Below are 40,530 nucleotides of genomic sequence, written 5' to 3'. Positions count from 1 at the left end.
ATGGCCACCGCCGTGGTGACCTGCCCCGCCGTCGGCGGCAGGTCGTCGCAGGCCAGCGCCAGCGCCCCTTCGGCGAACATCTTCGCCGTCTCGTCGTAGCCGGGGTCGCCGCCCGAGACCTCCGTGAACACCCGCCGGCCGCCGCCCTCGCCGACGAACCGGACCGAGAACCAGCTGCGGGCCCGCCGCTCGTCACTCGGCCCCTCGCCGGGCCTGAGCCGGTCCGACAGCCAGCGCCGGGCGGGCGGCAGCTGGGCGGCCGCGACGACCGTCCCGACGGCCGCGACCCCGCCCACGGCGACCGGCAGCCGCCGTACGGCCGCGTAGTGGCGGTAGCGGAAATCGGGGCCGTAACGTTCCAGCGCCTTCGCCGACCGGCGCACGATCTGCCGGTCCACCGTCGGCAGCGGCAGCGCCCAGGCGCCGACCTCCGGGGCGAACCGGGGCCTGCCCGCCGGCGCCGTGGCCCGCCGGCCCATCAGCCGCGGCTCGTGCCGGCGCCGGTCCCGCGCGGCGGAGGCCATCTGCCTCCTGCGCGCGAACTGGCCCAGCGCGGAGGCGAACGTCCCGCCCGAGAAGGCGGCGTCCGCCGTCACGAAGCCGTCCACGGTCAGCGGCACGCCCTCGGGCAGCCGCCGGACGGTGAAGTACACGCCGAGGTCGTGCGGCACGGAGTCGAAGCCGACGGCGTGCACCAGGCGCGCGCCCGTCTCCCGCGCGCGGGCGTCGTGCCGGACGTACATCAGGTCCAGGAACTCCGGCTCGCCGCTGAGGTCCAGGTAGTCGGTGCCGGTGTCCGCGCAGGCGGCGACCAGCTCCTCGCCGTACTCCACGTAGGGGCCGACGGTCGTGGCCACCACGCGCGCGTGCTCCGCGAGGGCGCGCAGCGAGGCCGGATCCGCGACGTCGGCCGTCAGCACCCCGGCCGGCACGCCGAGCCGCTCGCGCAGCCGCTCCAGCTTCTCCCGGCTGCGGCCGGCGATGGCCCAGCGCAGACCCTCGGGCGCGTGGGCGGCGAGGTACTCGGCGGTGAGTGTCCCGACGAATCCGGTCGCGCCGAAGAGCACGATGTCGTACGGACGGTCCGTCCTCTTTAGCCTGCTCATGACACCCCTTGCCCGTTCATGACACCTCTTGGTCCCGCAGCCCGCGCCGCTGTCGGTGGCTGAGGCTAGCGTGAGGGGTGACCAGGCCGACGACGAGCCCGGAGGCAGCAGGTGGCCGTGGACCGGAAGGCCCTGACGAAGTGGGAGAAAGTGCGCGAGTTCGGGCTACCGGCCGCGCTCGCGGACGGGGCGACCGGGAGAGCGCAACGCGCCTAAACTGGCTAAGCGCTTGCTCGCTCAGCTCTTGTGCCCACTGGAACACGTTCTTAACATCTCAGGTGTTACATCGGTTGTGTCACAGCAAGGGGGCTGGATGACGACGGGTCACACGTCCGGGCACGGCCCGCTCGCCGGGGTACGCGTGGTGGAGCTCGCCGGCATCGGCCCGGGCCCCTTCGCCGCGATGCTGCTCGCCGACCTCGGCGCCGACGTCGTCCGTGTGGACCGCCCCGGCGGCCCCTCCCTCGCCGTCGACCCGGCCCATGACGTCACCAACCGCAACAAGCGCTCGGTCGTCGTCGACCTCAAGGCACCCGACGGCCCCGCGCGCGTGCTCGACCTCGCCGCCCGCGCCGACGTGCTGATCGAGGGCAACCGGCCCGGCGTCGCCGAACGGCTCGGCGTCGGCCCCGAGGACTGCCACGCCCGCAACCCCCGGCTGGTCTACGGCCGGATGACCGGCTGGGGCCAGGAGGGCCCCCTCGCCCACCGCGCCGGCCACGACATCGCCTACATCGCGCTGACCGGCACCCTCGGCATGATCGGCGCCCCGGACACCCCGCCGCCCGCCCCCGCCAACCTGCTCGGCGACTACGCGGGCGGCTCCCTCTACCTCGTCGTCGGCGTCCTCGCCGCGCTCCACCACGCGCGCGTGAGCGGCACCGGCCAGGTCGTCGACGCGGCGATCGTGGACGGCACCGCCCACCTCTCCACGATGATCCACGGCATGCTCGCGGCCGGCGGCTGGCGGGACCGGCGCGCCGCCAACCTCCTCGACGGCGGCTGCCCGTACTACGGCACCTACGAGACCGCCGACGGCGGGTACATGGCGGTCGGCGCCCTGGAACCGCAGTTCTACGACGCGTTCACGGACCTCCTCGGCCTCGGGGACTTCCGCGACGCCCGCAAGGACTGGACCCGCTGGGGCGAGCTGCGCGAGGCGGTCGCCGCCCGCTTCAGGGCCCGCACCCGGGACGAGTGGACGGCCCTGTTCGAGGGATCCGACGCGTGCGTGGCGCCCGTGCTGTCGCTGCGCGAGGCCCCGCACCACCCGCACCTCGCCGCCCGCGGCACCTTCACCGACCACGGCGGCATCACCCAGCCGGCCCCCGCGCCCCGCTTCTCCGCCACCCCCACGGCCGTCCGCTCCGGCCCCGCCCGGCCCGGCGCCGACACCGCGGAGGTGGCCCGCGACTGGGACATACCGGGGCTCGCGAACGACCTGGTGAAGACCCCCGTGAACGACCTCCCGCGCCAGGGCGACTGACCCCCGTTCGGCCCACCCTCCCCCGAAAGGCTTGACCAGTGAGCACCGAAGCGTACGTGTACGACGCGATCCGCACCCCGCGCGGGCGCGGCAAGGCGAACGGCGCCCTGCACGGCACGAAGCCCATCGACCTCGTCGTCGGCCTCATCCACGAACTGCGCGACCGCTTCCCGGGCCTCGACCCGGCCGCGATCGACGACATCGTCCTCGGCGTCGTCAGCCCGGTCGGCGACCAGGGCTCCGACATCGCGCGGACCGCCGCGATCGCGGCAGGGCTGCCGGACACCGTGGCCGGCGTGCAGGAGAACCGCTTCTGCGCCTCGGGTCTGGAGGCCGTCAACCTGGCCGCCGCCAAGGTCCGTTCCGGCTGGGAGGACCTGGTCCTCGCGGGCGGCGTGGAGTCGATGTCCCGGGTGCCGATGGCCTCCGACGGCGGCGCCTGGTTCAACGACCCGATGACGAACCTGGCCGTCAACTTCGTGCCGCAGGGCATCGGCGCCGACCTCATCGCCACCATCGAGGGCTTCTCCCGCCGTGACGTCGACGAGTACGCGGCGCTGTCGCAGGAGCGGGCGGCGACGGCCTGGAAGGAGGGCCGCTTCGACCGCTCCGTCGTCCCGGTCCGGGACCGCGGCGGCCTCGTCGTCCTCGACCACGACGAGCACCTGCGCCCCGGCACCACCGCCGACTCCCTCGCGGCCCTGAAGCCGTCCTTCGCCGACATCGGCGAGCTCGGCGGCTTCGACGCGGTGGCGCTCCAGACGTACCACTGGGTGGAGCGCATCGACCACGTGCACCACGCGGGCAACTCCTCCGGCATCGTCGACGGCGCCTCCCTGGTCGCCATCGGCTCCCGGGAGGTCGGCGAGCGCCACGGTCTCACCCCCCGCGCGCGGATCGTCTCCGCCGCCGTCTCCGGCTCCGAGCCGACCATCATGCTCACCGGCCCCGCCCCGGCCACCCGCAAGGCCCTGGCCAAGGCCGGTCTGACCATCGACGACATCGACCTCGTCGAGATCAACGAGGCGTTCGCCGCGGTCGTCCTGCGGTTCGTGAAGGAGATGGGCCTGTCCCTGGACAAGGTCAACGTCAACGGCGGCGCCATCGCCCTCGGCCACCCCCTCGGCGCCACCGGCGCGATGATCCTCGGCTCCCTCGTCGACGAACTGGAGCGCCAGGACAAGCGCTACGGCCTCGCCACCCTCTGCGTCGGCGGCGGCATGGGCATCGCCACGATCGTCGAGCGCGTCTGACCCCCCAGCGGCACCCCACAGACTTCTACGGAGACCCCGTCATGACCGAGAGCACCACCATCCGCTGGGAACAGGACCGCACCGGCCTCGTCACCCTCGTCCTCGACGACCCGAACCAGTCCGCGAACACCATGAACGCGGCGTTCCGCGCCTCCCTCGCCGCGGTCACCGACCGCCTGGAGGCCGAGAAGGACACCATTCGGGGCGTCATCCTCACCTCGGCCAAGAAGACCTTCTTCGCCGGCGGCGACCTGCGCGACCTGATCCGCGTCACCCCCGAGACCGCCCGGGAGCTGTTCGACGGCGGCCTGGAGATCAAGCGCAACCTGCGCCGTATCGAGACCCTCGGCAAGCCCGTCGTCGCGGCGATGAACGGCGCGGCCCTCGGCGGCGGCTACGAACTCGCCCTCGCCTGCCACCACCGCGTCGCCCTGGACGCCCCCGGCGCCAAGATCGGCTGCCCCGAGGTCACCCTCGGCCTGCTCCCCGGAGGCGGCGGCGTGGTGCGCACCGTGCGCCTGCTCGGCATCGCCGACGCCCTCCTGAAGGTCCTCCTCCAGGGCACCCAGTACAGCCCGCAGAAGGCCCTCCGCAACGGCCTGATCGACGACGTGGCGGCCACCCCCGAGGAACTCCTCGCCAAGGCCCGCGCGTTCATCGACGCGAACCCCGAGTCCCGGCAGCCCTGGGACAGGCCCGGCTACCGCATCCCCGGCGGCACCCCCGCCCACCCCAAGTTCGCCGCCAACCTGCCCGCCTTCCCGGCCACCCTGCGCAAGCAGACGGGCGGCGCCCCCTACCCCGCGCCGCGGGCCATCCTCGCCGCGGCCGTCGAGGGCTCCCAGGTCGACTTCGAGACCGCGCAGGTCATCGAGGCCCGCTACTTCGTCGAGCTCGCGGCCGGCCAGACCTCGAAGAACATGATCCAGGCGTTCTTCTTCGACCTCCAGGCCGTCAACTCCGGCGCCAACCGCCCCCGGGGGACCGAGCCCCGCCAGGTCCGCCGGGTGGCCGTCCTGGGCGCGGGCATGATGGGCGCCGGCATCGCCTACTCCTGCGCCCGCGCGGGCATCGACGTCGTCCTGAAGGACGTCACCGCGGAAGCCGCCGCCAAGGGCAAGGGCCACTCCGAGAAGCTGTGCGCCAAGGCCGTCTCCCGGGGCCGTACGACCCAGGAGAAGGCGGACGCGCTGCTCGCCCGCATCACCCCCACCGCCGACCCCGCCGACCTGGCGGGCTGCGACGCCGTCATCGAGGCCGTGTTCGAGGACACCGCCCTCAAGCACAAGGTCTTCCAGGAGATCGAGCCGATCCTCGCCCCCGACGCCCTGCTCTGCTCCAACACCTCCACGCTCCCCATCACCGCCCTCGCCGAGGGCGTGGAGCGCCAGGAGGACTTCATCGGCCTGCACTTCTTCTCGCCCGTCGACAAGATGCCGCTCGTCGAGATCATCAAGGGCGAACGCACCGGCGACGAGGCGCTCGCCCGCGCCTTCGACCTGGTCCGGCAGATCAGGAAGACGCCGATCGTCGTCAACGACTCGCGCGGTTTCTTCACCTCCCGGGTGATCGGCCACTTCATCAACGAGGGCGTCGCCATGGTCGGCGAGGGCATCGAGCCCGCCTCCATCGAGCAGGCGGCCGCCCAGGCCGGCTACCCGGCCAAGGTGCTCTCCCTCATGGACGAACTGACCCTCACCCTCCCGCAGAAGATCCGCCGCGAGTCGAAGCTGGCCGTCGAGGAGGCGGGCGGCACCTGGACCGCCCACCCCGCCGAGGCCGTCATCGACCGCATGGTCGACGAGTTCGGCCGCCCCGGCCGCAGCGGCGGAGCGGGCTTCTACGAGTACGCCGAGGACGGCGGGCGCGGCGCCCTCTGGCCGGGCCTGCGGGAGCACTTCACGCGCGCGGGCACCGAGATCCCCTTCCGGGACATGCAGGAACGCATGCTCTTCTCCGAGGCCCTCGACACCGTCAGGCTCGTCGAGGAGGGCGTCCTGACCTCCGTCGCCGACGCCAACATCGGCTCCCTGTTCGGCATCGGCTTCCCCGGCTGGACCGGCGGCGTCCTGCAGTACGTCAACGGCTACGACGGCGGGCTCCCCGGATTCGTGGCCCGCGCGCGTGAGCTCGCCGCACGCTACGGCGACCGCTTCACCCCGCCCGCGCTGCTGGTGGAGAAGGCGGAGCGGGGGGAGACCTTCACCGACGCCCGCTGACACCCCGCGCGCCGGACCCCGTGACCCATCAAGGGCTCACGGGGTTCGCCCCGTGGGCCCCGCCGTGTAACGCTCCTCGCGCCCCGGTCCAAGAACAACCGTAAGGACCCCGGGAGAAAGAGACGCGAGTGGACGGCACGAGGCGGTCGAGGCGGTCACGGTCGGACTGGCTGGACGCGCTGCGCGCCGTCGCGGCACTCGTGGTGGTGTTCGACCACGCGTCCGCCTCCTTCCTGCCGGAGTTCCGGCGGGACCTCATGCCGCACTTCAACACCAGCCGCTACGGCATCATGGTGTTCTTCCTCGTCAGCGGCTACATCATCCCCGCCTCGCTGGAACGCCGGGGTTCCGTCCGCAGCTTCTGGACCGGCCGGATCCTGCGCCTCTACCCGCTGTGGGCGTTCGCCGTCGGTGCGGTCCTCCTCCTCGACCTCACGGGCGTCGCCCCCCTGCGCACCGCCCACGACGGCCGCGGCGCCGTCGGCACGGCGCTCGCCCACCTCACCCTGCTCCAGGAACTGCTGGGGACGCCCGGTCTGCTGCTCGTCCTGTGGACACTGTCGTACGAGATGGCCTTCTACCTCCTGGTCGTCGGCCTCTTCACGGTCCGCCGGCACCAGCGGTCGGCGGCGGTCGCCGTCGTCCTCGCCGTGCTCGCCGCCGTCGGCGCCCTCACGGGCGGCGCGCTGCCGGTCTCCGCCCTGTCCGGGCTGATCGGCACCGGCCCGCTGATCGCCGCCGCCGCGGCCGCCCTGGCCGTCGCCGTGTGCTGCGCGAGCGCCGGCCCGCCCGCGGTGCGTGTCGCCGGGGGAGTGCTGGGCGGGATCCTGGCGCTCGCCCTGGTGGCGTTCGACAGCACCGTGCCGCAGTGGGAGAGCCTCGTGATCCTCGCCGTGATGTTCCTCGGCACCGCCGTCCACCGGGCCGAGCACGGCGGGAGCACCTGGCGGACCGCGGTCCGCGCGGCGGCCGTGGTGCTGCTCTGCGCGGTGGGCAGCGCCTGGCGGTACGGCGACGGCCACTACTTCACCCGGCGCGGCTGGATCACCGCGTTCCTGCTGGCCGTGCTCACCTTCGCCGCCGGATTCGCGGCGCGCCGGCGGCGGATCCCGCGCGGGCCGGCCGCGCTGGGCGTGATCAGCTACTCGGTCTACCTGCTGCATCCGGTGCTGCTCACGGCGGTCGACGGCACGATCGGCCGGCAGCGGAGCGACGAGCCCCTGCTCCTGGTGGCCTTCGTCGCGGTGCTGCTGCCGCTGTGCGCGCTGACGTACCGCTGGATCGAGGCGCCCGGCCAGGCCTGGGGCCGACGGCTGACGAACCGCCGGGTGCCGGCCGCCCCTCAGCCGCCGGTCTGCGCCTCCGACAGCCACAGCCGCAGCTCGTCCCGCAGCGAGCGCTGAAAGGTCGTCAGCAGGGCCTGGACGACCAGCGGACGCATCTGCGCGGTCAGCGAACGCACGTCCTGCGCGTCCCGTTCGGCCACCGCCTCCCGCAGTAGCCCGGACAGCTCCTGTGCCGCCGCGCGCGAGTGCGCGATCAGCGTGCTGCGCGCCGCGAGGATCACCTCCTGCGACAGCGGTACGTCGAGCAGCCGCACCCCGAGCGGCAGCAGACCGGAGTCGACCCGGTACCCGCCGTCGGCCGCGGCCTCGACGACGTCCATCGCCACCAGCCGCCGTACGTCCTCCTCGGACAGCGGCCGCCCCGCCCGCCGCCGGAGCTCCTCGCCGCTCACCGGCTCGTCGGTGCCCGGCGCCCAGGACGCCACCACCGCCCGGTGGACGGCGAGGTCGTGCGCGTCGAGGCCGGGCGGCAGCTGCCCCAGGTAGCGCTCGATCGCCGCCAGGGTCATGCCCTGCCGTTGCAGCTCCTCGATCAGCTCCAGACGCGCGAGGTGCTCCGGGCCGTAGTGCCCCACCCGGCGCGGGCCGATCACGGGCGGCGGCAGCAGGCCCCTGGTGCCGTAGAAGCGGACCGTGCGGACCGTGACCCCCGCACGTGCGGCCAGCTCGTCGACCGTGAGGGGCGGCTCGTCGGGCTCGATCGTCATACGCAGCAGTATCGCCGCCGCGGGGGCGACCGTGTGACAAGTAACGCTCTGTGACCTGGGACATGTGTGATCGAGTGCTGCCCTGGTCGGTGCTGGTTCGCGGTGCGCAGCCGGGGCTCGAAGACCGTCGACGCCGAGCTGGCCGACCTCACGAAGTAGCAGGTCAGGGCCACTGTCAGTGGCATCGCCTACGGTGGCGTCATGTCGGAGATCGCTTACATCCGGGGTGACGCGACGGTGCCGTCGGTGAAGGGCGCCAAGGTGATCGCCCACGTCTGCAACGACATCGGGGGCTGGGGCAAGGGCTTCGTACTGGCGCTCTCCCGCCGCTGGCCGGAGCCGGAGGCGGCGTACCGCGCCTGGCACCGCGAGCGCGCCTCCAACGACTTCGGCCTGGGCGCGCTCCAGCTTGTGCGGGTCAAGCCCGACGTGTGGGTCGCGAACATGATCGGCCAGCGAGGCGTGCGCACGGGCAGCAAGGGCGTCCCCGTGCGCTACGAGGCCATCGACACGGCACTGTCCCGCCTGGCCGACCGCGTCCTCGAGCTCGACGCCTCCGTCCACATGCCCCGCATAGGCTGCGGCCTCGCCGGTGGCAAGTGGTCGCGCGTCGAGCCGCTCGTCACCGAGCGGCTCGTACGCCGGGGCATAGCGGTGACGGTGTACGACCACGGAGACGGCTGAACGGGCCGTCAGTTCTGCTTGCGCCGAGCCGCCGTGAGTCCGATCACGCCGACGAGCGCGACGAGCGAGCCGAGCAGGGTCAGGACGGGAACCTGGCCGATCAGGCCGATCCCCAGAGCGACCGCCCCGACGAGCGTCAGGACCCTCCACACAGCGAGACCCTCGTTGCTGTTCCCCGCACCGGCCATGGCCCGTTCCCCCTTCTCTTCACGATTCCTGCACGGTTGCTACCCCGCCCCACCCCGGCTCAGTGCTCGTGCACCCCGTTCGTCGCCGCGATCTTCTTCCAGGACCTCGGCTGCACCACCGTGGCCCGTGCCGTGAGCCCGGACCGCGCCGCCGGCCCGGCGGGCTTCGCCGGCTGGAAGAGCCAGGTGTCGAACAGGGCGCCGAGGCTCTTGCCGGAGACCTGTTCGGCGTAGGCCCGGAAGTCGGCGATGTCGGCGTTGCCGTAGGCGTGGCTCGCGGGCCAGCCCTTGAGGACGGCGAAGAACGCCTCGTCGCCGATCTCGTTCCGCAGCGCCTGCACCGCGAGGGCGCCCCGGTCGTAGACGGCGATGTCGAACTGCCGGTCCGCGCCCGGGTCGCCGGGCTTCACCGTCCAGAACGCGTCGTCGGCCGGGTGCGAGGCGTACACGTAGTCGGCGAGCTCCTGCGCCGTGCCCTCGCCCTCGTGCTCGGACCACAGCCACTGCGCGTACCGGGCGAAGCCCTCGTTGAGCCAGATGTCCTTCCACCCCTTGACGGAGACCGAGTCCCCGTACCACTGATGGGCCAGCTCATGGACGACGACGGAGGTGTTGGAGCCGTTCGCGAACTGCCGCGGGCTGTAGTACACCCGGCTCTGCGTCTCCAGCGCGAACCCGGTCGTGGTGTTCGGCACGTATCCGCCGGCCGAGGCGAACGGATACGGCCCGAACACACCGCTCAGCCAGTCGACGATCTCCCCGGTGCGCTCCACGCTCGCCCGCGCCGCCCCCTCGTTGTCCCCGAGGTTCCTGCTGTAGGCGTTGACGACCGGGACACCGCCCTCGGAGGTGCCGGTGGAGATGTCGAACCTGCCGAGCGCGAGCGTGGCCAGATAGGTCGCCTGCGGCTTGTTCTGGCGCCAGGTCCAGCGGGTCCAGCCCAGACGGGACGTGGTCGACTGGAGCGTGCCGTTGGAGATCGCCTGGGTGCCGTCCGGCACCGCCACCGACACGTCGTAGGTCGCCTTGTCCAGCGGGTGGTCGTTGCTCGGGAACCACCACCAGGCCGACTCGGGCTCGTCCGCCGCGACCGCGCCGTCCGGGGTGCGGTGCCAGGTGGAGAAGCCGTACGCGCTCTTCGTCGACGGCACCCCGGAGTACCGGACGACGACGGTCAGGGGCGTCCCCTTCGCCAGGGGCACCTTCGGGGTGACGACCAGTTCGTGCTCGCCGGAGGACGCGAAGGCGGCGGTGGCGCCGTTCACCCGCACCTCGGCGACGTCCAGCAGGAAGTCCAGGTCGAAGCTCGACAGGTCCTCGGTGGTCCGGGCGAGGATCGTGGCGGTCCCCGCCAGCTCGTCCGTCTCCGGCCGGTACGTCAGCCGCAGGTCGTAGTGGGAGACGTCGTAGCCGCCGTTGCCGTAGGCCGGGTAGTAGGGGTCGCCGATGCCCGGCGCACCGGGGGAGGCGCCCGCGGCGGACGCCGGGATCGCCAGCAGGACGGACGCCGCGGCGAGTGCGCCGGGCACGAGGAATCTGCGGTGCACGAGAGCTCCAAGTCGTGGGGGTACCAGGGCTGTTCGGAGCCTATTGAGTCCCTGTGCCCGGCCCGCGTCCACCGCGGGCCCTGTCACACGATCGCCATTCGGCCGTCATGGGCGCACCACTCGCATGGACGTGTTCCGGCCACCGCGCCCCCAGGGGTCACAGGCGGCTCACAAACGCCCTCTTCTGCGCGGGTGTTGACCGAGGTACCGTCCCGCGCATGCCGACACGCACGCGCTTCACGATCTGGAGAACGCTCGCGACCGCCGCCCTCACCCTTCTGGTGGCAGGCTTCCTCACCCCCGTGACCGCCCACGGAGCCCCGCGCGAGAGCCGGCCCGTCTACTCCTACGCGCAGGCGATCCGCGAGGCCGTCTGGGTCGACACCGGCCTGGACGGCGACGGCGACGGGAGACCCGACCGGGTCGCCGCCGACATCGTCCGCCCCCGCGAACCCGCCGCCCAGGGCCGCAAGGTGCCCGTCATCATGGACGCCAGCCCCTACTACTCCTGCTGCGGCCGCGGCAACGAGAGCCAGCGCAAGACGTACGACTCGGCGGGCGACATCGTCCAGATGCCGTTGTTCTACGACAACTTCTTCGTCCCGCGCGGCTACGCCTTCGTCGGCGTCGACCTGGCCGGCACCAACCGCTCCGACGGCTGCGTGGACATCGGTGGCCGCTCCGACGTCCTCTCCGCGAAGGCCGTCGTCGACTGGCTGAACGGCCGCGCCAAGGCCTACACCACCCGCACCGGCACCACCACCGCGAAGGCGGGCTGGACGAACGGCAGAACCGGGATGATCGGCAAGAGCTGGGACGGGACCATCGCCAACGGCGTCGCCGCCACCGGCGTCAAGGGCCTGAAGACCATCGTCCCGATCTCCGCGATCTCCTCCTGGTACGACTACTTCTTCTCCCAGGGCGCCCCCCTCTACGACTCCGGCCCCGACTGGCTCTCCGACTACGTCGACAGCCCCGACGCCCGCGCCCGCTGCGCCGCCGTCCAGCGGAGACTCGTCGACGAGGCCCCGCGCTCGGGTGACCGGACGTCCCTGTGGACCGCGCGGGACTACGTCAAGGACGCCCGCAAGGTCCGGGCGAGCGTGTTCGTCGTCCACGGTCTGCAGGACCTCAACGTCCGCACCCGGCACTTCGGCCAGTGGTGGGACGCCCTCGCCGAGAACGGCGTCGAGCGCAAGATCTGGCTCTCCCAGACCGGCCACGTCGACCCCTTCGACTTCCGGCGCGCCGCCTGGGTCGACACCCTGCACCGCTGGTTCGACCACGAACTCCTCGGCTACGACAACGGCATCGACCGCGAGCCCATGGCCGACGTCGAACGCCACCCCGACCAGTGGGCCACCTCGAAGGTCTGGCCGCCGAGCGGCACCCGGTCCACGACCCTGCGCCCGGCCGGCGGCACCCAGCCGGGCGTCGGCACCCTCGGCCTGCGCCGGGGCACCGGCACCGAGACCTTCACCGACGACCCGCGGCTGAGCGAGACCGACTGGGCCGCTCGGATCGACACCTCCGACCCCGCCAAGGCCGGCTTCGTCACCGGGCCGCTCACCCGCGACCTGCGCCTGTCCGGCTCCTCACAGGTCACCGTCACCGCGACCCCCACCACGGCGACGGCCCACCTCAGCGCCGTCCTCGTGGACCTCGGCCCCGACACCATCCGTGACTACGCGGCGGGCGGCGAGGGCATCACCACCCTCACCGACCGCACCTGCTGGGGCGAGAGCACGGCCGGCGACAGCGCCTGCTTCAAGGAGACCGGGGCGAAGACCGCCGACGTCGACCACACCGTCCTCAGCCGTGGTTGGGCCGACCTCGGCACCTACGCCGATCCCGGCAAGGGCGTCCCGCTCATCCCCGGCAGGCGGTACACGATCACCCTCGACCTGGCCGCCACCGACCACGTCGTGCCCGCCGGTCACCGGCTCGCCCTGATCGTCGCGGGCACCGACAGGGACCTCATCGACCCGCCTGCGGACCATCCGACCCTCACCCTGGACCTGGCCCGCACCTCGGCCCGGGTGCCGTTCGTGGGGGGTACCGCCGCGTTCGCGGCGGCCACGTCCGGATCGGCGGACCGTGGGCTCGGCTCCGGTCCGCTGGACGGTGTGCGTGCGCCGCGCGGTGCGTATCGGATTCCGTAGCGACCGCTGTGCGTCGTCGGCCGGCCGCGGGTGCGTCGTGGCCGGTCGCGCCCACGCGGCGGAGCCGCACATCGATACGGCCCCGCGCCCCTTTCAGGGCGTTGCAGCCGAGGGGGTGGCCAGGCCGGCCGCCTCCTCCGCGCAGCCCCAGGCCACCGTCACGCCCGCGCCGCCGTGGCCGTAGTGGTGCACCAGCAGTCGGCCGTCGGGCAGGGGCTCCCGCTCCAGCCGTACCTCCGGGCGCACCGGGCGCAGGCCCACCCGGTGCTCCAGGATCCGGGCCCCGGCGACCTCCGGGCGCAGCGCCGCGCACCGCCGTACGATCCCCTCGGCGATCGCCGGGTCCGGCTCCGGTGACCAGGCGTCGTCCTCCGCCGTGCCGCCCAGCAGCAGCCGCCCGGGCTGCGGGAACAGGTACGCCATCGCGCCGTCCGGGGCGGTGGAGACGAGCCAGGTGTCGACACCGGGGTTCTCCACGACGACGAGCTGCCCGCGCACGGGCCGTACCGAGGTGTCCGCCGCCAGCCCCCGCGCCCCGAGCCCCGTGCAGTTGACGACGACCGGCGCGTCCGCCTCCCTCAGATCGGACACCGTCCGCTCCTCGACCGTGCCGCCCGCCCGTCGCAGCCGCTCCCGCAGCCACGGCAGATGCACCGCCATGTCGATCAGCGGCAGCCGCGCCCGGACGCCGCTCCCGGCCCCGTACTCCTGCGCGGTGGCCCGGCGCAGCCCGGGCAGCCGGCCCGCCGCCCAGCCCTCGACGTCCGCGAGGTCGGTCTCGCCCATCACCCCGTCGACCAGGCGTACCCCGGTCGCCCCGGGCCGCTCGGCCAGTTCCTCGTACACCTCCAGCGAGCGCAGCGCCCAGGTCCGTGCCCGCGCCATCGGCTCGATGTGGTACGGCCACCACAGCGCGCCGGCGACGGCCGAGGTGGTCCGCTCGGCCGGCTCCCGCGTCCACACCCGCACCCGTCGGCCCCGCTCGGCCAGCACGACCGCCGTCGCCAGCCCGATGACCCCGCCGCCGACCACGACGACCTCGCCGTTCCCCTGAGAGTCCACACCCGGAAGGTAACCGACCGGACCCCCGCAGGGCGACGGGGAGAATCCGCGGCGCCCCGGACACCGCACGCCGACTAGAATCCACGACCTGTGACCGCCACCCTCGTCGTCAAGAACCTCGCCGCCGGACACGGCGACCGCTCCCTCTTCTCCGGGCTGGACCTCGTCGTCGCGCCCGGTGACGTGATCGGTCTGGTCGGTGCCAACGGTGCGGGCAAGTCCACCCTGCTGCGGCTGCTCGCCGGGATCGGCGCGCCCGAGCAGGGCGAGCTCAGGCTCTCCCCGCCCGCCGCGACCGTCGGCCATCTGCCCCAGGAGCCGGAGCGCCGCCCCGGGGAGACCGTCCGGGAGTTCCTCGCCCGGCGCACCGGGGTCGCCGAGGCCCAGCGGGCCATGGACGAGGCGACCCAGGCCCTGGTGGACGGCGCCCCGGGCGCGGACGACGCGTACGCCACGAGCCTGGAGCGCTGGCTCGGCCTCGGCGGCGCCGACCTCGACGAGCGCGCCGAGGAGATCGCCGACTCCCTCGGCCTCGGTGTCGGGCTGGACCAGCCGATGACGACCCTGTCCGGTGGCCAGGCCGCCCGCGCGGGCCTCGCCTCCCTCCTGCTGTCCCGCTACGACGTCTTCCTTCTCGACGAACCCACCAACGACCTCGACCTCGACGGCCTGGAGCGCCTCGAACGCTTCGTGACCGGGCTGCGCGCGGGCACCGTCGTCGTCAGCCACGACCGCGAGTTCCTCACCCGCACCGTCACCAAGGTGCTCGAACTCGACCTCGCCCAGCAGCAGATCAACCTCTACGGCGGTGGCTACGACGCCTACCTGGAGGAGCGGGACGTGGCCCGCCGGCACGCGCGCGAGGACTACGACGAGTACGCCGACAAGCGGTCCGCCCTGCAGGACCGCGCGCAGATGCAGCGTTCCTGGATGGACAAGGGTGTGAAGAACGCCCGACGCAAGGCGAACAACGACAACGACAAGATCGGCCGCAAGTTCCGCAGCGAGGCCAGTGAGAAGCAGGCCGCGAAGGCCCGGCAGACCCAGCGCATGATCGAACGCCTGGAGGTCGTCGACGAGCCCCGCAAGGAGTGGGAGCTGCGCATGGAGATCGCGGCCGCCCCGCGCTCCGGGGCGGTGGTCGCCACCCTGCGGGACGCGGAGGTACGGCGGGGCGACTTCACGTTCGGCCCGGTGACCCTCCAGATCGACTGGGCCGACCGGGTCGCGGTCACCGGCGCGAACGGCGCGGGCAAGTCGACCCTGCTCGCCGCGCTCCTCGGCCGGATCCCCCTGGACGGCGGGCACGCGGCGCTCGGCTCGGGCGTGCTGGTCGGGGAGGTCGACCAGGCGCGCAAGCTGTTCCATGGCCAGGAGTCCCTGCTGGACGCCTTCTGCGCGGCCGTCCCCGACACCGAACCGGTCGAAGTCCGCACCCTGCTGGCCAAGTTCGGTCTGAAGTCGGACCACGTCCTGCGCCCGGCGGCCACCCTGTCACCCGGCGAGCGCACCCGCGCCGCCCTCGCCCTCCTCCAGGGCCGCGGCGTCAACCTCCTCGTCCTCGACGAACCCACGAACCACCTCGACCTCCCGGCCATCGAACAACTGGAGTCGGCACTCGACGCCTACGAGGGCACCCTGCTTCTCGTCACCCACGACCGCCGCATGCTGGACGCGGTCCACGTCACCCGCCGCCTGGAGGTGGCGTCCGGCAAGGTGACGGAACGCTAGGCACTGCCGTCCGGTTGAAAGGGGCGGCCACAGGCCGTCCCGATGCCGGCGCCGCAAGAGCGAGCCGGGCCCCGGCGCCCTCTCGGGAACCGGGGCCCGGCCCGTCAGGTCAGCCGCGGCCCTTCTTCGGGTCGAGCAGGCCCGCCCGGCGCAGTGCGTCGGCCATCGCGCTGTTGGCCGGCGGCTGCGCCTGGCGCGCCGCGCCGCCCCCGCGCTGGCCGCCGTTCCCGCCGCGCCGGTCGCCCTGCTGCTGCCGCTGCTGCGGCGGACGTCCGCCACCCCGCTGCGGCCGGCCGCCGCCGGAGGAGCGGTCCTGGCCCTGGGGGGCCGCCTCGTCGTCCAGCCGGAGGGTGAGCGAGATCCGCTTGCGCGGGATGTCGATGTCGAGGACCTTCACCTTGACGATGTCACCCGGCTTGACCACGTCCCGCGGGTCCTTGACGAACGTCTTCGACAGCGCGGAGACATGCGCGAGGCCGTCCTGGTGGACACCGACGTCGATGAACGCGCCGAAGGCCGCCACGTTCGTCACGACGCCCTCCAGCACCATCCCGGGCGCCAGGTCGGAGATCTTCTCCACGCCCTCCTTGAAGCTGGCCGTCCTGAACGCGGGCCGAGGGTCGCGCCCGGGCTTCTCCAGCTCCTTCAGGATGTCGGTGACGGTCGGCAGACCGAACGTCTCGTCCACGAAGTCCGTCGGCCGCAGCGAGCGCAGCACACCCGAGTTGCCGATGAGGGAGGCCACCTCCTGGCCGGAGGTCTTCACCATGCGCCGCACCACCGGGTACGCCTCCGGGTGCACGCTGGAGGCGTCCAGCGGGTCGGAGCCGCCCCGGATCCGCAGGAAGCCCGCGCACTGCTCGTACGCCTTGGGGCCGAGCCGCGGCACCTTCTTCAGCTCCGTACGGGACGAGAACGGCCCGTTGGCGTCCCGGTGCGCCACGATGTTCTCGGCGAGACCGGAGGTGATCCCCGACACCCGGGCGAGCAGGGGCGCCGAGGCCGTGTTGACGTCCACCCCGACGCCGTTCACACAGTCCTCCACCACCGCGTCCAGCGAACGCGACAGCTTCACCTCGGACAGGTCGTGCTGGTACTGGCCCACGCCGATCGACTTCGGGTCGATCTTGACCAGCTCGGCGAGCGGGTCCTGGAGCCGGCGCGCGATGGACACCGCGCCGCGCAGCGAGACATCCATGCCGGGCAGCTCCTGCGAGGCGAACGCGGAGGCCGAGTACACCGAGGCGCCCGCCTCGGACACCATCACCTTGGTGAGCTTCAGCTCGGGATGCCTGGTGATCAGCTCACCGGCGAGCTTGTCGGTCTCGCGGGACGCCGTGCCGTTGCCGATCGCGACCAGCTCGACCGCGTGCTCCCGCGCCAGCCGCGCCAGCTTGGCGAGCGCCTCGTCCCACTTGTTGGCCGGGACGTGCGGGTAGATGACGTCCGTCGCGACGACCTTGCCGGTCGCGTCGACCACGGCCACCTTCACGCCCGTACGGAAACCGGGGTCGAGGCCCAGCGTCGCGCGTGTGCCGGCGGGCGCCGCGAGCAGCAGGTCGCGCAGGTTCGCGGCGAACACGTTCACCGCCTCGTCCTCGGCGGCGGTGCGCAGCCGCAGCCGCAGATCGATGCCGAGGTGGACGAGGATGCGGGTCCGCCAGGCCCAGCGGACGGTGTCCGTCAGCCACTTGTCGCCCGGCCGGCCGCGCTCGGCGATGCCGAACCTGGACGCGACGATCCCCTCGTACGACGAGGGGCCGGGCTGCTCGGAGGGCTCCTCCGGCTCCAGGACGAGGTCGAGGACCTCCTCCTTCTCGCCCCGCAGCATCGCGAGGATCCGGTGCGAGGGCAGCTCGGTGAACGGCTCGGCGAAGTCGAAGTAGTCGGCGAACTTCGCGCCCGCCTCCTCCTTGCCGTCGCGCACCTTGGCGGCCAGCCGCCCGCGCCCCCACATCCGCTCGCGCAGCTCGCCGATCAGGTCGGCGTCCTCCGAGAACCGCTCGGTCAGGATCGCCCGCGCGCCCTCCAGCGCGGCCTGCGGATCGGCGACGCCCTTGTCGGCGTCGACGAACGCGGCGGCCGCCGCGAGCGGCTCCACGCCCGGGTCGCCGAGCAGACCCTCGGCCAGCGGCTCGAGACCCGCCTCGCGGGCGATCTGCGCCTTGGTGCGCCGCTTGGGCTTGTACGGGAGGTAGACGTCCTCCAGCCGCGCCTTCGTCTCGGCGCCGCGGATCTGCGCCTCCAGCGCTTCGGTCAGCTTGCCCTGTTCGCGCACCGACTCCAGGATCGCCGCCCGCCGCTCCTCCAGCTCCCGCAGATAGCGCAGCCGTTCCTCGAGCGTGCGCAGCTGCGCGTCGTCGAGCATCTCGGTCGCTTCCTTGCGGTAGCGGGCGATGAAGGGCACCGTCGAGCCGCCGTCGAGCAGCTCCACAGCGGCTTTCACCTGCCGTTCCCGTACGCCGAGCTCCTCGGCGATCCTGCCTTCGATGGACCCTGCTTCGAGGGATCCCGGTGTCGTCACGAGCCCGTACCGCCTTCTCCACTGAGGTTGCGCCGCAATTGTGGCAGGTGGCACCGACAACCCGCCGCTGCCCCGACGACATCGCCCCGCATGGCAGAAAAGGTGGGGTATTCGTCATTGCCGCCCTCCGCGCGTGCCGCGAAGAATCGTGCCCATGGCGCAGCGAACCGTCCGCACTGTTCTTCTCGTCCTGTTCGACGACGTCCAGAGTCTTGACGTCACCGGCCCCCTGGAGGTCTTCACGGGCGCCGAGCAGTACGCCCCGGGCTCCTACCGCGTGCGTACGGCCTCCCTGGACGGCTCCCCGGTGCGCACCGACAGCGGGCTGACGCTGGTACCGGACGAGGCCCTCACCCACGCGCGGGTGCCGCACACGCTCGTGGTCCCCGGCGGCCGGGGCACCCGCCGGGACAGCCCGGAGCTCACCGACTGGCTGCGCACCCACGCCCCGCGCGCGGAGCGCCTGGTGTCCGTGTGCACCGGCGCGATCCCGCTCGCCGCGGCCGGGCTGCTCGACGGCCGCCGGGTGACGACCCACTGGGCCTACTGCGACACCCTCGCCCGCGACCACCCCGCCGTCCGGGTCGACCGTGATCCGGTCTACGTCCGGGACGGCAGCGTCTACACCTCGGCGGGCGTCACCTGCGGCATCGACCTGGCGCTCGCCCTGGTCGAGGAGGATCTCGGCCGGGACGCGGCGCTCACCATCGCCCGCCATCTGGTCGTCTTCCTGCGTCGGCCCGGCAACCAGGCCCAGTTCAGCGTCCAGCTCGCCGCCCAGACCGCGCAACGCGAGCCCCTGCGGGAGGTCCAGCAGTGGATCACCGAAAACCCCGACGCCGATCTGAGCGTCGAGGCGCTCGCCGCCCGCGCCCTGCTCTCGCCCCGCCACTTCGCCCGCGCCTTCCGGGCCGACACCGGCACCACCCCCGGCCGCTATGTCGACCGGGTCCGCCTCGAACACGCCCGCCGGCTCCTGGAGGACACCGCCGACGGCATCGAGGAGATCTCCCGGGCCAGCGGCTACGGCACCCCCGAGGCGATGCGGCGCGCCTTCGTCAGGGCGCTCGGCGCGGCCCCCGCGGAGTACCGCCGCCGCTTCCGCCCCCTGATCACCCGCTGATCACCCACCGAAGGGAACGCGATGCAGATCGCCTTCGTCGTCTACGACCGCTTCACCGCCCTCGACGCGGTGGGGCCGTACGAGATCCTCTCCCGGGCCCCGGACGCGGAGACCGTGTTCGTGTCCGGGGAGAGAGGCCCTGTCCGCACGGACACCGGCTTCCTGGCCGTCACCGCCGACAAGGCACTGTCCGAAGTCCCCGCTCCCGATGTCGTGGTCGTCGCCGGTGGCCCCGGCCAGAGCGCGCTGATGGACGACGAGCCCCTGCTCGACTGGCTCCGGACCGCCGACGCCACCAGCACCTGGACGGCCTCCGTGTGCACCGGCTCCCTGCTGCTGGCCGCCGCCGGACTCCTGCGGGGCCGCCGCGCCACCTCGCACTGGCTGGCCCTGGAGCACCTGGCGGCCTTCGGTGCCGAACCCACGGGCGAACGGGTCGTCTTCGACGGCAAGTACGTCACCGCGGCCGGGGTCTCCTCCGGCATCGACATGGGGCTCGCCCTGCTCGGCCGGATCGCGGGCGACGACCACGCCCGGGCCGTACAGCTGGCCACGGAGTACGACCCGCGGCCGCCCTACGACGCCGGCGCCCCGCACACGGCCCCCGCGCACCTCGTCGACGCCCTGCGGGCGAGCAGCCGGTTCATCCTGACGTAGTCGTCCAGGTGAAGCGCGGCTCCCTGCGCTCCAGGAAGGCGGCGACGCCCTCCGCGGTCTCGCCGGCCGCGCGGGCCTGGGCGGCCCAGTGGGCGTCCCGGTCCGTGCGGCCGTTCGCGAACTCCTTCGCGGCCGCCTGGGTCAGCCGGGAGCGCGAGACGAGGACGCGGGTGAACTCCGCGACCCGGTCGTCGAGTGCGTCGGAGGGCAGCACCTCGTCGACCAGACCGGTGCGCAGCGCCCGCTCGGTGTCGATCAACTCACCTGAGAACAGCAGGTACTTGGCGGCAGCGGGACCGACCAGCGCCACCAGCCGGCGGGTGGCGGAGGACGGGTAGACGATCCCGAGCTTCGCCGGGGTGACCCCGAACAGCGCGCCCTCCTCGGCGAACCGCAGGTCGCAGGCGGCCGCGAGCTGTGCGCCCCCGCCCACGCAGTGCCCCTTCACGGCGGCCAGCGTCGGCTTGGGGAACGCCGCGAGGGCGTCCTCCGCCCGTACGGCCAGTGCCTGGGCCTCGTCCGGCGATCCCTGGAGCGTGGAGATGTCGGCGCCCGCGCAGAAGGTGCCGCCCGCGCCGGTCAGCACCAGTGCCCGGACCTCGGGGTCGGCGGCCAGCGCCTCCAGCAGCGGCGGCAGTCCGGCCCACATCGCGGCGGTCATGGCGTTGCGCTTCGCCGGGTGGTGCAGGACGACGGTGGCGACCCCGTCGGTGACGCCGTGCAGCAGTTCGGGCTCCATGGTCCGGATGCTAACCTCCGCGCCCCGGGCCCGGTCACAGCGGCCTCGGGGGACGAAACGGGCGAGAGTGATCGAGAGTGATCGAGGGGGACCGAGCGGGTCGGCGAACCCGTACAACCCGAAGAGTGCGCGAAAGCGGCACCATCGGATCAGTGGCGGTCATTGCCGCGACTTTCCCGGGCAGGAATGGTCGGGAACGCTCGATAGTGGCTGACTTCTGGTCAGTCCGGCGGGGTGGTGCAGCTCGTTACCAACACTCGACGTGTGGTGACAATCGAGCGCGAGGGTGGCGACCGGACGATGGACAACCACGGGCGCGGGCCCGACCCACGCCCAGAGGGCGGCGCGGACGCACCTCCCGAGTCCCTGGCGGACCCAGGGCAGCGGCCGCTGCCCTACGAAGGTGTCTGGCGGTTCACCGCACCCGCCGTGGACGTCTCCGTCCCCCAGGCCCGGCACGCCGTGCGCGACCTGCTTCTGCGCCAGGGGGTGCCGGTCTCGGAGGACCTGGTCCAGGGGCTGCTGCTGATCGTCTCGGAACTGGTCACCAACGCCGTCCGGCACGCGGCGCTGCTGTCGCCGACGCTCGCGGTGGAGGTGGCCGTCGGGGCCGAGTGGGTGCGGGTGGCCGTCGAGGACAACCACCCCTACCGCCCGACGGCTCTGGAGGCCGACCACGAGGAGACCAACGGCCGCGGGCTGCTCCTGGTACGGGAGGTCACCAGGGAGGCGGGCGGGGTCTGCGACGTCGAGCACACCTCCGGCGGCGGCAAGGTGATCTGGGCCGCCCTGCCGCTCAAGCCCGTACGGCTGCCCTGAGCGCCGCGCGGCTCACCAGCCGGCCGACGGCCCCGTCAGCTCCCGCACGGCGGGCCGGGCCGCGTCCAGCACGGTCATGAACCACGCGGAGAACGTGTCCTTCGCATGCCGCTCGGCCAGCTCGTCGGGCGTCACGAAGGCCGTGTCGCCGACCTCCTCCGGGTCCGGCCCGAGCGGCGACTGCACCAGCCCGACGAAGAGGTGGTTGTACTCCTGCTCCACCAGGCCCGACGCCGGGTCCGGATGGTTGTAGCGGACCGTGCCCGCCTCCGCCATCAGCGACGGGGACACCCCCAGCTCCTCGAACGTGCGCCGCGCGGCCGCCGCGAAGGGCGCCTCGCCCGGGTAGGGATGGCCGCAGCAGGTGTTGGACCACACGCCGGGGGAGTGGTACTTGCCGAGTGCCCGCTGCTGGAGCAGCAGCCGGCCCCGCTCGTCGAAGAGGAACACGGAGAACGCGCGGTGCAGCCGGCCCGGCGGCTGGTGGGCCGCGAGCTTCTCCTCGGTGCCGATCGTCACGCCGTCCTCGTCGACCAGTTCCAGCAAAATCGCTTCCGCGGTGCCGCTCGACGAGCTGTGCGTCGCGGTGGCAGGTGTGATCGGCATACCCATCCTTAGCATCGGTCCTCGCGTCCCCAGTCTGCCGTACGAGCCCGGCCCGCCCGGCGCTTCACACAAACGCCGCGCACGGCGGCGGGCTCCGCGGGTGATCTTGCCCGGGGCCCCGGGTGAGGAACCGTCCTGAACTGCTGTGCGAATTTCCGGCCCCGTGGCCCGGGCGACGCAGCGGCTCAGTGGCAGAGCCGTGCCTCGTGCTCCGCGTGGCCGACCGGCTCCAGCTGGAAGGTGCAGTGCTCCACGTCGAAGTGGTCGCCGAGGCAGCCCTGGAGCTCGTGCAGCATCTTCTCGTGGCCGATCGCGTTCAGCACGTCCGAGCGCACCACCACGTGCGCCGACAGCACCGGCATCCCCGAGGTGATCGTCCAGGCGTGCAGATCGTGCACGTCCTCCACCCCGTCCAGCGCGACGATGTGGGCCCGCACCTCCGCCATGTCGACGTCCTTGGGCGCCGCCTCCAGCAGCACGTCGAGCGTCTCGCGCAGCAGCTTCACCGTGCGCGGCACGATCATCAGGCCGATCACCAGCGAGGCGATCGGGTCGGCGTACTCCCAGCCGGTGGTGAGGATCACCACGGCCGAGATCAGCACCGCGACCGAGCCCAGCGCGTCCGCCGCCACCTCCAGGAACGCCCCGCGCACGTTCAGGCTCTCCGCCTGGCCCCGCATCAGCAGCGTGAGCGAGATCATGTTCGCGACCAGGCCGATGGCACCGAACCAGATCATCACAGAGCCCTCGGTGCCGGCCGGGGTGACGAACCGCTGCACCGCCTCGTACAGGACGTACCCGCCGACCCCGAGCAGCAGCAGACAGTTGGCCAGCGCGGCCAGGATCTCGGCGCGGGCGTACCCGAAGGTGCGGTTGGTGCTCGCGGGCCGGTTCGCGAAGTGGATGGCGAGCAGCGCCATGCCCAGGCCCAGCGCGTCCGTCGCCATGTGCGCCGCGTCCGCGATCAGCGCGAGGGAGTCGGCGAGGAGGCCGCCGACGATCTCGACCACCATGACGCCGAGCGTGATCGCCAGCGCGACGCGCAGTCTGCCGCGGTACGCCGCCGCGGCCGTGCCGGTGGCCGGCGCGTGCGTGTGTCCGTGGCCGTGGTAGTGCCCAGCCCCCATGGAAAACACCCTCCTGTGGTCGCCCGGGATCACAGTGAACTACGGGAGGGGGGTATCGGGCAACGCGGCACTGAACACCGTTGTCATGTGCCCTGACCTGCGGAAACGAAGCGCAGGTCAGGGCACCCCCGGTCGCTGCCCGGTCGCTGCCCGGCCGTTGCTCAACCCCGGTGGAGCAGCCAGCCCCGCCAGGCCGACTCCACCATCTCGCGCACCCCGCGCCGGGCCGTCCAGCCCAGTTCCCGCGCGGCCAGTCCGGCCGAGGCGACCGCGCGGGGCGCGTCACCCGGGCGCCGCCCCTCGACCACGGCGGGTCGCCCGTCGCCGGTCACCTCGCCGATCAGCGTGACCAGCTCGCGCACCGAGACCCCCTCGCCGCGCCCGATGTTCACGGTGAGATCGCCCCCGTCGCCGGCCGGCCGGCGGGCCGCCGCGAGATGCGCCTCGGCCAGGTCCGCGACATGGATGTAGTCCCGCACGCAGGTGCCGTCCGGCGTCGGGTAGTCGTCGCCGAAGATCCGCGGGGCCGCCTCGCGGGTCAGCCGGTCGAAGACCATCGGCACGATGTTGAACACCCCGGTGTCGGCCAGCTCGGGCGCGGCGGCACCGGCCACGTTGAAGTAGCGCAGGCAGGTCGTCGTGATGCCGTGCGCCCGCCCGGCCGCCCGCACCAGCCACTCCCCGGCGAGCTTGGTCTCGCCGTAGGGGTTCACCGGGGCGCAGGGGGTGTCCTCCGTGATGAGGTCCACGTCCGGGTTGCCGTAGACGGCCGCGGACGAGGAGAACACGAACCGCCGTACCCCGGCCTCGGCCACCGCCTCCAGGAGCGTGGCCAGACCGCCGACGTTCTCCCGGTAGTAGCGGGTGGGCTGTGCGACCGACTCGGCGACCTGCTTGTGCGCGGCCAGGTGCACCACACCCGTCACGGCGTGCCCGGCCAGGACCTCCTTGAGCAGGGCCGGGTCCAGCGCGGAGCCCCGCACCAGCTCGACGTCCGCCGGCAGCCGGGCCGGGAACCCGGCCGAGAGGTCGTCCAGGACGACGACGCGCTCCCCGGCGCCCGTCATGGCCCGCGCCACATGGGCCCCTATGTATCCGGCTCCGCCGGTGATCAGCCACGTCATGGCCGCCCACCCTATGCCGAGGCCCCGCGCCGCCCGCAATGTCCTCTATGCCGGAGGCGGGGGCCCGCGGTTCGCGCACCGCGGCCATCGCGGTTTGTCGGGCGGGCCACCGATCGATGATGATGATCTCGGCAAAGGCCGGTTCAAACCGTGCCGTCTGACCGCGTTGATCGGAGCTGAACGGCCGGTGAACGCGGCCTTCCCGGCATCCGATAGCCTCTGCCGACATGCCGCCCGCCCGGCCCCGACCGGGGCAGGCCCAGGGCGCCCCCATCGTGTACACGACCGGCGCGGACGCGTCGGGACTCAGGGAGTGAGTTCGGTTGCCGACCGCCATCCTCACCGGTCAGCCGGTCCCCGGATCGTCGATCGAGGGCGATCTGCGCTCCCTCGGCTTCGACGTCCGGCTCGCCGACGGCAGCGCCGACACCGAGGCGCTGCTCGCCGCGGTGCCGGCCCAGGACCGGGTCGCCGTCGTCGACGCCCGCTTCGTCGGTCATCTGCACGCCCTGCGCCTCGGCCTGACCGACCCGCGCTTCCCGCTCGCCGCGATCCCCGGCGCGCTCACCGCGCAGCCCGCCGGCCGGCCGGCCCTCACCCGCGCGCTGGCCCGCGAGAACTCCGCGAGCGGCGGCACCGCTCTCGTGGTCGACAGCCTCGCCGACCGTGTCGTCACCGGCCTCGACGCCGACGGCGAGGGCGTCCACCGCCCCGAGCTCGGCAGCCTGGTCGCCGAGGTCCCCGCCGACCCGCAGGCCCGCAACGAGGCACGGCAGGCCGTCGCCTCCGTCGACGACGAAGCCGTACGCCTGAAGTCGGCCGTGAAGGCCCGCGACGGCTTCTTCACCACCTTCCTCATCAGCCCGTACTCCCGCTACATCGCCCGCTGGTGCGCCCGCCGGGGCCTCACGCCCAACCAGGTCACCACCGCCTCCCTGATCACCGCGCTGATCGCGGCCGGGTGCGCGGCCACCGGCACCCGGGGCGGCTTCGTCGCGGCCGGCGTCCTGCTCATCGCGTCCTTCGTGCTGGACTGCACCGACGGCCAGCTCGCCCGCTACTCCCTGCAGTACTCCACGCTCGGCGCCTGGCTCGACGCCACCTTCGACCGGATCAAGGAGTACGCCTACTACGCCGGCCTCGCCCTCGGAGCCGCGCGGGGCGGCGGCAGTGACGACGTGTGGGCCCTCGCGCTCGGCGCGATGATCCTCCAGACCTGCCGGCACGTGGTCGACTTCTCCTTCAACGAGGCGAACCACGACGCGACCGCCAACACCAGCCCCACCGCCGCCCTCTCCGACAAGCTCGACAGCGTCGGCTGGACGGTCTGGGTGCGGCGGATGATAGTCCTGCCCATCGGCGAACGATGGGCCATGATCGCCGTCCTGACGGCCGCCACGACCCCCCGCATCACCTTCTACGCGCTGATCGCGGGCTGCGCCTTCGCGGCGACGTACACCACGGCCGGGCGGGTGCTGCGCTCGGTGACCCGCAAGGCCCGGCGCACCGACCGGGCCGCGCAGGCGCTGGCGGACCTGACCGACAGCGGCCCCCTCGCCCAGGGCGTGGCCCGGGTCGTGCGCGGCAAGGGTGGCCACCTGGCGCCGCTCAGTGCCGCCGTGGGTGTCGTCCTGGTCGTGGCCGGATCCTGGCTGTGGGGACCTGGCTGGTGGACCGTCCTGATGGCCGGTGCCTACGTCCTGGCGTCGGCCGAAGCCGTCTCGCGCCCCCTCAAGGGCGCCCTCGACTGGCTCGTCCCCCCGCTCTTCCGGGCCGGCGAATACCTGACCGTCCTGATCCTCGCGGCGAAGTCCGGGGTGAACGGAGCCCTTCCTGCGGCTTTCGGGCTGGTGGCCGCCGTCGCCTACCATCACTACGACACGGTGTACCGCATCCGCGGCAACGCCGGAGCGCCGCCGGCCTGGCTGGTGCGCGCCGTAGGGGGGCAGGAGGGGCGGACGCTGCTCGTCGCGGTGCTGGCCGCCCTGCTCACCGCCCCGCAGTTCGAGGTCGCGCTCACGGTCCTGGCCGTGGCCGTCGCCCTCGTGGTGCTCGTCGAGAGCATCCGCTTCTGGGTGTCCGCAGGGGCCCCCGCCGTACACGATGAAGGAGAACCCGCATGATCGGCCTCGTGCTGGCGGCCGGCGCCGGACGGCGTCTGCGCCCCTACACCGACAGCCTGCCCAAGGCGCTGGTGCCGGTGGGGCCCGCGGGCATAGAGGGCGAGCCCACGGTTCTCGACCTGACCCTCGGCAACTTCGCCGAGATCGGGCTGACCGAGGTCGCGGTCATCGTCGGCTACCGCAAGGAGGCCGTGTACGCGCGCAAGGAGGCCCTGGAGGCCAAGTACGGCCTGAAGCTCACCCTCATCGACAACGACAAGGCCGAGGAGTGGAACAACGCCTACTCCCTGTGGTGCGGCCGTGACGCCCTCAAGGACGGTGTGATCCTCGCCAACGGCGACACCGTGCACCCGGTCTCCGTCGAGAAGACGCTGCTCGCCGCCCGCGGCGAGGGCAGGCGGATCATTCTCGCCCTGGACACCGTCAAGTCCCTCGCCGACGAGGAGATGAAGGTCGTCGTCGACCCCGAGCGGGGCATGACGAAGATCACCAAGCTGATGGACCCGGCCGAGGCCACCGGCGAGTACATCGGCGTCACGCTCATCGAGGGCGACGCCGCCCCCGAGCTGGCCGACGCGCTGAAGACCGTGTGGGAGACCGACCCGCAGCAGTTCTACGAGCACGGCTACCAGGAGCTCGTCGACCGCGGCTTCCGGATCGACGTCGCGCCGATCGGCGAGGTGAGCTGGGTGGAGATCGACAACCACGACGACCTCGCCCGCGGACGGGAGATCGCGTGCCAGTACTGACCCGGCTGATCCCCTCGCCGGTCGTCGTCGACATCCGCCCGGGTGCCCTCGACGACCTGGTCGGGGTCCTCGCCGACGAACGCATCTCGCACTCCGGCAAGCTCGCCGTCGCCGTCAGCGGCGGCTCCGGCGCCCGGCTGCGCGAGCGGCTCGCCCCCTCCCTGCCCGGCGCCGCCTGGTACGAGGTCGGCGGCGGCACCCTCGACGACGCGGTCCGGCTGGCGAGCGACATAAAGGCCGGCCACTACGACGCGGTCGTGGGCCTCGGCGGCGGCAAGATCATCGACTGTGCCAAGTTCGCCGCGGCACGGGTCGGCCTCCCGCTGGTCGCCGTCCCCACGAACCTCGCGCACGACGGCCTGTGCTCCCCGGTCGCCACCCTCGACAACGACGCGGGCCGCGGCTCCTACGGTGTGCCCAACCCGATCGCCGTCGTGATCGACCTGGACGTCATCCGCGAGGCCCCGGTGCGGTTCGTACGCGCCGGCATCGGCGACGCCGTGTCCAACATCTCGGCCATCGCGGACTGGGAGCTCGCCAACAGGGTCAAGGGCGAGAAGATCGACGGCCTCGCCGCCGCGATCGCCCGCCAGGCCGGCGAGGCGGTCCTGCGCCACCCCGGCGGCATCGGGGACACCGGCTTCCTCCAGGTGCTGGCCGAGGCGCTGGTGCTCAGCGGCATCGCGATGTCGGTGTCGGGCGACTCCCGCCCGTCCTCCGGCGCGTGCCACGAGATCAACCACGCCTTCGACCTGCTGTTCCCCAAGCGCGCCGCGGCCCACGGCGAGCAGTGCGGCCTCGGCGCCGCCTTCGCCATGTACCTGCGCGGAGCCCACGAGGAGTCCGCCTACATGGCCGGGGTGCTCAGACGGCACGGGCTGCCGGTGCTGCCGGAGGAGATCGGCTTCACCGTGGACGAGTTCGTCCGCGCGGTGGAGTTCGCCCCCGAGACCCGGCCCGGCCGCTACACGATCCTCGAACACCTCGACCTCAAGACCGAACAGATCAAGGACATCTACGCCGACTATGTCAAGGCCATCGGTAGCTGAACTCAGACCGGTCGTCCACCCCCCGGGGGTGAAGGACCGGCGCAGCGGTGAGCACTGGATGGGACGCCTCTACATGCGTGAGGTGTCCCTGCGGGTGGACCGCTACCTGGTGAACACCAGGGTCACGCCCAACCAGCTCACGTACCTGATGACCGTCTTCGGCGTGCTCTCGGCCCCGGCGCTCCTCGTGCCGGGGATCCGGGGCGCCGTGCTCGGTGTGCTCTGCGTCCAGCTGTACCTGCTGCTGGACTGCGTGGACGGCGAGATCGCGCGCTGGAAGAAGCAGTACTCGCTGAACGGGGTCTACCTCGACCGCGTCGGCGCGTACCTCACCGACGCCGCCGTGCTCGTCGGCCTCGGGATGCGCGCCGCCGACCTGTGGGGGAGCGGCCGTATCGACTGGCTGTGGGCCTTCCTCGGCACCCTGGCCGCGCTCGGCGCGATCCTGATCAAGGCCGAGACCGACCTGGTCGGCGTCGCCCGCCACCAGACCGGGAAGCCGCCGGTCAAGGAGGCCGCCGCCGAGATGCGCTCCTCCGGCATGGCGCTGGCCCGCCGGGCCGCCGCCGCGCTGAAGTTCCACCGGCTGATCCTCGGGATCGAGGCGTCCCTGCTGATCCTGGCCCTGGCGATAGCCGACCAGATCCGCGGCGACCTCTTCTTCACCCGGCTCGGTGTCGCCGTCCTCGCCGGCATCGCCCTGCTCCAGACCCTGCTGCACCTGGTGTCGATCCTCGCGTCGAGCAGGCTCAAGTGAGCGCCCTGAAGGTCGGGGCGGTGATCATCACCATGGGCAACCGCCCCGACGAGCTGAGGGCCCTGATCGACTCGGTCGCGGGGCAGGACGGCGAGCCGGTCCAGGTCGTCGTGGTCGGCAACGGCTCGCCCGTCCCGGACGTCCCCGAGGGCGTGCGCACGATCGAGCTGCCCGAGAACCTGGGCATCCCCGGTGGCCGCAACGTCGGCATCGAGGCCTTCGGCCCGGCCGGCCGGGACGCCGACGTCCTGCTCTTCCTGGACGACGACGGCCTGCTGGCCCAGCAGGACACCGCCGAGCTGTGCCGGCGGGCCTTCGCGGCCGACCCGGGGCTCGGCATCGTCAGCTTCCGCATCGCCGACCCGGACACCGGCGTCACCCAGCGTCGGCACGTCCCGCGGCTGCGGGCCTCCGACCCGATGCGCTCCTCCCGGGTCACCACCTTCCTCGGCGGCGCCAACGCCGTCCGTACGAAGGTCTTCGCAGACGTGGGTGGACTGCCGGACGAGTTCTTCTACGCCCATGAGGAGACCGACCTCGCCTGGCGGGCCCTCGACGCGGGCTGGATGATCGACTACCGGTCCGACATGGTGCTGTACCACCCCACGACCGCGCCCTCGCGGCACGCGGTCTACCACCGCATGGTGGCGCGCAACCGGGTCTGGCTGGCCCGGCGCAACCTGCCCGCCGTGCTCGTTCCGGTCTATCTCGGGGTGTGGCTGCTGCTCACCCTGGCCCGGCGGCCCTCGCGGTCCGCGCTGAAGGCGTGGTTTGGCGGCTTCCGGGAAGGCTGGACCACACCGTGCGGGCCGCGCAGGCCCATGAAGTGGCGTACGGTGTGGCGGCTGACCAGACTGGGCCGCCCCCCGGTCATCTGACAAGCTCGTCCCAGAGGGCTCCCGGCCGCACCGCGAGCCCCCGGCTCATGCCGGCCCTGTCAAGGCCGTGCATCGCGAAGACGAAAGTTTCCTACTTGTGAGTGAGACAACGCATGACGGCGGAGTCGCGGTGAGCGCGCTTCCGTCGCCCGACGAGGGCCTGACGGCCGCCCAGCTGGCCGCCAAGTACGGGCTGGCCGTGAGCGGCGCCCGGCCCCCGGTACGGGAGTACGTCCGCCAGCTCTGGGGACGCCGGCACTTCATCCTGGCGTTCTCCCGGGCGAAGCTGACCGCGCAGTACAGCCAGGCCAAGCTCGGCCAGCTGTGGCAGGTGGCGACTCCGCTGCTGAACGCGTTCGTGTACTTCATGATCTTCGGCGTGCTGCTCAACGCCAGCCGGGGCATGCCCAAGGACGTGTACATCCCGTTCCTGGTCACGGGCGTCTTCGTGTTCACCTTCACGCAGAGCTCCGTGATGAGCGGGGTCCGGGCGATCTCCGGCAACCTCGGCCTGGTGCGCGCCCTGCACTTCCCGCGCGCCTCGCTGCCGATCTCCTTCGCGCTCCAGCAGCTCCAGCAGCTGCTGTACTCGATGCTGGTGATGTTCGTCGTCGTGATCGGCTTCGGCAGCTACCCGGACGCCTCCTGGGCGCTGATCGTGCCGGTGCTGATCCTCCAGTTCGCCTTCAACACCGGACTGGCCCTGGTGTTCGCCCGGGCCGGCGCGAAGACTCCCGACCTCGCCCAGCTGATGCCGTTCGTGATGCGGACCTGGATGTACGCCTCCGGCGTGATGTTCTCCATCCCCGTCTTCCTCGCCGACAAGCCGCAGTGGGTGGCCAACGTCCTGCAGTGGAACCCGGCCGCCATCTACATGGACCTGATGCGCTTCGCGCTCATCGAGGAGTACGGCGCCGAGAACCTCCCCGACCACGTCTGGGCCGTCGCCGGCGGCTGGGCCCTGCTGCTCGCGGTCGGCGGCTTCCTGTACTTCTGGAAGGCGGAGGAGAGGTACGGCCGTGGCTGACCAGGTACCCGGGCAACACATCCCCACCGTCATCGCCGACGACGTGCACATCGTCTACCGCGTCAACGGCGCGAAGACGGGCAAGGGCAGCGCCACCGCCGCGCTGAGCCGGATGATCAGGCGGGGCTCCGACGACGAGGCACGCGGTGTGCGCAAGGTGCACGCGGTACGCGGCGTCTCCTTCGTCGCCCACCGGGGCGAGGCCATCGGCCTGATCGGCTCCAACGGCTCCGGCAAGTCCACCCTGCTGCGCGCCATCGCCGGTCTGCTGCCGCCGGAGAGCGGCAAGGTCTACACCGACGGCCAGCCCTCGCTGCTCGGCGTCAACGCGGCCCTGATGAACGACCTCACGGGCGAGCGCAACGTCATCCTCGGCGGTCTCGCCATGGGCATGTCCCGGGAGCAGATCAAGGAGCGCTTCCAGGAGATCGTCGACTTCTCCGGCATCAACGAGAAGGGCGACTTCATCACCCTGCCGATGCGCACCTACTCCTCGGGCATGCAGGCCCGGCTGCGCTTCTCCATCGCCGCCGCCAAGGACCACGACGTCCTGATGATCGACGAGGCCCTGGCCACCGGCGACCGCAAGTTCCAGAAGCGCTCCGAGGAACGCATCCGGGAGCTGCGCAAGCACGCCGGCACGGTGTTCCTGGTCAGCCACAGCAACAAGTCGATCCGCGACACCTGCGACCGCGTCCTGTGGCTGGAGCGCGGCGAACTCCGCCTGGACGGACCGACCGACGAGGTCCTCAAGGAGTACGAGAAGTTCACGGGCAAGTAGCGAGAAGAGGCCGGGGCCCTGCCGGAACTGTCCGGTGGGGCCCCGCGTCTGCAAAGGAAACGTCAACTCCGGGTCGGCGTAGGAATCTTGACGCCAATCGGTGCGTTGTTGTGATCTGCGGGACACCCGCGCGAACCTCGCTGCGTTGTACAACGTAAGCTGTGACAGGTCCCGAAACGCGTCAAGTGGGGCGATAATGCGCGACACCCTCGGTCGAGGCTGCCGTGCGGACAGCCGGGCGGCGTGTCCGAAATAGTGTGTCTTGGGTCGGCGGTGTAGAACGGGAGATGTGACGGCAATGGCTACGGAAACTCCCCAGCTCAACGCAGTATGTGCCGTCCCTGCCCCAGGTCGTGAACGATGACGGCGCCGGCCGTGCCCCGCACCGGCGGCCCCGAGCGCGGCACCCTCGACAAGGCCGCGGACGAGAACTTCCCGGTCGCCCCGTTCTTCCTGCCCCGCGCCTGGCGCGAGGACCTCATGGCCGTCTACGGCTTCGCCCGCCTCGTCGACGACATCGGTGACGGCGACCTCGCCCCCGGCGGCGCCGACGCCGCCCTCCTCGGCGTTTCGGCCACCGACGCCGAGGACCGCATGCTCCTCCTCGACGCCTTCGAGACCGACCTGCGTCGTGTCTTCGGCGGACCCGCCGGATCCGGCGGACGCGACGGCGGGCCCCGCCACCCCCTGCTGCGGGGTCTGCTGCCCACGGTCCGCCGTCACCGCCTCACCCCCGAGCCGTTCCTCGCCCTGATCGCCGCCAACCGCCAGGACCAGCTCGTCAAGCGCTACGAGACCCACGACGACCTTCTCGCCTACTGCGAGCTGTCGGCCAACCCCGTCGGCCGTCTCGTGCTCGCCGTCACCGGCACCTCGACCCCCGAGCGGATCCGCCGCTCCGACGCGATCTGCACCGCACTGCAGATCGTCGAACACCTCCAGGACGTGGCCGAGGACCTCGGCCGCGACCGCGTCTACCTGCCCGCCTCCGACATGAAGCGCTTTCATGTGCGGGAGGCGGATCTCGCCGCGCCCTCGGCGGGCGCCTCGGTGCGCGCCCTGGTCGCGTACGAGGTGCAACGCGTCCGCGATCTGCTGAATGAAGGCGCCCCCCTCGTGGGTAGCGTCCACGGCAGGCTGAGGCTGCTGCTCGCAGGGTTCGTGGCGGGGGGAAGGGCGGCGGTCCACGCGATCGCCGCCGCCGAATACGACGTACTTCCCGGCCCGCCCAAGCCCGGCAAGCTCCGGTTGCTGCGCGAGGTGGGCGTGACCCTGCGAGGAGAGGGGTGATCCGGACCGTGGAGTCGTCACCGCACGTGTCCGCACCGGTACTCGCCGCGTACAGCTACTGCGAGGCCGTCACCGGACAGCAGGCCCGTAACTTCGCCTACGGGATCCGGCTGCTGCCCACACCGAAACGCCGCGCGATGTCGGCGCTGTACGCGTTCTCGCGCCGCGTCGACGACATCGGCGACGGCGCGCTGGAGGACAAGGTCAAGACCGCCCGCCTCGAGGACACCCGGGCACTGCTCGCCCGGGTCCGCGACGGCGAGGTCGACGAGGACGACACCGACCCCGTCGCGGTCGCCCTCGCCCACACCGCGCGCGTCTTCCCGGTCCCGCTGGGCGGCCTGGACGAACTGATCGACGGCGTCCTGATGGACGTACGCGGCGAGACCTACGAGACCTGGGACGACCTGAAGGCGTACTGCCGCTGTGTGGCGGGTGCCATCGGACGTCTCTCGCTCGGTGTGTTCGGTACGGAACCGCGGGCGCGCGGCGCCGAGCGCGCGCCGGAGTACGCCGACACGCTCGGGCTGGCGCTCCAGCTGACGAACATCCTGCGGGACGTCCGCGAGGACGCGGCGGGCGGCCGGACCTATCTGCCCGCCGACGACCTCGCCAAGTTCGGCTGCTCGGCCGGGTTCGACGGGCCGGTCCCGCCGGAGGGCTCCGACTTCGCGGGACTCGTGCACTTCGAGGTGCGCCGGGCCCGCGCCCTGTTCGCCGAGGGCTACCGGCTGCTGCCCCTGCTCGACCGGCGCAGCGGCGCCTGTGTCGCCGCCATGGCCGGCATCTACCGGCGCCTCCTCGACCGCATCGAACGCGACCCCGTCGCCGTGCTGCGCGGCCGGGTCTCGTTGCCCGGCCGGGAGAAGGCCTATGTCGCCGTGCGCGGACTGTCGGGACTGGACGCCCGGCACGTCTCACGGCAGACCGTCAGGAGGCATGCCTGATGGGCGCCGTGGGCGACACCGCGGGTCAGGGTGCTGCCGCCGGAGAAACCCCAGGAACCGACGGAAAGCGGCACGCAACCCTCCGCTGCGGCGCGGCGTCCCTGAGTGCGACCGCCCGCCGTGCACAGTTCACCTACCACGGCAGGGCGGCAGGGGAGGGTGCACGATGAGTGACGAACGGCAGGGCGCCGGCGGACGGCACACGGTCGTCGTCGGCGGCGGGCTCGCCGGCCTCACCGCCGCGCTCGCGCTCGCCGACGCGGGCGTGCGCGTCACCCTGCTGGAGGGCCGGCCCCGCCTGGGCGGTCTGGCCTTCTCCTTCCGGCGCGGCGACCTCACCGTCGACAACGGCCAGCATGTCTATCTGCGGTGCTGCACCGCCTACCGCTGGTTCCTCGACCGCATCGAGGGCGCCGCCCTGGCGCCTCTGCAAAATCGTCTCGACGTGCCCGTTGTCGATGTCGCACGGCCCGAGGGGCGGCGGCTCGGCAGGCTGCGGCGCGACGCCCTGCCGGTGCCCCTGCACCTCGGGCGCAGCCTCGCCGCCTACCCGCATCTCTCCCTCGCCGAACGGGCCAGGGTGGGCCGGGCCGCGCTCGCGCTCAAGGGGCTCGACCTCGCCGACCCGGCGCTGGACACCCAGGACTTCGGGAGCTGGCTGACCGCACACGGCCAGTCGGCCCGCGCCGTCGAGGCCCTGTGGGACCTGGTCGGGGTCGCCACCCTCAACGCGGTCGCGGGCGAGGCCTCGCTGGGGCTCGCCGCGATGGTGTTCAAGACCGGCCTGCTGTCCGACCCGGGCGCCGCCGACATCGGCTGGGCCCATGTCCCCCTCGGTGAACTCCACGACCGGCTGGCCCGCAAGGCGCTCGACTCCGCGGGCGTGCGCACCGAGGTCCGTACCCGCGTCACCTCCGTCTCCCCCGGGACGGACGGGCGCTGGAGCGTCCGGGTTCCCGGCGAGACGCTCACCGCGGACGCCGTCGTCCTCGCCGTACCGCAGGGCGAGACCCACGGCCTGCTGCCGGCCGGGGCACTCGACGCCCCCGAACGGCTGCTGGAGATCGGCACCGCGCCCATCCTCAACGTCCATGTCGTCTACGACCGCAAGGTGCTCGACGCCCCCTTCCTCGCCGCGCTGGGCACACCCGTGCAGTGGGTGTTCGACCGCACCGACGCCTCCGGCCTGCGCGAAGGCCAGTACCTCGCGCTGTCCCAGTCCACCGCCCAGGACGAGATCGACACCCCGGTCGCCGATCTGCGCGCGCGCTACCTCCCCGAGCTCGAACGGCTGCTGCCCCGCGCGCGCGGCGCCGAGGTGAGGGACTTCTTCGTCACCCGGGAGCGCCACGCGACGTTCGCTCCCGCTCCCGGCGTCGGGCGGCTGCGTCCCGGCGCCCGCACCGAAGCCCCCGGCCTGTACCTGGCCGGAGCGTGGACCGCCACAGGGTGGCCCGCGACCATGGAGAGTGCGGTCCGCAGCGGCGTGAACGCGGCGGACGCCGCGCTCGGCGCCCTCGGCCGGCCCCGACCCCACCGGCTCTTCGCGTTCGAGGAGGCGGCCTGATGCTCGATCAGCACGGCTCGGCACACCCCCGCACCCCCTCCGGTACCGCAACAAGAGGAGAAACTGTGCCCACTGTGCCCCCGGCCTCGCCGGCCGCTCGCAGGACCGCGGTGGACGTGACCGCGCTCCTGGAGCGCGGCCGCACCCTGGCCACTCCGGTGCTCCGGGCGGCCGTCGACCGGCTGGCGCCGCCCATGGACACGGTCGCCGCCTACCACTTCGGCTGGATCGACGCCCAGGGCAACCCGACCGACGGCGACGGCGGCAAGGCGGTCCGGCCCGCCCTCGCGGTGCTCTCCGCCGAGGTGACCGGCGCCGCCCCCGAGACCGGGGTGCCCGGCGCGGTCGCGGTGGAGCTGGTCCACAACTTCTCGCTCCTGCACGACGACCTGATGGACGGCGACGAGCAGCGCCGTCACCGCGACACCGTCTGGAAGGTGCACGGCCCGGCCCAGGCGATCCTGGTCGGCGACGCCCTGTTCGCCCTCGCCAACGAGATCCTCCTCGAACTCGGCACCGTGGAGGCCGGCCGCGCCACCCGCCGGCTGACCACCGCCACCCGCGCCCTGATCGACGGCCAGGCCCAGGACATCTCCTACGAGCACCGCGACCGCGTCAGCGTCGAGGAGTGCCTGGAGATGGAGGGCAACAAGACCGGCGCCCTGCTGGCCTGCGCCAGCTCCATCGGCGCCGTGCTCGGCGGCGCGGACGAGCGCAGCGCCGACCGCCTGGAGAAGTACGGCTACCACCTCGGCCTGGCCTTCCAGGCCGTCGACGACCTCCTCGGCATCTGGGGCGACCCGGTCTCCACCGGCAAGCAGACCTGGAGCGACCTGCGTCAGCGCAAGAAGTCCCTGCCGGTCGTGGCGGCGCTCGCGGCGGGCGGCCCCGCCTCCGAGCGGCTCGGCGAGATCCTCGCCGCCGACGCCAAGAGCAGTGACTTCGCGACCTTCTCCGAGGAGGAGTTCGCGGCCCGCGCCGCGCTCATCGAGGAGGCCGGCGGCCGGGACTGGACCGCCGAGGAGGCCCGTCGTCAGCACACCGTCGCCATCGAGGCCCTGAACGCCGTGGACATGCCGGAGCAGGTGCGGGACCGGTTCACGGCGCTCGCCGACTTCGTCGTCGTACGAAAGAGATGATCACTATCGGTCGAATAGTCCTCGCGTAGTCGCCGGCCGGTGCAGCGAGGCGAGATGCGTACCGGCCGACGGCGTTCCCACAGCAGCACGACTCGCACGACTGCACGAAGGGGAAGCCATGACAGCGACGACCGACGGAAGCGCCGGGGCGGCCCTGCCGCCCCGGGCGGCCGCGGCCAGCGACACCGACATCACCATCCCCGTGGCGGCCGGGGTACAAGAAGCCGCCGCACGCGCCACCCGGCGCGCCACCGACTTCCTGCTCGCCCGCCAGGACCCCGAGGGCTGGTGGAAGGGCGACCTCGAGACCAACGTCACCATGGACGCCGAGGACCTCCTCCTCCGTCAGTTCCTGGGCATCCGCGACGAGGCCACCACCCAGGCCGCCGCCCGCTTCGTCCGCGGCCGGCAGCGCGAGGACGGCACCTGGGCCACCTTCTACGGCGGCCCGCCCGAACTCTCCGCCACCGTCGAGGCGTACGTCGCCCTGCGACTGGCCGGTGACGCCCCCGACGCCCCCCACATGGCGAAGGCCTCGGAGTGGGTCCGCGCCCAGGGAGGCATCGCCGCCGCCCGGGTCTTCACCCGGATCTGGCTGGCCCTGTTCGGCTGGTGGAAGTGGGAGGACCTGCCCGAACTCCCGCCGGAGCTGCTGTACTTCCCGAAGTGGTTCCCGCTCAGCATCTACCACTTCGGCTGCTGGGCCCGGCAGACCATCGTCCCGCTCACCGTCGTCTCGGCGAAGCGCCCGGTGCGCCCGGCGCCGTTCCCGCTCGACGAGCTGCACACCGACCCCGACCGTCCCAACCCGCCGCAGCCGCTGGCGCCCGTGCACACCTGGGACGGTCTCTTCCAGCGGCTCGACAAGGTCGTCCGCGGCTACCGCACGGTCGCGGTGCGCCGGCTGCGCAGGGCCGCCATGAACTCCGCCGCCCGCTGGATCATCGAGCGGCAGGAGAACGACGGCTGCTGGGGCGGCATCCAGCCCCCGGCCGTGTACTCGGTGATCGCCCTGCATCTGCTCGGCTACGACCTCGAACACCCCGTGATGCGCGAGGGCCTGAAGTCGCTTGATCGTTACGCCGTGTGGCGCGAGGACGGCTCCCGGATGATCGAGGCCTGCCAGTCCCCGGTGTGGGACACCTGCCTCGCCACCATCGCGCTCGCCGACGCCGGTCTGCCCGCCGACCACCCCCAACTCGTCAAGGCCGCCGACTGGATGCTCGGCGAGCAGATCGTGCGGCCCGGCGACTGGTCCGAGCGCCGCCCCCACCTCCCGCCCGGCGGCTGGGCGTTCGAGTTCCACAACGACAACTACCCGGACATCGACGACACCGCCGAGGTCGTCCTCGCGCTGCGCCGGGTCCGCCATCACGACCCCGAGCGGGTGGAGCGGGCGATCGGGCGCGGGGTGCGCTGGAACCTCGGCATGCAGTCCCGGGGCGGGGCCTGGGCCGCCTTCGACGTCGACAACACCAGCCCGTTCCCCAACCGGCTGCCGTTCTGCGACTTCGGCGAGGTCATCGACCCCCCGTCGGCCGATGTCACCGCGCACGTCGTGGAGATGCTCGCCGTCGAGGGCCTCTCCCACGACCCGCGCACCCGGCGCGGGATCCGCTGGCTGCTGGCCGAACAGGAGCCGGACGGCTCGTGGTTCGGCCGCTGGGGCGTCAACTACGTCTACGGCACCGGGTCGGTGGTGCCCGCCCTGACCGCGGCCGGACTGTCCGCCCGGCACCCCGCCATCCGCAGGGCGGTCGCCTGGCTGGAGCGGGTCCAGAACGACGACGGCGGCTGGGGTGAGGACCTGCGCTCCTACCACGACCCCGCCCGCTGGAGCGGCCGCGGCGCCTCGACGGCCTCCCAGACGGCCTGGGCGCTGATGGCCCTGCTGGCGGCGGAGGAGCGGGACTCCCGGGCCGTCGAGCGGGGCATCGCCTGGCTGGTCCGGACCCAGCGGGAGGACGGCTCCTGGGACGAGCCCTACTTCACCGGCACCGGCTTCCCCTGGGACTTCTCCATCAACTACCACCTCTACCGGCAGGTCTTCCCGCTGACCGCACTCGGCCGGTACGTCCACGGGGACCCGTTCGGCAAGAAGCCCGCCGCCGAGGCCGCTCCCGCCGAGGCCGCTCCCGCCGAGGCCGCTCCCGTAGAGGCCGCTCCCGTAGAGGTCAAGGGGAGCTGAATGAGCACGCAGCCCGTCCCGGCCCCGCTGCTGATCGCCTGCGCCCTCGGCATCGAGCACCTCGCCCTGCGCATGGGCGACCGCAGCGGGGCCGGCGGGCCCGTCACCGTCCTGCGCACCGGCATGGGCCCCAAGGCCGCCGAGCGCTCCGTCACCCGGGTCCTCGCCGACCCGGTGCTCGGCGGGGCGGCCGTGCTGGCCACGGGCTTCTGCGCGGGACTCGCCCCCGGGATGCACCCCGGCGACCTGGTCGTCGCCGAGGAGACCCGCGACCCGCGCGGCACCGTGCCCTGTGTGGGCACCGAACTGCTCGTCAAGGAACTCGTGCGCACCCTGCCCGGGCGCACCGTCCACACCGGCCCCCTCACCGGCTCCGACCACGTCGTGCGCGGTCACGAACGGGCCGATCTGCTGGCGACCGGCGCGATCGCCGTCGACATGGAGTCGGCGGCCACGCTCCTGAGCGCCGTGCGCGCGGACGGACGCCCGGTTGCGGCCGTCCGGGTGGTCGTGGACGCTCCAGAACATGAACTCGTCCGGATCGGCACGGTGCGCGGTGGAATATCGGCTTTCCGTGTCCTTCGTTCCGTCCTGCCTGCATTCTTCGAATGGCACCGTAATGTGCTGCTCCCCCGGAGGTGAGCCGAATGGCCATGCCGCTGCGCCAGTCCATCAAGGTCGCTACATATCTCGCTGAACAGAAGCTCCGCAAGCGGGACAAGTTCCCCCTGATCGTGGAGCTGGAACCCCTCTTCGCCTGCAACCTGAAGTGCGAGGGCTGCGGCAAGATCCAGCACCCGGCGGGGGTGCTCAAGCAGCGCATGCCGGTCGCCCAGGCCGTCGGAGCGGTCCTGGAGTCCGGTGCGCCGATGGTGTCCATCGCGGGCGGCGAACCCCTGATGCACCCGCACATCGACGAGATCGTGCGGCAGTTGGTGGCGAAGCGGAAGTACGTCTTCCTGTGCACCAACGCCATGCTGCTGCGCAAGAAGATGGACAAGTTCAAGCCCTCTCCGTACTTCGCCTTCGCGGTGCACATCGACGGGCTGCGGGAGCGGCACGACGAGTCCGTGGCGAAGGAGGGCGTGTTCGACGAGGCCGTGGAGGCGATCAAGGAGGCCAAGCGGCGCGGCTTCCGGGTCACCACCAACTCGACCTTCTTCAACACCGACACCCCGCAGACCATCATCGAGGTGCTGAACTTCCTCAACGACGACCTCAAGGTCGACGAGATGATGATCTCGCCCGCCTACGCCTACGAGAAGGCCCCCGACCAGGAGCACTTCCTCGGTGTGGAGCAGACCCGCGAGCTGTTCAAGAAGGCCTTCGCGGGCGGCAACCGGACCAAGTGGCGGCTCAACCACTCCCCGCTCTTCCTGGACTTCCTGGAGGGCAAGGTCGACTTCCCGTGCACCGCGTGGGCGATCCCCAACTACTCGCTCTTCGGCTGGCAGCGCCCCTGCTACCTGATGAGCGACGGGTACGTGCCGACGTACCGCGAGCTGATCGAGAAGACCGACTGGGACAAGTACGGCCGCGGCAAGGATCCGCGCTGCGCCAACTGCATGGCGCACTGCGGCTACGAGCCCACCGCCGTCCTCGCCACCATGGGCTCGCTCAAGGAGTCGCTGCGCGCGATGCGCGAGACGGTCTCCGGGAACCGGGAGTGAGGTCGTGACCGCCGTCCCTCTCGGTGTCCCCGAGGTACCGGTCCGGCCGGTCGCCGCGCGGCGTGTGTCGCGGCGGATCCAGGTCGGGCCGGTGGCGGTCGGGGGCGGGGCCCCGGTGTCGGTGCAGTCGATGACGACGACCCGTACGTCGGACG

General features: G+C 72.6%; 35 protein-coding genes and 1 pseudogene. 26 read left to right on the top strand and 10 right to left on the bottom strand.

Annotation, left to right across the window (positions count from 1 at the left end):
• Window positions 1-1,106: saccharopine dehydrogenase family protein (locus AQJ64_RS25415; RefSeq protein ID WP_059203006.1), on the bottom strand; the 1,106-nt coding region annotated here is incomplete at its 3' end.
• Window positions 1,107-1,419: 313 nt separating this feature from the next.
• Between AQJ64_RS25415 and AQJ64_RS25410 the strand changes: the two genes are divergently transcribed.
• The 4 genes from AQJ64_RS25410 (at window position 1,420) to AQJ64_RS25395 (ending at window position 7,467) form a co-directional block, all read left to right on the top strand.
• Entirely contained in the window at window positions 1,420-2,592 is a 1,173-nt protein-coding gene (locus AQJ64_RS25410; RefSeq protein ID WP_211286507.1) for a CaiB/BaiF CoA transferase family protein, read from the top strand.
• 38 nt (window positions 2,593-2,630) lie between these two features.
• Window positions 2,631-3,845, top strand: a complete 1,215-nt coding sequence (locus tag AQJ64_RS25405; protein ID WP_059203005.1) for an acetyl-CoA C-acetyltransferase — start codon at window positions 2,631-2,633, stop codon at window positions 3,843-3,845.
• A 41-nt stretch (window positions 3,846-3,886) separates the two neighbouring features.
• On the top strand, window positions 3,887-6,064 hold the full coding sequence (locus AQJ64_RS25400) for a 3-hydroxyacyl-CoA dehydrogenase NAD-binding domain-containing protein (protein WP_059203004.1): 2,178 nt from the start codon (window positions 3,887-3,889) through the stop codon (window positions 6,062-6,064).
• A 128-nt stretch (window positions 6,065-6,192) separates the two neighbouring features.
• Window positions 6,193-7,467: an acyltransferase family protein gene (locus AQJ64_RS25395; RefSeq protein WP_240512743.1), complete on the top strand. Its 1,275-nt coding sequence runs from the start codon at window positions 6,193-6,195 to the stop codon at window positions 7,465-7,467.
• Here AQJ64_RS25395 and AQJ64_RS25390 read toward each other — a convergent pair.
• Window positions 7,407-8,117 carry a MerR family transcriptional regulator gene (locus AQJ64_RS25390; protein WP_055635867.1) on the bottom strand — a complete coding sequence of 237 codons (711 nt, stop codon included), beginning with the start codon at window positions 8,115-8,117 and terminating at the stop codon, window positions 7,407-7,409. The two genes, AQJ64_RS25395 and AQJ64_RS25390, sit on opposite strands and share 61 nt — an antisense overlap.
• Window positions 8,118-8,318: 201 nt before the next feature.
• Between AQJ64_RS25390 and AQJ64_RS25385 the strand changes: the two genes are divergently transcribed.
• On the top strand, window positions 8,319-8,801 hold the full coding sequence (locus AQJ64_RS25385; RefSeq protein WP_055635866.1) for a macro domain-containing protein: 483 nt from the start codon (window positions 8,319-8,321) through the stop codon (window positions 8,799-8,801).
• A gap of 8 nt (window positions 8,802-8,809) precedes the next feature.
• Here the strand turns inward: AQJ64_RS25385 and AQJ64_RS25380 are convergent, their stop codons facing one another.
• Window positions 8,810-8,989 carry a hypothetical protein gene (locus tag AQJ64_RS25380; protein ID WP_055635865.1) on the bottom strand — a complete coding sequence of 60 codons (180 nt, stop codon included), beginning with the start codon at window positions 8,987-8,989 and terminating at the stop codon, window positions 8,810-8,812.
• A 59-nt stretch (window positions 8,990-9,048) separates the two neighbouring features.
• Window positions 9,049-10,536 (bottom strand): M1 family metallopeptidase, encoded by a 1,488-nt coding sequence (locus tag AQJ64_RS25375; protein WP_055635864.1) that lies wholly within the window; start codon window positions 10,534-10,536, stop codon window positions 9,049-9,051.
• Between the two features lie 218 nt (window positions 10,537-10,754).
• Here AQJ64_RS25375 and AQJ64_RS25370 point away from each other — a divergent pair, with 218 nt between their 5' ends.
• A complete protein-coding gene (locus AQJ64_RS25370) occupies window positions 10,755-12,698 on the top strand; it encodes a Xaa-Pro dipeptidyl-peptidase (RefSeq protein WP_055635863.1) in 1,944 nt (647 codons plus the stop codon).
• A gap of 93 nt (window positions 12,699-12,791) precedes the next feature.
• Here AQJ64_RS25370 and AQJ64_RS25365 read toward each other — a convergent pair whose 3' ends face one another.
• Complete coding sequence (locus AQJ64_RS25365) at window positions 12,792-13,760, bottom strand: FAD-dependent oxidoreductase (protein ID WP_055635862.1); 969 nt, start codon at window positions 13,758-13,760, stop codon at window positions 12,792-12,794.
• A gap of 90 nt (window positions 13,761-13,850) precedes the next feature.
• Between AQJ64_RS25365 and AQJ64_RS25360 the strand changes: the two genes are divergently transcribed.
• Window positions 13,851-15,491, top strand: coding sequence for an ABC-F family ATP-binding cassette domain-containing protein (locus AQJ64_RS25360; RefSeq protein ID WP_055635861.1), 1,641 nt, complete (start codon window positions 13,851-13,853; stop codon window positions 15,489-15,491).
• A gap of 109 nt (window positions 15,492-15,600) precedes the next feature.
• On the opposite strand, the gene AQJ64_RS25355 is transcribed toward AQJ64_RS25360, so the two are convergent.
• The gene (locus tag AQJ64_RS25355) at window positions 15,601-18,015 is read right to left on the bottom strand and encodes a Tex family protein (RefSeq protein WP_055635860.1); all 2,415 of its coding nucleotides are present in this window, start codon (window positions 18,013-18,015) and stop codon (window positions 15,601-15,603) included.
• Between the two features lie 154 nt (window positions 18,016-18,169).
• Between AQJ64_RS25355 and AQJ64_RS25350 the strand changes: the two genes are divergently transcribed.
• Complete coding sequence (locus AQJ64_RS25350) at window positions 18,170-19,138, top strand: GlxA family transcriptional regulator (RefSeq protein WP_055635859.1); 969 nt, start codon at window positions 18,170-18,172, stop codon at window positions 19,136-19,138.
• A 21-nt stretch (window positions 19,139-19,159) separates the two neighbouring features.
• A complete protein-coding gene (locus tag AQJ64_RS25345) occupies window positions 19,160-19,795 on the top strand; it encodes a DJ-1/PfpI family protein (RefSeq protein ID WP_055635858.1) in 636 nt (211 codons plus the stop codon).
• On the opposite strand, the gene AQJ64_RS25340 is transcribed toward AQJ64_RS25345, so the two are convergent.
• A complete protein-coding gene (locus tag AQJ64_RS25340) occupies window positions 19,782-20,534 on the bottom strand; it encodes an enoyl-CoA hydratase/isomerase family protein (RefSeq protein WP_055635857.1) in 753 nt (250 codons plus the stop codon). The genes AQJ64_RS25345 and AQJ64_RS25340 overlap by 14 nt on opposite strands.
• A gap of 300 nt (window positions 20,535-20,834) precedes the next feature.
• Here AQJ64_RS25340 and AQJ64_RS25335 point away from each other — a divergent pair, with 300 nt between their 5' ends.
• Window positions 20,835-21,353: an ATP-binding protein gene (locus AQJ64_RS25335; RefSeq protein ID WP_055635856.1), complete on the top strand. Its 519-nt coding sequence runs from the start codon at window positions 20,835-20,837 to the stop codon at window positions 21,351-21,353.
• A 12-nt stretch (window positions 21,354-21,365) separates the two neighbouring features.
• On the opposite strand, the gene idi is transcribed toward AQJ64_RS25335, so the two are convergent.
• From idi to galE, 3 genes are all read right to left on the bottom strand, one after another.
• Window positions 21,366-21,959, bottom strand: coding sequence for an isopentenyl-diphosphate Delta-isomerase (gene idi, locus AQJ64_RS25330; protein WP_055635855.1), 594 nt, complete (start codon window positions 21,957-21,959; stop codon window positions 21,366-21,368).
• 185 nt (window positions 21,960-22,144) lie between these two features.
• Window positions 22,145-23,086, bottom strand: a complete 942-nt coding sequence (locus AQJ64_RS25325) for a cation diffusion facilitator family transporter (protein ID WP_055635854.1) — start codon at window positions 23,084-23,086, stop codon at window positions 22,145-22,147.
• Window positions 23,087-23,247: 161 nt separating this feature from the next.
• On the bottom strand, window positions 23,248-24,210 hold the full coding sequence (galE, locus tag AQJ64_RS25320) for a UDP-glucose 4-epimerase GalE (protein ID WP_055635853.1): 963 nt from the start codon (window positions 24,208-24,210) through the stop codon (window positions 23,248-23,250).
• Between the two features lie 323 nt (window positions 24,211-24,533).
• On the opposite strand from galE, the gene AQJ64_RS25315 reads away from it, so the two are divergent.
• The 16 genes and pseudogenes from AQJ64_RS25315 to AQJ64_RS48275 form a co-directional block, all read left to right on the top strand.
• Window positions 24,534-26,333, top strand: coding sequence for a DUF5941 domain-containing protein (locus AQJ64_RS25315; RefSeq protein WP_055635852.1), 1,800 nt, complete (start codon window positions 24,534-24,536; stop codon window positions 26,331-26,333).
• Window positions 26,330-27,082 (top strand): phosphocholine cytidylyltransferase family protein, encoded by a 753-nt coding sequence (locus tag AQJ64_RS25310; RefSeq protein WP_055635851.1) that lies wholly within the window; start codon window positions 26,330-26,332, stop codon window positions 27,080-27,082. The genes AQJ64_RS25315 and AQJ64_RS25310 overlap by 4 nt, the downstream gene beginning before the upstream one ends.
• The gene (locus AQJ64_RS25305) at window positions 27,070-28,131 is read left to right on the top strand and encodes an iron-containing alcohol dehydrogenase family protein (protein WP_055635850.1); all 1,062 of its coding nucleotides are present in this window, start codon (window positions 27,070-27,072) and stop codon (window positions 28,129-28,131) included. The genes AQJ64_RS25310 and AQJ64_RS25305 overlap by 13 nt, the downstream gene beginning before the upstream one ends.
• Window positions 28,109-28,888, top strand: a complete 780-nt coding sequence (locus AQJ64_RS25300) for a CDP-alcohol phosphatidyltransferase family protein (protein ID WP_079061933.1) — start codon at window positions 28,109-28,111, stop codon at window positions 28,886-28,888. The genes AQJ64_RS25305 and AQJ64_RS25300 overlap by 23 nt, the downstream gene beginning before the upstream one ends.
• Before the next feature lie 32 nt (window positions 28,889-28,920).
• Window positions 28,921-29,766 carry a glycosyltransferase family 2 protein gene (locus AQJ64_RS25295; RefSeq protein ID WP_055635868.1) on the top strand — a complete coding sequence of 282 codons (846 nt, stop codon included), beginning with the start codon at window positions 28,921-28,923 and terminating at the stop codon, window positions 29,764-29,766.
• A gap of 97 nt (window positions 29,767-29,863) precedes the next feature.
• Window positions 29,864-30,793: an ABC transporter permease gene (locus AQJ64_RS25290; protein WP_055635848.1), complete on the top strand. Its 930-nt coding sequence runs from the start codon at window positions 29,864-29,866 to the stop codon at window positions 30,791-30,793.
• Window positions 30,786-31,574 (top strand): ABC transporter ATP-binding protein, encoded by a 789-nt coding sequence (locus AQJ64_RS25285; RefSeq protein WP_055635847.1) that lies wholly within the window; start codon window positions 30,786-30,788, stop codon window positions 31,572-31,574. The genes AQJ64_RS25290 and AQJ64_RS25285 overlap by 8 nt, the downstream gene beginning before the upstream one ends.
• 360 nt (window positions 31,575-31,934) lie before the next feature.
• The gene (gene hpnC / locus AQJ64_RS25280) at window positions 31,935-32,864 is read left to right on the top strand and encodes a squalene synthase HpnC (RefSeq protein WP_055635846.1); all 930 of its coding nucleotides are present in this window, start codon (window positions 31,935-31,937) and stop codon (window positions 32,862-32,864) included.
• Window positions 32,861-33,811, top strand: coding sequence for a presqualene diphosphate synthase HpnD (hpnD, locus tag AQJ64_RS25275; RefSeq protein ID WP_055635845.1), 951 nt, complete (start codon window positions 32,861-32,863; stop codon window positions 33,809-33,811). Before hpnC ends, hpnD begins: the two co-directional genes overlap by 4 nt.
• Window positions 33,811-33,981, top strand: a complete 171-nt coding sequence (locus AQJ64_RS52455) for a DUF6380 family protein (RefSeq protein ID WP_397808409.1) — start codon at window positions 33,811-33,813, stop codon at window positions 33,979-33,981. The genes hpnD and AQJ64_RS52455 overlap by 1 nt, the downstream gene beginning before the upstream one ends.
• Window positions 33,978-35,378, top strand: coding sequence for a hydroxysqualene dehydroxylase HpnE (gene hpnE, locus AQJ64_RS25270; RefSeq protein WP_055635844.1), 1,401 nt, complete (start codon window positions 33,978-33,980; stop codon window positions 35,376-35,378). Before AQJ64_RS52455 ends, hpnE begins: the two co-directional genes overlap by 4 nt.
• Window positions 35,379-35,452: 74 nt before the next feature.
• Entirely contained in the window at window positions 35,453-36,517 is a 1,065-nt protein-coding gene (locus AQJ64_RS25265) for a polyprenyl synthetase family protein (protein ID WP_079061932.1), read from the top strand.
• Between the two features lie 118 nt (window positions 36,518-36,635).
• Window positions 36,636-38,705, top strand: a complete 2,070-nt coding sequence (shc, locus tag AQJ64_RS25260) for a squalene--hopene cyclase (protein ID WP_055635842.1) — start codon at window positions 36,636-36,638, stop codon at window positions 38,703-38,705.
• Window positions 38,706-39,347: a phosphorylase family protein gene (locus tag AQJ64_RS25255; protein ID WP_055635841.1), complete on the top strand. Its 642-nt coding sequence runs from the start codon at window positions 38,706-38,708 to the stop codon at window positions 39,345-39,347.
• Between the two features lie 5 nt (window positions 39,348-39,352).
• The gene (hpnH, locus tag AQJ64_RS25250) at window positions 39,353-40,375 is read left to right on the top strand and encodes an adenosyl-hopene transferase HpnH (RefSeq protein ID WP_055635840.1); all 1,023 of its coding nucleotides are present in this window, start codon (window positions 39,353-39,355) and stop codon (window positions 40,373-40,375) included.
• Between the two features lie 4 nt (window positions 40,376-40,379).
• A pseudogene (locus AQJ64_RS48275) lies at window positions 40,380-40,530 on the top strand (flavodoxin-dependent (E)-4-hydroxy-3-methylbut-2-enyl-diphosphate synthase); the annotation flags it as partial.

The organism is Streptomyces griseoruber (genome assembly GCF_001514205.1).
In the GTDB taxonomy this organism is placed as follows: domain Bacteria; phylum Actinomycetota; class Actinomycetes; order Streptomycetales; family Streptomycetaceae; genus Streptomyces; species Streptomyces griseoruber.
This window is presented reverse-complemented; position numbering and strand designations above follow the sequence as displayed.

Bases quoted from the DNA above. Each gene is read 5' to 3' on its own strand.
- AQJ64_RS25410 (WP_211286507.1), top strand. From the start codon at position 1,420: ATGACGACGGGTCACACGTCCGGGCACGGCCCGCTCGCCGGGGTACGC.
- AQJ64_RS25400 (WP_059203004.1), top strand. From the start codon at position 3,887: ATGACCGAGAGCACCACCATCCGCTGGGAACAGGACCGCACCGGCCTC.
- AQJ64_RS25390 (WP_055635867.1), bottom strand. From the start codon at position 8,117: ATGACGATCGAGCCCGACGAGCCGCCCCTCACGGTCGACGAGCTGGCC.
- AQJ64_RS25385 (WP_055635866.1), top strand. From the start codon at position 8,319: ATGTCGGAGATCGCTTACATCCGGGGTGACGCGACGGTGCCGTCGGTG.
- AQJ64_RS25380 (WP_055635865.1), bottom strand. From the start codon at position 8,989: ATGGCCGGTGCGGGGAACAGCAACGAGGGTCTCGCTGTGTGGAGGGTC.
- AQJ64_RS25370 (WP_055635863.1), top strand. From the start codon at position 10,755: ATGCCGACACGCACGCGCTTCACGATCTGGAGAACGCTCGCGACCGCC.
- AQJ64_RS25350 (WP_055635859.1), top strand. From the start codon at position 18,170: ATGGCGCAGCGAACCGTCCGCACTGTTCTTCTCGTCCTGTTCGACGAC.
- AQJ64_RS25345 (WP_055635858.1), top strand. From the start codon at position 19,160: ATGCAGATCGCCTTCGTCGTCTACGACCGCTTCACCGCCCTCGACGCG.
- AQJ64_RS25340 (WP_055635857.1), bottom strand. From the start codon at position 20,534: ATGGAGCCCGAACTGCTGCACGGCGTCACCGACGGGGTCGCCACCGTC.
- AQJ64_RS25335 (WP_055635856.1), top strand. From the start codon at position 20,835: ATGGACAACCACGGGCGCGGGCCCGACCCACGCCCAGAGGGCGGCGCG.
- idi (WP_055635855.1), bottom strand. From the start codon at position 21,959: ATGCCGATCACACCTGCCACCGCGACGCACAGCTCGTCGAGCGGCACC.
- AQJ64_RS25325 (WP_055635854.1), bottom strand. From the start codon at position 23,086: ATGGGGGCTGGGCACTACCACGGCCACGGACACACGCACGCGCCGGCC.
- galE (WP_055635853.1), bottom strand. From the start codon at position 24,210: ATGACGTGGCTGATCACCGGCGGAGCCGGATACATAGGGGCCCATGTG.
- AQJ64_RS25310 (WP_055635851.1), top strand. From the start codon at position 26,330: ATGATCGGCCTCGTGCTGGCGGCCGGCGCCGGACGGCGTCTGCGCCCC.
- AQJ64_RS25300 (WP_079061933.1), top strand. From the start codon at position 28,109: ATGTCAAGGCCATCGGTAGCTGAACTCAGACCGGTCGTCCACCCCCCG.
- AQJ64_RS25295 (WP_055635868.1), top strand. From the start codon at position 28,921: ATGGGCAACCGCCCCGACGAGCTGAGGGCCCTGATCGACTCGGTCGCG.
- hpnC (WP_055635846.1), top strand. From the start codon at position 31,935: ATGACGGCGCCGGCCGTGCCCCGCACCGGCGGCCCCGAGCGCGGCACC.
- AQJ64_RS52455 (WP_397808409.1), top strand. From the start codon at position 33,811: ATGGGCGCCGTGGGCGACACCGCGGGTCAGGGTGCTGCCGCCGGAGAA.
- hpnE (WP_055635844.1), top strand. From the start codon at position 33,978: ATGAGTGACGAACGGCAGGGCGCCGGCGGACGGCACACGGTCGTCGTC.
- shc (WP_055635842.1), top strand. From the start codon at position 36,636: ATGACAGCGACGACCGACGGAAGCGCCGGGGCGGCCCTGCCGCCCCGG.
- AQJ64_RS25255 (WP_055635841.1), top strand. From the start codon at position 38,706: ATGAGCACGCAGCCCGTCCCGGCCCCGCTGCTGATCGCCTGCGCCCTC.
- hpnH (WP_055635840.1), top strand. From the start codon at position 39,353: ATGGCCATGCCGCTGCGCCAGTCCATCAAGGTCGCTACATATCTCGCT.